General features: G+C 70.1%; 55 protein-coding genes, 1 tRNA gene, 1 pseudogene and 1 riboswitch. Of the genes and pseudogenes, 28 read left to right on the plus strand and 29 right to left on the minus strand.

Annotated elements, in window-relative coordinates; all coding sequences use genetic code 11:
- Positions 1–582 (plus strand): annotated as a pseudogene (locus tag AB0M47_RS19700) (TCP-1/cpn60 chaperonin family protein); the annotation flags it as partial.
- 199 nt (positions 583–781) lie between these two features.
- Positions 782–1,048, plus strand: a complete 267-nt coding sequence (locus AB0M47_RS19705) for a DUF4031 domain-containing protein (protein ID WP_363415432.1) — start codon at positions 782–784, stop codon at positions 1,046–1,048.
- 31 nt (positions 1,049–1,079) lie between these two features.
- On the opposite strand, the gene AB0M47_RS19710 is transcribed toward AB0M47_RS19705, so the two are convergent.
- Positions 1,080–1,700, minus strand: coding sequence for a metal-dependent phosphohydrolase (locus AB0M47_RS19710; protein ID WP_363415435.1), 621 nt, complete (start codon positions 1,698–1,700; stop codon positions 1,080–1,082).
- Positions 1,701–1,763: 63 nt separating this feature from the next.
- Here AB0M47_RS19710 and AB0M47_RS19715 point away from each other — a divergent pair, with 63 nt between their 5' ends.
- Positions 1,764–2,417: a copper homeostasis protein CutC gene (locus tag AB0M47_RS19715; protein WP_363415438.1), complete on the plus strand. Its 654-nt coding sequence runs from the start codon at positions 1,764–1,766 to the stop codon at positions 2,415–2,417.
- Positions 2,418–2,605: 188 nt separating this feature from the next.
- Here AB0M47_RS19715 and AB0M47_RS19720 read toward each other — a convergent pair whose 3' ends face one another.
- Both AB0M47_RS19720 and AB0M47_RS19725 read right to left on the minus strand, forming a co-directional pair.
- The gene (locus tag AB0M47_RS19720; RefSeq protein ID WP_363415441.1) at positions 2,606–4,006 is read right to left on the minus strand and encodes a sugar porter family MFS transporter; all 1,401 of its coding nucleotides are present in this window, start codon (positions 4,004–4,006) and stop codon (positions 2,606–2,608) included.
- 55 nt (positions 4,007–4,061) lie between these two features.
- Positions 4,062–4,943, minus strand: coding sequence for a GNAT family N-acetyltransferase (locus AB0M47_RS19725; protein ID WP_253758527.1), 882 nt, complete (start codon positions 4,941–4,943; stop codon positions 4,062–4,064).
- Positions 4,944–5,063: 120 nt separating this feature from the next.
- Here AB0M47_RS19725 and AB0M47_RS19730 point away from each other — a divergent pair, with 120 nt between their 5' ends.
- Positions 5,064–6,449 (plus strand): FAD-linked oxidase C-terminal domain-containing protein, encoded by a 1,386-nt coding sequence (locus AB0M47_RS19730; RefSeq protein ID WP_363415444.1) that lies wholly within the window; start codon positions 5,064–5,066, stop codon positions 6,447–6,449.
- Positions 6,450–6,544: 95 nt separating this feature from the next.
- Here the strand turns inward: AB0M47_RS19730 and AB0M47_RS19735 are convergent, their stop codons facing one another.
- Entirely contained in the window at positions 6,545–8,353 is a 1,809-nt protein-coding gene (locus AB0M47_RS19735) for a glycerol-3-phosphate dehydrogenase/oxidase (RefSeq protein ID WP_363415447.1), read from the minus strand.
- Between AB0M47_RS19735 and AB0M47_RS19740 the strand changes: the two genes are divergently transcribed.
- A complete protein-coding gene (locus AB0M47_RS19740) occupies positions 8,352–10,769 on the plus strand; it encodes a S8 family serine peptidase (protein WP_363415450.1) in 2,418 nt (805 codons plus the stop codon). The genes AB0M47_RS19735 and AB0M47_RS19740 overlap by 2 nt on opposite strands.
- Positions 10,770–10,877: 108 nt before the next feature.
- Here AB0M47_RS19740 and AB0M47_RS19745 read toward each other — a convergent pair whose 3' ends face one another.
- On the minus strand, positions 10,878–12,017 hold the full coding sequence (locus tag AB0M47_RS19745; RefSeq protein ID WP_363415453.1) for an FUSC family protein: 1,140 nt from the start codon (positions 12,015–12,017) through the stop codon (positions 10,878–10,880).
- Between the two features lie 115 nt (positions 12,018–12,132).
- Entirely contained in the window at positions 12,133–13,443 is a 1,311-nt protein-coding gene (locus tag AB0M47_RS19750; protein WP_363415456.1) for an aminotransferase class V-fold PLP-dependent enzyme, read from the minus strand.
- 52 nt (positions 13,444–13,495) lie between these two features.
- A riboswitch (SAM riboswitch) is annotated at positions 13,496–13,613 on the minus strand.
- Positions 13,614–13,647: 34 nt separating this feature from the next.
- Between AB0M47_RS19750 and AB0M47_RS19755 the strand changes: the two genes are divergently transcribed.
- Positions 13,648–15,072, plus strand: a complete 1,425-nt coding sequence (locus AB0M47_RS19755) for a PrsW family intramembrane metalloprotease (RefSeq protein ID WP_253758513.1) — start codon at positions 13,648–13,650, stop codon at positions 15,070–15,072.
- A gap of 1 nt (position 15,073) precedes the next feature.
- On the opposite strand, the gene AB0M47_RS19760 is transcribed toward AB0M47_RS19755, so the two are convergent.
- On the minus strand, positions 15,074–16,345 hold the full coding sequence (locus AB0M47_RS19760) for an AI-2E family transporter (RefSeq protein ID WP_363415459.1): 1,272 nt from the start codon (positions 16,343–16,345) through the stop codon (positions 15,074–15,076).
- Between the two features lie 161 nt (positions 16,346–16,506).
- Here AB0M47_RS19760 and AB0M47_RS19765 point away from each other — a divergent pair, with 161 nt between their 5' ends.
- A complete protein-coding gene (locus AB0M47_RS19765) occupies positions 16,507–16,845 on the plus strand; it encodes a co-chaperone GroES (protein ID WP_363415462.1) in 339 nt (112 codons plus the stop codon).
- 46 nt (positions 16,846–16,891) lie between these two features.
- Positions 16,892–18,028 carry a Fic family protein gene (locus AB0M47_RS19770; protein ID WP_363415465.1) on the plus strand — a complete coding sequence of 379 codons (1,137 nt, stop codon included), beginning with the start codon at positions 16,892–16,894 and terminating at the stop codon, positions 18,026–18,028.
- 4 nt (positions 18,029–18,032) lie between these two features.
- Here the strand turns inward: AB0M47_RS19770 and AB0M47_RS19775 are convergent, their stop codons facing one another.
- Positions 18,033–20,003 carry an ATP-dependent DNA helicase gene (locus AB0M47_RS19775; protein ID WP_363415565.1) on the minus strand — a complete coding sequence of 657 codons (1,971 nt, stop codon included), beginning with the start codon at positions 20,001–20,003 and terminating at the stop codon, positions 18,033–18,035.
- Positions 20,004–20,285: 282 nt separating this feature from the next.
- On the opposite strand from AB0M47_RS19775, the gene AB0M47_RS19780 reads away from it, so the two are divergent.
- From AB0M47_RS19780 to AB0M47_RS19795, 4 genes are all read left to right on the plus strand, one after another.
- Positions 20,286–20,822, plus strand: a complete 537-nt coding sequence (locus AB0M47_RS19780) for a DUF402 domain-containing protein (protein ID WP_363415568.1) — start codon at positions 20,286–20,288, stop codon at positions 20,820–20,822.
- Positions 20,823–20,869: 47 nt separating this feature from the next.
- Positions 20,870–21,745 carry a PPK2 family polyphosphate kinase gene (locus tag AB0M47_RS19785; RefSeq protein WP_363415468.1) on the plus strand — a complete coding sequence of 292 codons (876 nt, stop codon included), beginning with the start codon at positions 20,870–20,872 and terminating at the stop codon, positions 21,743–21,745.
- 141 nt (positions 21,746–21,886) lie between these two features.
- Positions 21,887–22,513, plus strand: a complete 627-nt coding sequence (locus AB0M47_RS19790) for a DUF47 family protein (protein ID WP_253758505.1) — start codon at positions 21,887–21,889, stop codon at positions 22,511–22,513.
- A 13-nt stretch (positions 22,514–22,526) separates the two neighbouring features.
- Positions 22,527–23,534 carry an inorganic phosphate transporter gene (locus AB0M47_RS19795; RefSeq protein ID WP_363415571.1) on the plus strand — a complete coding sequence of 336 codons (1,008 nt, stop codon included), beginning with the start codon at positions 22,527–22,529 and terminating at the stop codon, positions 23,532–23,534.
- Positions 23,535–23,550: 16 nt separating this feature from the next.
- On the opposite strand, the gene AB0M47_RS19800 is transcribed toward AB0M47_RS19795, so the two are convergent.
- Both AB0M47_RS19800 and mtfM read right to left on the minus strand, forming a co-directional pair.
- Complete coding sequence (locus AB0M47_RS19800) at positions 23,551–24,135, minus strand: FABP family protein (RefSeq protein ID WP_253763711.1); 585 nt, start codon at positions 24,133–24,135, stop codon at positions 23,551–23,553.
- Positions 24,129–24,233, minus strand: a complete 105-nt coding sequence (mtfM, locus tag AB0M47_RS19805) for a small membrane protein MtfM (protein ID WP_290862309.1) — start codon at positions 24,231–24,233, stop codon at positions 24,129–24,131. Before mtfM ends, AB0M47_RS19800 begins: the two co-directional genes overlap by 7 nt.
- 24 nt (positions 24,234–24,257) lie before the next feature.
- On the opposite strand from mtfM, the gene AB0M47_RS19810 reads away from it, so the two are divergent.
- On the plus strand, positions 24,258–24,620 hold the full coding sequence (locus AB0M47_RS19810) for a DsrE family protein (RefSeq protein WP_253758503.1): 363 nt from the start codon (positions 24,258–24,260) through the stop codon (positions 24,618–24,620).
- 19 nt (positions 24,621–24,639) lie between these two features.
- On the opposite strand, the gene AB0M47_RS19815 is transcribed toward AB0M47_RS19810, so the two are convergent.
- The 4 genes from AB0M47_RS19815 to AB0M47_RS19830 all read right to left on the minus strand — a co-directional run bounded on the left by AB0M47_RS19815 (position 24,640) and on the right by AB0M47_RS19830 (position 26,664).
- Positions 24,640–25,104: a hypothetical protein gene (locus AB0M47_RS19815; protein WP_363415473.1), complete on the minus strand. Its 465-nt coding sequence runs from the start codon at positions 25,102–25,104 to the stop codon at positions 24,640–24,642.
- A gap of 66 nt (positions 25,105–25,170) precedes the next feature.
- The gene (locus AB0M47_RS19820; protein ID WP_253758499.1) at positions 25,171–25,482 is read right to left on the minus strand and encodes a DUF1416 domain-containing protein; all 312 of its coding nucleotides are present in this window, start codon (positions 25,480–25,482) and stop codon (positions 25,171–25,173) included.
- A 5-nt stretch (positions 25,483–25,487) separates the two neighbouring features.
- Entirely contained in the window at positions 25,488–26,342 is an 855-nt protein-coding gene (locus tag AB0M47_RS19825; protein ID WP_363415476.1) for a sulfurtransferase, read from the minus strand.
- 175 nt (positions 26,343–26,517) lie between these two features.
- On the minus strand, positions 26,518–26,664 hold the full coding sequence (locus tag AB0M47_RS19830; RefSeq protein ID WP_363415574.1) for an Ms5788A family Cys-rich leader peptide: 147 nt from the start codon (positions 26,662–26,664) through the stop codon (positions 26,518–26,520).
- Between the two features lie 209 nt (positions 26,665–26,873).
- Here AB0M47_RS19830 and AB0M47_RS19835 point away from each other — a divergent pair, with 209 nt between their 5' ends.
- From AB0M47_RS19835 to AB0M47_RS19855, 5 genes are all read left to right on the plus strand, one after another.
- A complete protein-coding gene (locus tag AB0M47_RS19835) occupies positions 26,874–27,824 on the plus strand; it encodes a hypothetical protein (protein ID WP_363415479.1) in 951 nt (316 codons plus the stop codon).
- Between the two features lie 134 nt (positions 27,825–27,958).
- Entirely contained in the window at positions 27,959–28,687 is a 729-nt protein-coding gene (locus tag AB0M47_RS19840; protein WP_363415482.1) for a DUF2993 domain-containing protein, read from the plus strand.
- Positions 28,688–28,867: 180 nt separating this feature from the next.
- Positions 28,868–29,593 carry a response regulator transcription factor gene (locus AB0M47_RS19845; RefSeq protein ID WP_363415484.1) on the plus strand — a complete coding sequence of 242 codons (726 nt, stop codon included), beginning with the start codon at positions 28,868–28,870 and terminating at the stop codon, positions 29,591–29,593.
- A gap of 78 nt (positions 29,594–29,671) precedes the next feature.
- Positions 29,672–30,640, plus strand: coding sequence for a mycothiol synthase (gene mshD, locus AB0M47_RS19850; RefSeq protein WP_363415487.1), 969 nt, complete (start codon positions 29,672–29,674; stop codon positions 30,638–30,640).
- A 46-nt stretch (positions 30,641–30,686) separates the two neighbouring features.
- Positions 30,687–32,237, plus strand: coding sequence for a hypothetical protein (locus AB0M47_RS19855; protein WP_363415490.1), 1,551 nt, complete (start codon positions 30,687–30,689; stop codon positions 32,235–32,237).
- A 6-nt stretch (positions 32,238–32,243) separates the two neighbouring features.
- Here the strand turns inward: AB0M47_RS19855 and AB0M47_RS19860 are convergent, their stop codons facing one another.
- The 5 genes from AB0M47_RS19860 to AB0M47_RS19880 all read right to left on the minus strand — a co-directional run bounded on the left by AB0M47_RS19860 (position 32,244) and on the right by AB0M47_RS19880 (position 36,111).
- Entirely contained in the window at positions 32,244–33,413 is a 1,170-nt protein-coding gene (locus AB0M47_RS19860) for an acyl-CoA dehydrogenase family protein (protein ID WP_363415493.1), read from the minus strand.
- Positions 33,410–33,700, minus strand: coding sequence for a type II toxin-antitoxin system VapB family antitoxin (locus tag AB0M47_RS19865; protein ID WP_253758485.1), 291 nt, complete (start codon positions 33,698–33,700; stop codon positions 33,410–33,412). The genes AB0M47_RS19860 and AB0M47_RS19865 overlap by 4 nt, the downstream gene beginning before the upstream one ends.
- Before the next feature lie 104 nt (positions 33,701–33,804).
- Positions 33,805–34,638, minus strand: coding sequence for a 3-keto-5-aminohexanoate cleavage protein (locus AB0M47_RS19870; RefSeq protein WP_363415496.1), 834 nt, complete (start codon positions 34,636–34,638; stop codon positions 33,805–33,807).
- A 31-nt stretch (positions 34,639–34,669) separates the two neighbouring features.
- Positions 34,670–35,695, minus strand: a complete 1,026-nt coding sequence (locus AB0M47_RS19875; RefSeq protein ID WP_363415577.1) for a folate-binding protein — start codon at positions 35,693–35,695, stop codon at positions 34,670–34,672.
- Positions 35,696–35,703: 8 nt separating this feature from the next.
- Positions 35,704–36,111 carry a Fur family transcriptional regulator gene (locus AB0M47_RS19880; protein WP_253758479.1) on the minus strand — a complete coding sequence of 136 codons (408 nt, stop codon included), beginning with the start codon at positions 36,109–36,111 and terminating at the stop codon, positions 35,704–35,706.
- A 225-nt stretch (positions 36,112–36,336) separates the two neighbouring features.
- Here AB0M47_RS19880 and AB0M47_RS19885 point away from each other — a divergent pair, with 225 nt between their 5' ends.
- On the plus strand, positions 36,337–37,173 hold the full coding sequence (locus AB0M47_RS19885) for an aminotransferase class IV (RefSeq protein WP_363415499.1): 837 nt from the start codon (positions 36,337–36,339) through the stop codon (positions 37,171–37,173).
- Between the two features lie 119 nt (positions 37,174–37,292).
- Positions 37,293–37,907, plus strand: a complete 615-nt coding sequence (locus AB0M47_RS19890) for an NUDIX hydrolase (protein ID WP_363415502.1) — start codon at positions 37,293–37,295, stop codon at positions 37,905–37,907.
- On the opposite strand, the gene AB0M47_RS19895 is transcribed toward AB0M47_RS19890, so the two are convergent.
- The gene (locus AB0M47_RS19895; protein ID WP_363415505.1) at positions 37,876–38,757 is read right to left on the minus strand and encodes a CDP-alcohol phosphatidyltransferase family protein; all 882 of its coding nucleotides are present in this window, start codon (positions 38,755–38,757) and stop codon (positions 37,876–37,878) included. The genes AB0M47_RS19890 and AB0M47_RS19895 overlap by 32 nt on opposite strands.
- A complete protein-coding gene (locus AB0M47_RS19900; RefSeq protein ID WP_363415507.1) occupies positions 38,754–39,731 on the minus strand; it encodes a CDP-alcohol phosphatidyltransferase family protein in 978 nt (325 codons plus the stop codon). Before AB0M47_RS19900 ends, AB0M47_RS19895 begins: the two co-directional genes overlap by 4 nt.
- Before the next feature lie 246 nt (positions 39,732–39,977).
- Between AB0M47_RS19900 and AB0M47_RS19905 the strand changes: the two genes are divergently transcribed.
- The 7 genes from AB0M47_RS19905 to AB0M47_RS19935 all read left to right on the plus strand — a co-directional run bounded on the left by AB0M47_RS19905 (position 39,978) and on the right by AB0M47_RS19935 (position 47,191).
- Positions 39,978–40,757, plus strand: coding sequence for a DUF4230 domain-containing protein (locus tag AB0M47_RS19905; protein WP_363415510.1), 780 nt, complete (start codon positions 39,978–39,980; stop codon positions 40,755–40,757).
- A gap of 155 nt (positions 40,758–40,912) precedes the next feature.
- On the plus strand, positions 40,913–42,280 hold the full coding sequence (locus AB0M47_RS19910; protein WP_363415512.1) for an L-serine ammonia-lyase: 1,368 nt from the start codon (positions 40,913–40,915) through the stop codon (positions 42,278–42,280).
- Positions 42,281–42,360: 80 nt separating this feature from the next.
- Entirely contained in the window at positions 42,361–43,170 is an 810-nt protein-coding gene (locus AB0M47_RS19915; protein ID WP_363415515.1) for an ABC transporter permease, read from the plus strand.
- A gap of 4 nt (positions 43,171–43,174) precedes the next feature.
- On the plus strand, positions 43,175–43,945 hold the full coding sequence (locus AB0M47_RS19920) for an ABC transporter ATP-binding protein (protein WP_363415518.1): 771 nt from the start codon (positions 43,175–43,177) through the stop codon (positions 43,943–43,945).
- 49 nt (positions 43,946–43,994) lie between these two features.
- The gene (locus tag AB0M47_RS19925; RefSeq protein ID WP_363415521.1) at positions 43,995–44,996 is read left to right on the plus strand and encodes a glycosyltransferase; all 1,002 of its coding nucleotides are present in this window, start codon (positions 43,995–43,997) and stop codon (positions 44,994–44,996) included.
- Between the two features lie 115 nt (positions 44,997–45,111).
- Positions 45,112–46,419 carry an ABC transporter ATP-binding protein gene (locus tag AB0M47_RS19930; RefSeq protein ID WP_363415580.1) on the plus strand — a complete coding sequence of 436 codons (1,308 nt, stop codon included), beginning with the start codon at positions 45,112–45,114 and terminating at the stop codon, positions 46,417–46,419.
- Between the two features lie 70 nt (positions 46,420–46,489).
- Complete coding sequence (locus AB0M47_RS19935) at positions 46,490–47,191, plus strand: MBL fold metallo-hydrolase (protein ID WP_363415524.1); 702 nt, start codon at positions 46,490–46,492, stop codon at positions 47,189–47,191.
- 165 nt (positions 47,192–47,356) lie between these two features.
- Here AB0M47_RS19935 and AB0M47_RS19940 read toward each other — a convergent pair whose 3' ends face one another.
- From AB0M47_RS19940 to AB0M47_RS19970, 7 genes are all read right to left on the minus strand, one after another.
- A complete protein-coding gene (locus tag AB0M47_RS19940; protein ID WP_363415527.1) occupies positions 47,357–48,760 on the minus strand; it encodes a glycoside hydrolase family 16 protein in 1,404 nt (467 codons plus the stop codon).
- Between the two features lie 51 nt (positions 48,761–48,811).
- A complete protein-coding gene (locus AB0M47_RS19945; protein WP_363415530.1) occupies positions 48,812–49,252 on the minus strand; it encodes a GNAT family N-acetyltransferase in 441 nt (146 codons plus the stop codon).
- 7 nt (positions 49,253–49,259) lie between these two features.
- Positions 49,260–50,492, minus strand: coding sequence for an adenylosuccinate synthetase (locus AB0M47_RS19950; RefSeq protein ID WP_363415533.1), 1,233 nt, complete (start codon positions 50,490–50,492; stop codon positions 49,260–49,262).
- The gene (locus tag AB0M47_RS19955; RefSeq protein ID WP_363415536.1) at positions 50,489–51,388 is read right to left on the minus strand and encodes a hypothetical protein; all 900 of its coding nucleotides are present in this window, start codon (positions 51,386–51,388) and stop codon (positions 50,489–50,491) included. Before AB0M47_RS19955 ends, AB0M47_RS19950 begins: the two co-directional genes overlap by 4 nt.
- A gap of 139 nt (positions 51,389–51,527) precedes the next feature.
- Positions 51,528–52,280: an NUDIX domain-containing protein gene (locus AB0M47_RS19960; protein ID WP_363415539.1), complete on the minus strand. Its 753-nt coding sequence runs from the start codon at positions 52,278–52,280 to the stop codon at positions 51,528–51,530.
- Between the two features lie 235 nt (positions 52,281–52,515).
- Positions 52,516–54,120, minus strand: coding sequence for a hypothetical protein (locus tag AB0M47_RS19965; RefSeq protein ID WP_363415542.1), 1,605 nt, complete (start codon positions 54,118–54,120; stop codon positions 52,516–52,518).
- A gap of 2 nt (positions 54,121–54,122) precedes the next feature.
- The gene (locus AB0M47_RS19970) at positions 54,123–54,986 is read right to left on the minus strand and encodes a hypothetical protein (RefSeq protein WP_363415545.1); all 864 of its coding nucleotides are present in this window, start codon (positions 54,984–54,986) and stop codon (positions 54,123–54,125) included.
- 199 nt (positions 54,987–55,185) lie between these two features.
- On the opposite strand from AB0M47_RS19970, the gene AB0M47_RS19975 reads away from it, so the two are divergent.
- Positions 55,186–55,857 carry a hypothetical protein gene (locus AB0M47_RS19975; protein WP_363415548.1) on the plus strand — a complete coding sequence of 224 codons (672 nt, stop codon included), beginning with the start codon at positions 55,186–55,188 and terminating at the stop codon, positions 55,855–55,857.
- A gap of 83 nt (positions 55,858–55,940) precedes the next feature.
- Here AB0M47_RS19975 and AB0M47_RS19980 read toward each other — a convergent pair.
- A tRNA-Arg gene (locus AB0M47_RS19980) sits at positions 55,941–56,016 on the minus strand.
- Between the last annotated feature and the right edge of the window lie 114 nt (positions 56,017–56,130).

Genomic DNA, 56,130 nt, shown 5'->3' on the forward strand with positions numbered 1-56,130 from the left:
ATCCGCGCCGAGATCGAGTAGTCGGACTCCGACTACGTCCGCGAGTAGCTCCAGGAGCGTCTGGCGAAGCTGGCCGGCGGCGTGGCCGTCATCAAGGTCGGCGCGGCCACCGAGGTCGAACTGAAGGAGCGCAAGCACCGCATCGAGGACGCCGTTCGCAACGCGAAGGCGGCCGTCGAGGAGGGCATCGTCGCCGGCGGTGGCGTCGCCCTCGTGCAGGCCGGCAAGAGCGCGTTCGACAAGCTCGACCTGGCGGGCGACGAGGCGACCGGCGCCAACATCGTCAAGGTGGCGCTCGACGCGCCGCTGCGGCAGATCGCCGTCAACGCCGGCCTCGAGGGCGGCGTCGTGTCGGAGAAGGTCCGCAACCTGGAGACGGGTCACGGCCTGAACGCCGCCACCGGCGAGTACGTCGACATGCTGAAGGCCGGCATCATCGACCCGGCGAAGGTCACCCGGTCCGCGCTGCAGAACGCGGCGTCGATCGCGGCCCTCTTCCTCACCACCGAGGCCGTCGTGGCCGACAAGCCGGAGAAGGCCGCCGCGCCGGCCGCTCCGGGCGGCGGTGACATGGACTTCTGATCGCTTGCGATCAGAAGCAGAAGCGCAGCTAAGCGCTTGCGCTTAGAAGCAGCTCTTCGGGGCGGCCGGGTTTTCCCGGCCGCCCCTTTCCGTGCGGATCACGGTTACGCATGCCAAACCGGCGCGGTGAGGCATGCGCAACCATGATCCGCGCCTAACGGCGGGCCAGCTGCGCGGCCTCGCGGGGGACAATGGTGGCGTGATCTACGTCGACCGGGCCCGGTGGCCCGCCCATGGGCGGTTGTGGGCGCATCTGGTCAGCGACGTCTCGTACGCCGAACTGCACGCCTTCGCCGAGATGATCGGCGCGCCACCGCGCGGCTTCGACCGGGACCACTACGACATCCCGGCGGCCCGGGTGCCCTGGGCGGTCTGGCTCGGCGCTTCCCTCGTGGAGTCGCGCGAGATCGCGGCCCGCCTACGCGCTTCCGGACTCCGTCGGCCGAAGCACCTCAATCGCCGCTGACTCTGCGCGCTGTCACCGCTGACTCCAGTGCTCAAGTGGTCAGGGAAGCCAGTTCGCGGGTGAGGTTGGCCCGCGCCTTCTCCTCCCACGATTCGGCCAACGCCGGGACGCGGAAGAGCGCCGGCAGGTCCAGCAGACTCCGCAACACGGCGGCTCGTCCACTGCGGAACGCGTCGTCGGGAACGTGGGCGTACTCGGCTCGCACTGCGGCGGCGTACTCCAGATAGGACGGCCAGTCCCGGGCCAGGACGGCCAGGTCCGCGTCCGCCAGCAGAGCGCCGTTGCGGTCGCCGGGTTCCACCGTGTGACCGGCCGTCAGGCGTACCAGTCGGGCGACCTCGGCGACGGCGGGACCGGGCAGCTCGCAGCGGCCCAGGACCTCCGCGGACAAGATCGCGCTGGCTTCCTCGTTGCCCGCGGATCGCGGGTCGTAGATCGCGTCGTGCCCCCAAGCCGCCAGCCGGACGAGGTCGGGATCGTCCGCGGAACCCGCGTGCTCGTCGATGACCGTGAGCATGAACCGCAGGTGGTCGATGGTGTGATAGTGCCGGTGCGGTTCCGACCAACGGGTCAGCAACTCGGCGGCGACGGCGTCGTCCGGGCGGCCGCCAGCGGCGATCACGCTTGAGCGGAAGTGTCCGGTCAGGTCCACATCGCGAGCATAGTTCCAACCCCGTTCACCATCCCGTGCGCGCGGTTTGCCATGATCCCAGACGTGACACCCCTGCTCGAGGTCATCGCGCTCAGCCCGGCCGACGCCGAGGCCGCGCAGGCGGGCGGAGCCGACCGGCTCGAGCTCGTCGCGCAGATGTCGGCCGACGGCCTCAGTCCCACGCCCTCGGTCGCGGCTGCGGTCGTCGCCGCCACCGACCTGCCGGTACGCGCGATGCTGCGCACGACAGCGGACTTCGCGGCCGGGCCGGACCTGGTGGGGCTCGCGGACGAATTGCTCGCGACGGGGGTGGCCGGACTGGTCTTCGGGTTCCTCGACGACTCCGGCGAGATCGACGTCGCGACCTGCGAACGGATCGCGGAGCGGCTGCACGGGCGGCCGTGGACGTTCCACCGCGCCATCGACCACGCCCGGAACACCGACCGCGCCTGGGCCGACGTGCTCGACCTGCCGGGCGTCGACGCCGTGCTGACCGCTGGTTCGCCGGTGGGCGTACGCGAAGGCTGGGTGAACCTCGTCAAGCGCGACCCCAGCCGGGTGCTCGCTGGTGGCGGGCTCACCGAGGACGTGGTTCCGGCGTTGCTGGACGCGGGGATCCGGGCGTTCCACGTCGGCAGTACCGCTCGGGAGGACGGCTCGTGGACCTCGCCGGTGTGCCCGGACGCCGTCGGGCGCTGGCGCGCCCTCCTCAGCTAGCCGACTCCGCGCCGCTCCTTGCGCCGCCCCTTGCGCCGCTCCTGGCCCGCTCCTTGCGCCGCTCCTTGCGGGCTGGCCCGCTCCTTGCGGGCTGGATCAGGGTTCCCGGTCGAATCTTGGTCCAAGATTCGACCCAGATCCCTGATCCAGCGGCCGAAGTACCCAGCCCGGACGCGACGCCAGCTGAGCTACATCGACTCCAGGGCGCGGCCCTTCGTCTCCCGGACGGTTCGAAGGACGAAGATGAAGGCGAGCGTCGCGAAGATCGTGTAGACCAGGTACGCGAAGCCGAGGCCGATGTCGGACAGCGCCGGGAAGGTCGAGGAGACCAGCCAGTTGGCGATCCACTGGGCGGCGGCGGCGACCGCGAGCGCGGTGACACGGATCTTGTTGCTGAACATCTCGCCGAGCAGGACCCAGACCACGGGTCCCCAGCTCATGCCGAAGGACACGACGTAGAGGTTGGCCGCGACCAGGGCGATCTTGCCGACCGTCGGGCTCAGCGTGAGGCTGTCGCCGCTGCCGGTCGCCGTACTGAAGGCCCAGGCGAGCGTACCGAGGGTGATCATCATGCCGGCCGCGCCGATGAGCAGTAGCGGCTTGCGCCCGATCTTGTCCACCAGTGCGATCGCGACCAGTGTGGTGACGACGTTCGTGACGCTGGTGATCACCGAGATGACGAACGAGTCGCTCTCGTTGAACCCGACGGCCTGCCACAGCGTGGTCGAGTAGTAGAAGATCACGTTGATGCCGACGAACTGCTGGAACACCGACAGCAGGATGCCGACCCAGACGATCGGGAGCAGCCCGAACCGTGGTCCCCTCAGGTCGCGCAGCTGAACCTTGTCCTGGATGCCGCGCAGGCTGGCCTGGATGTCGCGGATCTGCTGGGCGGTGTTGCCGCCGACGATGCGGTCGAGGACGGTCTTGGCCTCGTCGAGCCGGCCCCGGCGGACGAGATATCGCGGGGACTCCGGAATCTGAAGCGCGAAGATCAGGTACACGATCGCCGGGATGCACTCGGCGGCGAACATCCAGCGCCAGGCGTCACCGCCCCAGCCGATCGGGTTGCCGGCGCCGCCCGCGCTCTTGGCGATGGCGTAGTTCACGAGCTGGGAGGCGAAGATGCCCGTGACGATGGCCAGCTGCTGCAGCGAGCCCAGCCGCCCCCGGATGTCGGGCGGGCTGATCTCGGCGATGTACGCCGGGGCGATGACGCTCGCCGCGCCCACCGCGAGGCCACCCAGGATGCGCCACGCCGTCAGGTCGATCGGGCCGACCGCCAGCGCCGAGCCGACGGAGCCGATGAAGAAGACGATCGCGGCGATCACCATCACCTTGAGCCGGCCGTAGCGGTCGGCGAGGGGACCGGCGTACCAGGCGCCCACCGCCGAGCCCAGCAGGGCCGAGGAGACCACGAAGCCCAGTACCGCCGAGTTCAGGTGGAAGTCTTCCTTGATGGCGTCGACCGCGCCGTTGATGACGGCTGTGTCGTAGCCGAACAGGAATCCGCCGAGCGCCGCCGCCGAGGCGACGAGCAGGACCGCACCGGTGTGGTGGGCGTGCGTACTGGTGGCAGAGGGCTGCATGAGGCCATCCTGCCCGACCCAAAAGCGACGGATGTCCGTTTCGTGAAAATTGGGGTTACAGGTCTTTGCTGTACAGGAAGAAGACTCGCTCGATGTACGCATCCGCTGCCTGGGCGTAGAACGGCACCGGTCCGACCCAGCCGATCTGCGCCCGAGTCACGCCCGCCTTCGCCTGGTCGGCCAGGCAACGCCGGAGCAGCACCGAACCGATCCCCAGCCCCTTGGCGGCCGGCCGGGTGCCCATCGGGCCGAACCAGCCTGGTCGCGTACAACCCCAGGCAGCGAACGCGATCGGCTCGCCGTCTTGCACGGCGATGTGCACCGCCTGCGCGGAGGTGATCTCGGCGGCCCAGTGCCCGCCCCACTCGGCGGCGATGATCGGCCGCAGCCGGGCGACGTCGTTCGCCTCGGCCACGCGTACCTCGACGCCCTGCTCGGCGAGCCGCGCCTCGGCGGCCGAGGTGTCGGCCAGCGCCTTCGACCCCGGTCGCAGCTCGGCGGTCATGTTCCAGGCGGTGCGCTCATGGGCGTACCCGGCCTTGGTGAGCGTGCAGATCGCCGGGGTGTAGCGCACGTCCACGCCCGGGAACGCGTAGTCCGGCGGGTTGCCGGCCACGCGGACGACCTCGCAGCCCAGCTCGCGCAGCCCCTGCTCGGCCTGCGCGATCAGCTCGCTGCCCAGGCCGCGCCGCCGGTGCCCGGGATCGACCGCCAGCAGGTCCAGGTGCCCGACCGTGGGGTCCGCGTGGCTCACCGCGGCGAAGGCCACGCCGATCACGCGCGCCCCGTCGGTCGCCACGAAGCCAGTGGTACGCCGTTCGTCGGTCGGCCGGAGCAGTTCCACGATCTCGCGCGCTTCGGCCGCGTCCTCCGGGAGGAAGCTGCGCGTGAGCAGGTCGACGGTGCCGGGAAGGTGGTCGATGTGGAAGCGCTCCATGATCGCTGAGCGTACTCGGTCAACCTGACTGCACTCCTGGCGGCTCGCGCCAGCGCTCCCTGGCGGGAGCCCTGTTTTCCCCAGGTGTGTGAATGGCGCTCGGCGGTCTACATTCCGGGTGTGGGTGTTGTGGATCAGTTGCGGGCGCTCTTGCCCGCCGATCGGGTGATCACCGATCGGGACCTGGTGGAGATGTACCGGCGGGACGAGGCCGACCTCGTAGCGGACGGCCTGCCTGCCGTGGTGGTGCGGCCGCGGAGCACCGACGAAGTCGTGGCCGTCGTCAAGGCCGCGGCCGAGCACGGGGTGCCGGTGGTGCCGCAGGGCGCCCGGACCGGGCTGGCCGGCGGCGCGAACGCCGTGGACGGCTGCGTCGTGGTGAGCCTGACGCTGATGGACCAGATCCTGGAGATCGACCCGGTCAACCGAATCGCCGTCGTGCAGCCTGGTGTGGTCAACGCCGTCCTCGGCCGGGCCGTACGCGAGAAGGGCCTGCACTACCCGCCGGACCCGGGTTCGTTCGAGTCGTCGACGATCGGTGGCAACGTCGCCACCAACGCGGGCGGCATGTGCTGCGTGAAATACGGCGTCACCACGGGATACGTCATCGGCCTGGAGGTCGTCCTCGCCGACGGGGAGGTGCTGCGCACCGGCCGGCGTACGCCGAAGGGTGTCGCGGGCTATGACCTGACCAGCCTGTTCGTCGGGTCGGAGGGCACGCTCGGGATCGTGACCGAGGTGACGGTGGCTCTGCGCCCCGCGCCGGAGCAGTCGCTGAGCCTGGTCGCCGTCTTCCCCACCACCGCCACCGCCGGCAAGGCGGTCAACGAGATCATGGCGAGCGGTGCCGCCCCGAGCCTGCTGGAGCTGCTGGACAACGTTCATCTGCGCGCCATCGAGGCGTACCGGCCGATGGGGCTGGACCAGGAGGCCGCGGCGATCCTGCTGGCGGCAGCCGACACCGGCGGACGCGCGGCCGCCGACCTCGACCGGATCGCCGAACTGGCGCTGGCGGCGGGGGCGACCGAGGTCTACCGGGCCACCGACGACGAGGAAGCCGCCGCCCTGTTGCAGGCTCGGCGGGCGGCGCACCCGGCGATGGAGCACCTCGCGGCCGGGATGCACGACCGCGGCGGGCTGATCCTGGACGACATCGCGGTGCCCCGGTCCCGGCTAGCCGAGCTGCTCGACGGCATCGCCGAGATCGCTGCCCGCCACGAGATCACCGTCGGGGTGGTCGGCCACGCCGGCGACGGCAACCTGCACCCGAACATCGTGGTGGACCGGGCCGATCCGGCCAGCGTCCAGCGCGGCCACGTCGTCTTCGACGAGATCATGGAGCTGGGCCTGACGTTGGGTGGCACGTGCACCGGTGAACACGGGGTCGGCCTACTCAAGCGTGGCTGGCTGGCGACCGAGGCCGGGCCGGTCAGCATGCGGGTCCAGCAGGCGATCAAGAATGCCCTGGACCCGCGCGGCATCCTCAACCCGGGCAAGATCTTCTAACCCTGCTTCCGCCGCGCTGGATCAGGGTTCCGGGTCGAATCTTGGACCAAGATTCGACCGAGAACCCTGATCCAGCCTAGAAGGGCGGGCAGGGATCAGGAGCGGGTGCGGGCGGCGTCCGCCGAGGCGTCGTCGGGCATCGTCTGCGACCGCCGTTCGGCGTCCACCCGGCGCTCGTACGCCTCGACCTCGGCGCGCGTGGTGGCCTCGTCCCAGCCCAGGACGCCGGCCATGATCCGGGCCGCGTGCGGTGCCGTCTCGACCCCGCGATGCTCGGTCTCGATGCTGATCCGCGTACGCCGAGTCAGCACGTCGTCGAGGTGCAGCGCGCCTTCGGCACCGGCCGCGTACGCCACTTCGACGGCGAGGTATTCGGGCGCGCCCTCCAACGGATCGCCCAGATCGACGGCGGAGTCGATCAAGTGGAGCAGGTCGACGGTCAGCGTCCCGTAGCGTTCCAGCAGGTGTTCGACCGCGCCGACGGTGAGCCGCGACTTCGCCCGCCGGGCGAGTTCGGCCCGCCGACGCCACATCGCCTGATAGCCGTCCGCCCCGAGGAGGGGCAGGTCGTCGGTCGCCGATTCCAGACCGCCTCGCCCGGGCCGCTTCCGGCCCTCCGCCCAGCTCGCCGGATCGAGCGACCGGAGCCGGCGGACGACGTGGTCCACGACGTCGGAGGCCATGACCCGATACGTCGTGAGCTTGCCCCCGGCCACCAGGAACAGCCCGAGCATCGGTTCGACGACGGCGTGCTCCCGGCTGAGCGCCGAGGTGGAGTCCTCCTCGCCGGACAGCAGGGGGCGGAGTCCGGCGTACACGCCTTCGATGTCGTCCCGGCCGATCGGCCGGTCGAGGACCTTGTTCACCTCGCTGAGCAGGTAGTCGATGTCGCGCGCGCTGGCCGCCGGATGTTCCCGGTCGAGCATCCAGTCCGTGTCGGTGGTGCCGATGAGCCAGTGCCCGCCCCACGGGATCACGAACAGCACGCTCGACGCCGTACGCAGAATCAGCCCGACGTCGCCGGTGATGGCCGACCGCGGCACCACCAGGTGGATGCCCTTCGAAGCGCGTACGCGCAGCCCAGGCCGGGCGTCGGGGAGCAGCGCGGTGATGTCGTCGCTCCAGACGCCGGTCGCGGCGACGACGGTCCGGGCCCGGATGGCGAACTCCCGGCCGGTCTCGTCCGTCGCGCGTACCCCGGTGATCTCCCGAGCCTGGCGCGTGAGACCGGTCGCCCGCACCCGGGTGACCACCGCCGCGCCGAGACTCGCGGCCGTACGCGCGAGCGAGATCACGAGCCGCGCGTCGTCCACCTGGCCGTCGAAGTAGCGGATGGCGCCGACCGCGGCCTCCGGCCGCAGGGACGGGAAGAGTTGGTGCGCGCCGCGCTGGGTGAGGTGGCGGTGCAGCGGCATGCCACGGCCGGACGCGCCCTGAAGCCCGGCGGCGAACGCGTCGTAGAGCGCGACCCCGGCGCCGTAGTAGACCCGATTCCAGGCGCGCTTCCACGCTGCGTCACCCGGGAGGGGGACCAAGAACGGCACCGGCCGGACGAGATGCGGCGCGAGCCGGGTGGCGAGCAGCCCGCGTTCCCGCAACGCCTCATGGACGAGGTGGAACTCCAGTTGCTCCAGATAGCGCAGCCCGCCGTGGACGAGCTTGCTCGACCGTGACGACGTGCCGCTGGCCAAGTCGTTCGCCTCGATCAAGGCGACGGACAAGCCACGGGAGGCGGCATCGAGCGCGGCCCCTGCGCCGGTCACGCCGCCCCCGATGACCAGCACGTCGAACTCTTCCTCGGCGAGCCGGCGCAGATCGGTGACGCGGCGTGCGGGCGACAGGGTGCCGGCGGTGTTCCGGGAGACCTGACGGTCGCGCACACCTGCACGATACTGTGCGATCATGGCCGATCAGCCGCCTTCCGCGCAGTGGCATACGCCACCTGGCCCGCCGGCCCCGCCCGCTCCGGCGACGACGTCGAGCACCGGTGCGATCGTCGCGGCCGCATTCGTGGGCGTCGGTCTCGTCGCGCTCGCCCTGTTCTGGCAGGCCGCGGGCTGGTTGGCCGATCAGGTCTTCCTCCAGCTCGACGTGCCGCAGCCGTGGTGGATCTGGGTCGTCGTGGCCCTCGTGCTCGGCCTCCTCGCCGGGGTGCCGTCGCTACTGCTCGCTCTGATTCCTCGGTCGCCCGCAGTCCGCGAGACCGGCCGCGCCTGGCTGATCGCGACCGGAGTCGCCGTGCTCGGCGGAATCCTGCGGGTGGTGCCCGATCCGCAGAACGAGGCGTACTTGTTCGTGCTGGCGGTCGCGCTGGGGGTCGCGGCCTTCTTCCTGCGTCGCCGGCCCCGCACCGCCAGCAGCGTCGGGCTCGCCGTCGTCGCCGGACTCGTCGCGCTGATGCCGTGGCTGGTCCTGGGCTCCCTCGGCGGCGCCTTGGAGACCCTTCTCGCGGTGCTCGCGGCCGCGTCCGCGGGCTGGCTCGCCTCGTCCACCTTGGACGGCCGCTTCTGGACGGCGTTCGGCGCTAGCGCCGGATCCCCCGTTGGCGCTGGATCAGGGTTCCCGGTCGAATCTTTCCCCAAGATTCGACCGCAAACCGTGATCCAGCTGGAAAGCGGCGGCCGGGCTCGGCGGGTGGTCGTCGGCGGACTGGTGGCCGGCGTCGCGTTCGCGCTGCTCGCGGCCGGTCTGGGTGCGTCCGGCGCGCAGCTCGCGGCCATGTTCGTGCTGCCGCCGCTCGGCTTCGCCGCCGCCGCGCTCGCCTCTTCGCGTACCACGGGCTGGCTCGTCGGCATCGCCGCGCTCGGCCCGCTCGCCTTCGTCGACCCCGACGAGATCAGCCTCTTCCTGCTCGGCCGCGACATTCCCTTCTGGACCCTCGTCGCGACCGGCGTCTCCCTCGCGGTGGGGCTGGTGCTCGCGCTGGTCTACGGCCTCGCGGTCCGCAAAAACCCGCACAAGGCCGTCGCCTGGTCACTCGCCGCGCTGGTCGTCCTCGCATCGATCAGCTTGTACGCCGTGAGCGGTCAACCGGGTCTGCACGGTGAGCGGCTGTTCGTGGTGATGAAGGAGCAGGCGTCGCTGGCCGGGCTCCCGACGACGACCGGGCCCGGCAGCGGGCGGGACGCCCGGGTGGCCGCCGTCTACCAGCGGCTGGTGCAGCAGGCCGACCGTACGCAGGCCGACCTGCGTAAGCAGCTCGACCGCTGGCACCTGTCTTACCAGCCGTACTACCTGGTCAACGGCATCCAGGTGGACGGCGGCCCGCTCGTACGCCAGTGGCTGTCCGCGCGCGACGACGTGGATCGCGTACTACTCGATCCGGTGCTGCGCCCGTTGCCGTCGGAGATCGAGACCCACCACGGGCCGTTGACCTCGCCCGGCACGGACCACTGGAACATCGACATGGTCGGCGCGCCGACCGCGTGGGCGCAGGGGGTCACCGGCTCCGGCATCGTCGTCGGCTCCTCGGACTCCGGCGCGGACGGTACGCATCCCGCGCTGGCCGCGAACTTCCGCGGCGGCCCCGACTCCTGGTACGACCCGTGGAACGGGACGACCCAGCCGACCGACCACAACGGCCACGGTACGCACACGCTCGCGACCGCGGTCGGCCACGAAGGCGTGGGCGTCGCACCTGGCGCGCAGTGGATCGGCTGCGTCAACCTCGCCCGGAACATGGGCAGCCCGTCCTACTACCTGGATTGCCTCCAGTTCATGCTGGCGCCGTTCCCCACCGGTGGGAACCCGTTCACCGACGGGCACCCGGACCGGGCCCCGAACATCCTCACCAACTCGTGGGGCTGCCCCGAAGTCGAGGGCTGCGACCCGGCCTCGCTGCGGCCCGCGATCGACGCGCTGGCCGCCGCTGGAATCGCGGTCGTCGTCGCGGCCGGCAACAGTGGACCGCGCTGCGGCAGCATCACCGACCCGCCCGCCACGTACGCCTCAGCGATCACCGTCGCCGCGGTGAACAGCAACGGTGCCGTCACCGACTTCTCCAGCCGGGGTTCGTCCGACACGCCGGGCAAGCCCGACATCGCCGCGCCCGGCGAACAGGTGCTCTCGGCGATGCCAGGCGGCACCTACGAGAAGGCGGACGGCACCTCGATGGCCACCCCGCACGTCGCGGGCGTGATCGCCCTGCTGTGGTCGAAGGAGCCCGCGCTGATCGGCGACCTCACCGCCACCCGCCAACGCCTCACCACCTCAGCCCGCCCCGCCACCACCCCCACCTCCTCGGACTCCTCCGCCTGCGCCCGCTCCGCCTATACCGTCGGTGCCGGCATCGCCCACGTCCCACCCACCCCTTCCCGTTGATCATGGAGTTAACTGTGGTGTCGCCGGTGTGTCACAGCCGGAAACTCCATGATCAACGCCTCGCATCCGGCGGAAGTCGGGTGGCGCCGCAGGAGCGGGCGGAGGAGGTCAGGTCAGTTGGGTGAAGTGTTTCGGGGCGGGTGGGGGTGGCTTCGAACTCGCCTTGCCGACCGCTCGGCGTACGTCTCGTTCGGCTTCCCGCGACTCCATCCCGCCCGCGCGGAGGAGGTCGGTCGCCATCGACCGCACCTGGGCCACGATGACGCTCCCGGAGAACCCCAACCCGCTCAGGTACGCGTCCGACGCGTTGCGTACCGATCGGACGGCGGCTTCCCGGCTGGCGTCGGGCGGCAGCTCTTCGGCGTACTCGCGGTGCACCCAGCGGATGGTGTCGGCGAGTGAGCGGAGCGAGGAGACGAGGGCGGTCGGGACTGGTTCTTCGTCGCGGATGACCGAGACGCTTCGGCGGATCAGGACCCGGGAGTTCCGCAGGCAGCGCGCGATGTGGTCCTGCCCGTCGACGTACTGGGCCAGCGCGCCGCGTTTGCCCCAGCGGATCGGGGAGAGGGTGGCGATCTCGCTGGCCGCCGTGAGCGCCTCCTCGAACGCGGTGAGGTGCTTCTCCGCCTCGCGGAGATCGGTCAGCGCCTCCTCGGCCTTGCTCCGGTCCCGGTGTTCCAGCGCCTCCGCGGTCAGGCGTACGCCGTCGGCCAGGTCGTCGAGCAGCGGCCCGGCGGCCCGGGAGACCACGGTCAGCGGGTTCTGGGGCAGGACCAGGGCCATCACCGCCAGGCCCACGCTGCCGCCCACGATCGCGTCGACGAAGCGGCTGAACAGGTACTCGTCGTTGGTCGGGATGACCGCGACGACCAGGACGGCGCCGGCGGCGGACTGCATCACGAGCGACGGCCCACCTCCGGCGAAGATCGCGACCAGGATCGCGAGCACGACGACCAGCGATATCTGCCAGGCGCCTCGGCCGATCACGAGGATCAGCGCCTCACCGAGGAGGATGCCGAAGGCGTTGCCGAGGACGATCTCGACCGCCCGGCGCATCCGCTGCCCGATCGAGACCGCGAGCGTCGCCACGGCGGAGATCGGCGCGAAGTACGGCTGCGGATGGTGCATCAGGTTGTACGCGATGAACCAGGCGAAGCCGGCCGCGACGGCGGCCTGCACAGCGATGCCGAGGCTGCCCCGCGCGCGCTGGATTCGGCGCTGCAGGGTGGCCTTGAACGCGACCTCCACGTCCGAACGCTACCTGTGACCAGCCCTTCGGCAGGCCGGAATCGCATTGATCATGGGGTTGGCGGCCCCGACACACCGTCGAGACCACGGTTAACCCCATGATCAACGAAGAAGGTCAGGCAGCGCAGGCGGAGGGTGGGGTGGGGATGGCGGGCGGGGCGGTGGCGACGACGGCTGCGAGCGCGGTCAGGAACGCGTCCACGTCCGCCTCGGTGGTGCCGAGGCCGATCGACGCACGCAGCGCGGTCGCCGGGGCGTACGCCCAACCGGCGCGCTGGGCGGCCTCGCCGAGCAGACGGCGGGCCAGCGGATGCGCGCAGAACAGCCCATCGCGTACGCCGATGTCCCGGCGGGCCAGCCCGGCGGCGATCTCGGCGGACTCCCGGCCGGCGACGGCGAACGAGACGATCCCGACGCGGGGCGCGTCCTCGGCGAAGACACGCAGCTCGGCGACCCCGTCGAGGGCGGCCAGCCCGGTACGCAGTCGCCGCAGCAGGGCCTGCTCGCGGTCGGCCAGCGCCACCCGGTCGGCGGCTTCGAGTGCGTCGCACACGGCCGCGAGCGCGACCGCGCCGAGCAGGTTCGGCGTACCCGCCTCGTGCCGGGCCGGGCCGGTCGCCCAGTGGACGTCGTGGGTGGCGTCGCCGACCTTGGCGCTCGCACCCCCGCCCGCGAGGTACGGCGTCGCCGCGTCCAGCCAGTCCGACCTGCCGACCAGGACGCCCGCCCCGAACGGCGCGTACAGCTTGTGGCCGGACAGGGCCAGATAATCCGCGCCGAGGGTGGCGAGGTCGACCGGGTGGTGCGGGGCGAGCTGGGCGGCGTCGACCGCCACGCGAGCGCCGTGCCGCCGCGCGACCAGGGACAGCTCCCGGATCGGCCACAACTCCCCGGTCACGTTCGTCGCGGCGGTGACGCTGACGAGCAGCGGCGTCGTCGGCTCGCCCAGGACCGTGCCACGCCGCAGCTCGCGGAGGGCCGAGTCCAGCGACCGGACCGCCTCGCCGGGCGACGCCGGCACCGGCAGGCGTACGCACTCCTTCCAGGGCAGCAGGTTCGCGTGGTGCTCGCCGGCGAAGGTCACGACGAGGGTCTCGGCCGGAATGACGTGCGCGAGCAGGTTCAGCGCGTCCGTCGTGTTGCGAGTGAAGATGACGTAGTCGTCCGCGCGCGCCCCGACGAAGTCACCCACCGTCTGGCGAGCGCGCTCATAGGCCAGGGTGCAGCGCTGGGACAAGGCTCCCGCGCCCCGGTGCACACTCGCGTACCAGGGCAGAATCTCGTTCACCGCGTCGCTCGCCGCCCGCGCGCACGGCGCGGTCGCGGCATAGTCCAGATTGATCTGACCTGGTACGCCGAGAACAGCGGGCTCGGCGACGGGGACGAGGTCGGTGACCTGACAGGGAGCCTCGAGTACAGCGGTCATGGCAGTGCCCTCCCGGGGGTCCAGGGACCCCGGGTGCTCGACCAGGGAACGGGGTCCGCGCTTGCCTCGCGCGCTCATCGAGCGAGGCCCGGTCATCACCCGGGGCACCCCACCGCAGATAGGAGGGTTGCCGGACGGCTAGCCGGGGCTGTACACCGTCACTCGTGACCTGATCCACACCCTAGCGTGGGTAAGCTGCGTTGCATGTCCGAGTTCCCGCCGAGTGGGATACCCCACAGCGAACCGACACCCGCCCCGGCCCAGCCCGTGGGATGGCCCGCACCGGGTGGTCTGCCGCCCGCGCCGCTGCGCCCGAGCGGGTGGCAACGCTGGAAGCGACCGGTGACCCTCGGCGGCGTCATCGTCTTCTTCGCGGCCGCCTCGATCGCGATGCTCGTCTTCCTCGGCTTCAACATGGGCGTCCAGGCCCTGCTGGTCGGGTTGGCGGCGGCCATCGTGCCGGTGCCGATCCTGGTCTTCTGCTTCCTCTGGCTCGACCGCTACGAGCCGGAGCCGACCTGGGCGCTGGTGGTCTGCTTCGCGTGGGGCGCGGTGATCGCGACCGGCATCGCGTTGATCGTGAACACCTGGAGCTCCAAGATCTTCGAGCAGAACGGGATCTCCGACGGCATCGTGGCGGTGGTCGTCGCGCCGTTCATCGAGGAGCTGAGCAAGGCGGCCGCCCCGTTGCTGCTGCTCTTGCTGCGCCGTAAGGAGATCTCCGGGATCACCGACGGCATCGTCTACTGCGGACTGTCTGCGACCGGCTTCGCGATGACGGAGAACATCCTCTACCTCGGCGGCCACGCGTACGCCGCGGGCAGCGAGGAGTACGGCGTCAACACCGGGCTGCAGATGCTCTTCGCGACCTTCCTGGTCCGGGTGCTCTTCTCGGCGTTCGCCCATCCGCTGTTCACCTCGATGACCGGCGTCGGGATCGGCATCGCCGCGCGTACGGCGAGCCCGGTCGTGCGCTGGCTGGCGCCGGTCGCCGGTCTCCTCGTCGCCATGATGCTGCACGGCACGTGGAACCTGATCCCCACGATCGCCGCCGCCACCGGGCAGACCATCCTCGTCCTCTACGGCTACTTCGCCCTGGAGATGCCGATCTTCCTGGCCATGGTGGCGTTCGCCCTCTGGCTGCGCTCGCACGAGGGCCGGATCACCGTACGCGCGCTGCCGGCGTACGTGCGAGCCGGCTGGTTCAGCCCGCCCGAGGTCGCCGCGCTAGCCTCGCTCAGCCGCCGGCACGCCGCCCGGACGTGGGCCAAACGGGTCGCGGGCGACCCCGGCCGCAAGGCGATGACCGCGTTCCAGTTCGCCGCCACCCGGCTGGCCCTGGTCCGCGACGGCATCGAGCGCGGCTTGAACCGTACGCCCGAACAGCAGGCCAAGGCGCGGGACGAGGAGCGGTCGCTCCTCGAACAGATCACGGCGGCCCGCGAGGTGTACGTCGGGCGCGACCCGCAGACGCCACCCGCCCGGTGGACGGGTACGGCGTACGAGTTGAGCTTCCCGGACGGCGAGACGCGAACCGTGTCGCCGCCCCCGGAGCCGGTGGTGCCGATCCCCGTGCTCATGCCCCCGCCGCCGGCGCCCACCTGGGGCTATCCCGGCTGGCGGAGGTGAGTCAGGCGGTGGCCGTGCTCGCGGCCTCCCGCTGAGCCGACTCCTCGCGGAGCTTGGCCTCGATCTGCTTGCGCCGGCCGATCATCGCCCGGATGCCGGTGTTGAACATGGCGACCAGCGGCACCGCGATGAGCGCGCCGATGATCCCGGCGATGGCCAGGCCGCCGGCGATCGCCGCGATGACGGCGAGCGGGTGGATGGCGACCGCCTTGCCCATGATCAGCGGCTGGAGGACGTGCCCCTCCAACTGCTGTACGCCGATCACGACGGCCAGCACGATGAGCGCCGTGACCCAGCCATTGGTCACCCCGGCGACCAGAACCGCGACCGCGCCGGACACGGTGGCGCCGATGATCGGGATGAAGGCGAACAGGAAGACCAGGGCAGCTAGCGGGAGCGCGAGCGGCACCTTCAGGATCCAGAGGCCGACGCCGATGCCGATGGCGTCGATGAAGGCGACCAGGACGGTGGCGCGCACATAGGAGACCAGCGTGTGCCACGCGGCGCGGCCAGAGTAGTCGATCGCCTCGCGGGTCGCCGGCGGCAGTACGCCGACGAAGAAGCGCCAGATGATGTTGCCGTCCCGCAGGAAGAAGAAGAGCGAGAAGAGCACCAGGAACAGGCCGGTCAGCACGTCGGCGGTGGTGGACGCGGTCGCGAGCGCGCTGCTGGTGAGCTTGTCGCGGTTCTCCGTGACCCACTTCTGAATCTGGTCGCCGAACGCCGTGAGCTGCTCGTTGGTCAACCCGAGCGGGCCGGACTTGAGCCACTCCCGGATGCCCTCGACGCCCTTGGCCGCGTTGTCGGCGACCTGCGGGACGTTGTCGACGAACTGCGTGATGACGATGGTGAGCACACCGGCGACCGCCCCGATGCCGAGCAGCACCACGATCGCCGTGGCGAGGGAACGGGGCAGGAACCGGGAGAGCACCCCGACGAACGAGCCCAGGAGCGCGCTGAGCAACAACGCGATCACCAGCGGGATGATCACGTGCGAGAGGGTGTTCACCAGCTTCAGCGCGAAGTAGACGATGATGCCGAGGATCAGCACGCGCCAGCCCCAGGCGGCGGCGACGCGCAGGCCGACGGGCACCTCCACGTCGTCACGGCTGGAGGTGCTGCTGTGCACTACTTCTGGGGTCTTCGGTGAGGGGTCGGCCACGGGATCCTCCTCGGCCTGCTCGTCGTGCTGGGCGCGGCGGGCGCGCACGCCGGCGCGCCCAGCCTGGTAGGCCCTCTTGATGTTGGCCCGGGCCTGCTCGAACCGCCCCAACGCACACCTCCTGCCACCTGTCTGAGCACGTTGGCCGGTCTTACCGTATCCGGCGGGGGCACCCCGGGCATCCGGGTATACACCCATCTCGCCTTCAGGGGCCTCCGACGCGATGCCGTCGGGCACCGGTCCGGATCCGGCGTCGGGTAGCGTGCCTGACCGTGACCGCAGCAAGTCAGCCCGACTCCGGCCTCCCCATTCGCCTCCTGCTGGACCGGGTTCTGGTCCGTCTCGAAACCGGTGACGGCGAGCGGCTCTCGGCCGCCGGCATCGTGATCCCCGCTACCGCGTCGGTCGCGCACCGGCTCGCCTGGGCGACCGCCGTCGCGGTCGGCCCCAACGTCCGCTCGATCGTGACCGGCGACCGCGTCCTGTTCGACCCGGACGACCGCTCCGAGGTCGAGCTCCACGGCCGGGACTACATCCTGCTCCGGGAGCGCGACGTCCACGCCGTGGCGGCGACCCGGATCGAGGAGAACGGCACCGGCCTCTACCTCTGACGCCCGCCCTTCCCCGGTTATGCTACTACTCCTGTAGCATTGAAGCATGCTGTACGCCATGCCCGCGCTGGACGCCGACGACCGCCGAGTCCTCGGCGAACTCGACGCGATGCGCGCCGACCTCCAGCTGCACCTCCGGGAGAAGCCCCGGTGGGAGGGCCAGCTGCGCCGAAGCCTGTTCGCCGCGGCCATCCAGGGCTCCAACACGATCGAGCGAATCACGATCAGTGACTCCGACGCTCGGGCGCTGGTCGAGCATGCGCCGATGTCGGCCGACGCGAGCGAGCAGACCCAGCAGGCGGTCATCGGCTACCGGGACGCGATGAGCTACGTGCAGCAGGTTCCGACGCTCCCGTTCTTCGCGTACTCCGAGACGCTGCTGTCGACGCTGCACTTCATGATCACGAAGTACCAGCCCGCGAAGTGGCCGGGGCGGTATCGGGCCGGCGGCATCTACGTCACCAGCGCGGACCCGCTGGAGCCCGCGTACACCGGGCCGGACGCCGATCGCGTGCCCGGGCTCATGGACGAGCTGGTCGGCTGGCTGCGCGAGGGCGACCTGGGCGCGCCGGCCTATGCGCGCGCCGCCATGGCCCACTTGAACCTGGTCTGCGTCCACCCTTGGCGAGACGGCAACGGCCGCATGGCGCGAGCGCTGCACACCCTGGTGCTCACGCGGGCGGGCGAACTCGCCGCCGAGTTCTCGTCGATCGAGGAGTGGCTCGGCGAACAGGTCCACACCGTCCAGTACTACGAAGCACTGCGTACGACGCAGGACGGCACCTTCCAGCCGGAGCGCGACGCCCACACCTGGCTGCGCTTCGTCTTGAGCGCGCACCACCGGCAGGCGCAGCGCGTCCAGCGGCGCTACCAGTGGACGGTGAAGGTCTGGGAGGACATGGCGCAGCTCGCCGGCCAGCACGGACTGCCCGAGCGCGTGGTCTCCGCGCTGTACGCCGCGGCCGTCGGCGAGCTTCGGCGTACGACCTATCAGCAGGACGAGGACCTCAGCCGTGACCAGGCCATCCGCGACATTCAGGCGTTGAGCCGGATCGGCCTGCTGCGCTCACGCGGGAACGCGACGACTCGGGTCTACCTTGTGGACGGTCCGGCGGCGGAGGCGGTGGAGGCGGCGACCGCTGCGGTTCGCGCTCCCGGCCGCGACCCCTACCTCCAGCGGTAGCCGGCTAGTCGGCGCCCAGGCGCTTGAGCGCGGCGAGGGCGACGTCCCGCTTGGTCGTGTACCAGAACGGCGGCAGGCTCTTACGCAGGAAGGCGCCGTAGCCCCGGGCCGTCTCCAGCCGGGAGTCCAGCACCGCCACCACGCCCTTGTCCGAGGTGGACCGGATGAGCCGGCCGACACCCTGCGCCAGGCGTACGGCGGCGATCGGGACGCTGACCGAGGCGAAGCCGGAGCCGCCCACGTCGTCCACCGCCGCGCTCCGGGCCGCCGCGAGCGGCTCGTCCGGGCGCGGGAACGGCAGCCGGTCGATCACGACGAGCTGGCAGGCGTCGCCGGGCACGTCCACGCCCTGCCAGAGCGACATCACGCCGAACAGGCAGCTGGCCTTGTCGGCCCGGAACTTGCGGACCAGCAGCGGCAGCGCCTCGTCGCCCTGCAGGAACACGGTGTGGTCCGTCTTCATGCGGACCAGTTCGGCGGCCTGCTGGGCGGCTCGCCGGGAGCTGAACAGCCCGAGCGTACGCCCGCCGAGCGCCTCGATCAGGGCGAGCAACTCCTCGGCGGCCGCGTCGGGCAGACCGGACGCGGCCGGTCGGGGCAGGTGGGCCGCGACGTAGAGGATGCCCTGCTTGGCGTAGTCGAACGGGGAGCCCACGTCGAGCGAGGTCCAGGGCAGCTCGTTGTGCTCGGCCGGGGGCTTCTCCTTCTTGGGCGGCAGCGTGCCGACCGGCGCCTTGGCTGCGGCGTCGGGTGCGGGCGGCGTCTTCGCGATCAGCCCCAGCGACCGGGCGACCGGCTCGAACGTGCCGCCCAGGGTCAGCGTGGCGGAGGTGGCCACGACCGTGCGCTCCTCGTAGAGCTTCTCGGCCAGCAGGCCCGCCACCGACAGCGGCGCGACGACCAGCGCCCGGCGTGGCTCGTGCTCGACCCAGGCCACGTCGTAGTCGGCCGCCGCGAGCAGTCGCTGCGCCGTGGCGTTCAACTCGGTCAGCGTCGCCTTCGCCTGCTGTTTGCGGACGGGGTCGGGGTCGTCGGCCTTGACCTCGCCGATCTGCCGCAACGCCCGGCTGGTCGCGCCGTCGATCAGCGTGCAGGCCTCGTGCAGCACGTTGGGCAGGCCACTCTGCAGTCGGCCGGCCGGGGTCTCGACCAGTCCCAGCGTCAGCGCGTCGGCTGCTTCCTGCAGCGAGGCGTGATCCTCAGGCTCGATGTAGGAGCGCGAGGCGCGGGCGGTCCGGTCGACCGCCTCGGCGGTCATCTCCGCCTGGGTCGCGCTGGAGACCCGGTCGGCCAGTTCGTGCGCCTCGTCGATGATCAGCAGCTTGTGCGGCGGGACGATCTGCCGCCCGGCCATCATGTCGACGGCCAGCAGCGAGTGGTTGGTGACGACCAGGTCGGCCTCGCGGGCGCGGGCGCGGGACGCCTCGGCGAAGCACTCCTGCCCGTAGGGACAGCGGCTGGCCCCGACGCACTCGCGGGCCGGCATGCTGACCTGCCGCCAGATGACGTCGTCGACGCCCGGATCCAGCTCGTCCCGGTCGCCGGTGTCGGTCTTCGCCGCCCAGTCGCGCAGCCGGTCGAACTGTTTGCCGAGCCGCCCGGCCTCACCGATCCAGACCGTCTTCGTCTTCGCCGGGCCGGTCTCTGCCACCGTGGCGTCGAACAGGCCGGCCTGAGGCTCCTCCTCCGCGTCGCCGGCGTGCTCCAGCTTCGCGACGCACAGGTAGTGATGGCGGCCCTTGAGGACGGCGAAGGTGGGCTCCCGGCCCAGCAGCGGCCGGACCGCCTCAGCCAGCCGGGGCAGATCGTGGTCGACCAGCTGAGACTGCAAGGCCAGGGTGGCCGTGGAGATGACGACCGGACCGTCCACAGTCAACGCGGGGGACAGGTAGCCCAGCGACTTTCCGGTGCCGGTGCCGGCCTGCACGAGCAGGTGCTCCCCGGACCGCAGGGACTCGGCGATCGCCGAGGTCATCGCCTCCTGGCCGGGACGGGCTGATCCGCCGGGGACCGCGCCGACCGCGGCGGCCAGGATCTCTTCTGCGGTGGCAGCCTTCCGTCGGGTCACGTCACGACCCTAGCGGTCCGGGCCGACAACTCCGCCCCCGCACGCGGGCGGTGGGCGTACCGGCCGCTCGATCGCCGATCGGCGTGGCGCGCTCGGGGTGACACCGTGTGACAGGATGGGGAGGCGATGGACGAGCAGCACCAGGCGCCGCTGCCGGACGATCGCCACCTTCCCGTGGCGGTCGCGCATATGGGCGACCGCGTCCGGGTGGAGATCACCAAGTTCGACGGCACACCCCACCGGGGCTATCCCGCCGTCCTGCTCGGCTCCGACGACTACGGCCGGTGGCTCGGCGTACTGCCGGGGACGGTGTCCGACAGCGGCATCCGGCACGAGCGGCCCTGGGTCCTGCTGGTCCCGGAGGACGCCTGGTGGACGGCGATGTTCAATCCGCCGCCGCAGGGCAGCGAGATCTACTGCGACATCACCACCCCCGCGGAGTGGATCGCCGACCGCGTCCTGCTCGCCGACCTCGATCTCGACGTCAAGCGACGCCGGGAGTCCGGTGCGGTTCTCCTCGTGGACACCGACGAGTTCGACGAGCATCGGCAGCGGTTCGCGTACCCGGCCGGGCTGGTCGAGCAGGCCTGGGCGGCCGCACGGTATCTCGAGCGGGCGCTCGCCGACGGCAGCGAGCCGTTCGCCTCGGTGTACCGGCAATGGCTGGACAAGGTCGTCGCCTGGGCACCGGTGGACTTAGCGGCCGACCCACACGACCAGGCATAACTTCGCAAAACCCGGCACGCTGGTGACGAATGCGTGATGATCTGGACATGACACGCCGGTTGAGCGAACTGCTGCGGGTCCCGCCGGGTGCTGTGGACCTCCGCGCGATCGACCCGCGCGGTACGCCGGGCCTGCCCAAGGCGGCGGGCAAGGACCCCAAGACGTGGGCGCGGGCGCAGCTGCCCATCCTCGGCGCGGAGCTGTTCGCCTGGCAGGAGAAGCTGTTCGCGCAGGCGAAGAGCGGGGCATCCCGGCAGCGACTGCTGCTCCTGCTGCAGGCGATGGACTGCGGCGGCAAGGACGGGACGATCAAGAAGGTCGTCGGGGAGTTCAACCCGCAGGGCGTACACATCGTCGCGTTCGGCAAGCCGACCGAGGAGGAGCTGGCCCACGACTTCCTCTGGCGGATCGAGCGCGGGCTGCCCGGTGCGGGCATGATCGGCGTCTTCAACCGGTCGCACTACGAAGACGTCCTGGTGGTGCGGGTGCACAACCTGGTGCCGCCGCGCACCTGGCGAGCCCGGTACGCCAAGATCAACCGCTTCGAACGGAAGCTCGTCGCGGACGGCTGCGCTGTGGTGAAGGTCATGCTGCACATCTCCCCGGCGGAGCAGAAGCAGCGGTTGCTGGACCGGCTCGACGACCCCACGAAGTACTGGAAGTACGACTCCGGCGACATCGACGAGCGCGCGCTGTGGCCGGCGTATCAGGAGGCCTATGCCGATGCGCTGGGCAGATGCGACAGCGACGACGCACCCTGGTACGTGGTCCCCGCCGACCGCAAGTGGTACCGCGACTGGGCTGTGGCGAATCTCCTGCTGGAGAAACTGCGTGAGCTGAGTCCCGCGTACCCGCCGGCCGATTTCGACCCAGATGTCGAACGTGGCCGATTGGTTACGCAGCCTGAGGTGAACAGTGGGTGAACACCACATGAATCAAAGGTGGCATCGGGTGACCTGCCGTTGACGAAGACGTGAAGCACCCTAGTATTCGGCCCGAAACCCGATCATCGCGGTTGCCGTTCCGCCGCCGGATAGTCCATCTACGACAGATGAGGTTGTGCCGTGAAGTTCTCCCTTCGCCCGCAGGACGCGGCCTTCTATGACTTCTTCAGCCGAGCCGCGCAGAACCTGATGCACGGGACCGAGATGCTCATGGAGCTGGCCCTGCCGGGCGCCGACGTGCAGTCGGTCAGTGAGCGCCTCGGCGACCTGGAGCACGACAGCGACCAGATCACCCACGAGCTGTACAACAAGATCAACTCGACCTTCATCACCCCGTTCGACCGCTCGGACATCTACAACCTGGGCTCGGGCCTGGACGACGTGATGGACCACCTCGAGGCGGCCGGCAACCTGGTCTACCTCTACGGCCTGACCAAGCTCCCGGCACTGCCGCGGGAGATGCACGAGCTGGTCGACGTGCTCGACCAGCAGGCCAAGATCACGGCCAACGCCATGCCGCAGCTCAAGGGCATGAAGAACCTCCAGGAGTACTGGGTCGAGATCAACCGGCTCGAGAACGAGGGCGACCGGGCGTACCGGATGCTGCTGGTCCGGCTGTTCTCCGGCGAGTACGACGCCCTGACCGTGCTCAAGATGAAGGAGGTCGCCGACGAGCTGGAGAAGGCGTGCGACGCCTTCGAGCACGTCGCGAACACCATCGAGACCATCGCGGTCAAGGAGTCGTAAGGCGTTGGACGTCATGTTCTGGTCGGTCATCGCGGTGATCGCCGCCGCGATGATCTTCGACTACACCAACGGCTTCCACGACGCCGCGAACGCCATCGCCACCAGCGTCTCGACCCGGGCGTTGACGCCCCGCGTCGCGCTGCTGATCGCCGCGATCGGCAACTTCATCGGTACGCATTTCGGCAAGAAGGTCGCCGAGACCGTCGGCAAGGGCCTGGTGACCCTGCCGGCCGGCAAGGCCAGTCTGGGCATCGTGCTCGCCGGGGTCATCGGCGCCATCGGCTGGAACCTTCTGACCTGGTACTTCGGCATCCCGTCCTCCTCCACCCACGCGCTGTTCGGCGGCCTCGTCGGGGCCACCCTGGCGGGCATCTGGTTCGGCATCGACGCCAAGGTGCTGTGGAGCGGGCTGGTCGAGAAGGTCGTCATCCCGATGGTGCTGTCCCCGGTGGTCGGCTTCATCCTCGGTGCGATCGTCATGGTCGCCGTGATGTGGATCTTCCGGCGCGGCCACCCGGGCAAGCTCAACCGGGGCTTCCGGTGGGCGCAGACCGCCTCCGCCGCCGCGATGTCGGTCGGGCACGGCATGCAGGACGCCGCCAAGACCATGGGCATCATCGTCCTCGCCCTGTACGTCGGGGGCTACCAGGACAGCCCGACGGACATCCCCGGCTGGGTCTATTACACGTCGGCGACCGTGCTGGCGCTCGGCACGTACGCCGGTGGCTGGCGGGTCATCCGCACGCTCGGCCGGAAGATCATCGACCTCGGCCCGGCCGAAGGGTTCGCGGCGGAGACCGTCGCCAGCAGCGTGCTCTACTACAACGCCCTGGTGCTGGGCGCGCCGATCTCCACCACGCACACGATCACCTCGGCGATCATGGGCGTCGGCGCGACGAAGAAGCTCTCCGCGGTCCGCTGGGGCGTCGCCGGGAACATCGTGACCGCCTGGGTCCTGACCTTCCCCGGCGCCGCCATCATCTCGGTGCTCGCGTACTTGGTGATCCGGCCGTTCTTCTGATCGATGGGCGGCGGTGTCAGCCGCCGACGCGGACCAGCCTCGCGCTGAGGTGGTCCTGCATCGGCTGGCCCACCGCCGCCATCTCGTACGCGTACAGCAGCTCGCCGTTGACGACCCCGAACAGGCGGTGCCCCGCCCGCACCTCCTTGGCCGTGGGCGTACGCACGACGGCGTCGGTCTGCACGTCCAGCCGGGGCGGGTTGGCCTCGGCCTGGCCGAAGTACAGCTCCATGATCCCGGTCGGGTTGGACAGGAGCATCTCGACCTCGTCGCCGTTGGACGCCGGCCGCCACCAACCGACCTCCCGGAAGGCGGGCCGGATCGGCGTGCCGTCCTCCTCGATCAGCCAGGCCCGCGACTCGTAGTGCAGGAACGGCCGGCCGTCGTGGCTGATCCGGATCTCCTGGGCGTAGTCGAAGTCCTCGATCGTCGAATAGCCGCCCTTGCCGCGACCGCGCCACTCGCCGACGAACGGCAGCAGGCCCAGCAGGTCGGAGTGCAGATCGGGGCCGACGCGCAGGTCGTGCGTGTCCTCGTAGGGGTATGGCTCCACCGGGGGCGCGTTGAGCCACGGCGGCTGCATCGGATTCTCACTCACCAGCGTCCCCTTGCGATTCTGACTGCGACATAGACGAGGCCACCGGCGAGCGCGCCGAAGCCCGCCACCAGCAGACTCACGAACCCGATCTCCGTGACCACGTCTGTCATCTTAGGCTGCGAGGTATGAGCCGAAAGCTTGTCGTCAAGGTCACCGCGGGTCGCGACGCCCCGGAACGGTGCGCGCAGGCGTTCACCGTAGCCGCGACCGCCCTCGCCGCCGGAGCCGAGGTCTCCCTCTGGCTGACCGGCGAGTCCAGCTGGTACGCGTTGCCGGGCCGGGCCGAGGAGTTCGAACTGCCGCACTCCGCCCCGTTGGACGATCTGCTCGCCGCCATCGTCGCCGGTGGTCAGGTCACCTTGTGCACGCAGTGCGCGCAACGGCGCAACATCACCGAGGCCGACGTGATCGAGGGCGTACGCATCGCCGGTGCGGCGACGTTCGTCGAGGAGATCCTGGCCGACGGAGTCCAGGCGCTCGTCTACTGAGTCTGGCTGCTGAGCCGGGCTATCGGGCCTCTCGGCAGCCGGACAGGAGAGAGACCACGACAGATCCCGGGTCGGCGCCCTTGCGCCCGCGAACGGCTACGAAATCGCCGGCGTCCGCGTAGAGGGTCACGGTGGCGTCGCCCTGGGTCGTGGTCGCGTGGTACGCCTTCGGCAACTCCGCGGCGATCGAGCGAAGCAGCGTCGCTTCGTCGCCCGGGGTGGTCGTGAAGGTCAACTCCCGCTTGACGGAGCGCCCGCCGCGAGCGTTCGTGATGTCGCACGTGCTTTCGGCGTACTCGCCGATCTTGACGCTGCTGGAGACGGCCGAGAGTTCCCCGGTGACCCGGTCCATCGTGGCCTTGGCCTGGGCCACGGTGGTCTGGCCGGGCACGGTGGCCGGATCGCGGTGGTAGGAGTAGACGGCCAGGCCGACCAGGAGCAGAGCCCAGGCCGCGACCCCCGCGATCACCAGTCGCTTGCGCATGGCCCCCATAGTGACAGGGCGCGTCACCTGACGGTGACGCGCCCTGTCGGGGTAAGAGCGTGGGCTTCAGGAAACGGATACCTGGAACTCGTTGACGCCGCGGTCGACGGAGACCTCGCCGCCGCCGTTGCCGAAGCGGGACAGCGCGCGGACCGTCCACTGGCCGGGCGCGGCGAAGAACCGGAAGCGGCCGGCCGGCGAGGTCACGACCTCGGCGGTGAACTCACCGGTGCGGTCGAGGAGCCGGACGTACGCCCCGGCGACCGGGTCGCCGGAAGCGGCGAGGACGACGCCGGAGATCACGGTCTCCTTCTCGAGGTCGACGCTCGCGGGGATGGGGGCCGCCTGGTCGGGGGCGGCGCAGGACGTAACGGTCATCTTGATCAGCCCTCCAGAGAACCGGGCTCGTCGCCCAGCGCCACCGGCACGCCGACGAGCGAGCCGTACTCGGTCCAGCTTCCGTCGTAGTTCTTGACGCTGGGCTCGCCCAGCAGCTCGTGCAGGACGAACCAGGTGTGCGAGGAACGCTCGCCGATGCGGCAGTACGCGATGGTCTCCTTGGACTTGTCCAAGCCGGCCGCCGTGTACAGCTCCGTCAGCTCCTCGTCGGTCTTGAACGTGCCGTCCTCGTTGGCAGCCTTGCTCCACGGCACGCTGATCGCGGTCGGCACGTGGCCGGCGCGCTGCGCTTGCTCCTGCGGCAGGTGCGCCGGAGCCAGCAGGCGGCCGGCGTACTCGTCGGGGCTGCGGACGTCGACGAGGTTCTGCGTGCCGATCGCCTTCACGACGTCGTCGCGGAAGGCGCGGATCGACAGGTCCTGGTCCTGAGCCACGTAGGCGGTCGCCGGACGGTTAGGGACGTCCTTGGTGTAGGGCCGGGCGTCCAGCTCCCACTTCTTGCGACCACCGTCGAGCAGCCGGACGTCGCCGTGCCCGTACAGCTTGAAGTACCAGTACGCGTACGCGGCGAACCAGTTGTTGTTGCCGCCGTAGAGGATGACGGTGTCGTCGTTGGCGATGCCGCGCGCCGACAGCAGCGCCTCGAACTGCTGCTTGTTGACGAAGTCCCGGCGAACCTGGTCCTGCAGATCGGTCTTCCAGTCGATCTTCACAGCGCCGGGGATGTGCCCGCCGTCGTAGGCGGTGGTGTCCTCGTCGACCTCGACGAAGACGAGACCGGGGGTCTCGAGGTTCTTCTCGGCCCAGTCGGCCGTGACGAGTGCGGTGTCGCGACTCATGGAAAGCTCTCCCTTGATGGATGGCTAGGGTGAGTCGGCGCTCGCGCTTCAAGCATGATCTTCGATGGAGAACGCGCCGCGCCCGACCCTGTAAGGAACGGGTACCTACGACAGCGGCGTCGCTACAGCCTCTACAGGCTTGAGGGAAAGGCAGGCATGACTGCCGGCGCCGCCGTCAGCAGACGGGGCGACACAGGCAGGCGGCCACGCGGCACAGGTCGACCGCGCGCCTCTTAGTGAGCAGGATGCCCATAGCCAGCGACCCTACCAGCCTTGTCGTGGTTCGCCGAACAACCAGCCCACAATCCGGGACTGCCCGCATCTCCCGCGGATCGTGGCCACTTTCCGCGCGGATCGTGGCCACTTTCCGCGCGGATCGTGGCCACTTTCCGCGCGGATCATGGCCACTTTTCCGCGCGGATCATGGTTATGCATGCGATCTTGAGCGGCTTTGACCTGTGTAACCGTGATCCGCAGGTTATGCGGCCGCACTGAGTTGCGGTCCGCTGTGGCGCAGGGCACGATCGTCAGGTGTTCCCCGCCCCCGAAGATCAGCGACAAGATCGCAGGTCACGCAGCGACCGGCCGCGTGAGCGCGAGCTGCCGCCGGAAGACCTGGACCAGGACGAACTCGACGACGACATGGAGCCGCCGTTCGTCCCCGTACGCCGGCTGCTCTCCCTGTTCATCGCCGGGTTCTCGGCGATGCTCGGGGTCGGCCTGATCTTCGGCGCGCAGACCTCCGGCCCCAACGCGCGCATGTCGTACGCCGTCGTCATCTTCGGCGTACAGGTGCTGTTCCTGCTGTCCTGGACGATGGCGATGCGCCCGCCGGGGATGAAGGTCGTGGCCGCGGCGGGTCTGCTGACCGCGATCGCGGCCGACATCGCGGCCGTCTCTCCCGACGTGGCCGGGCTCGGCCCGCTGGCGCTGGCCGCGGTCGTCGGGTTCGTCGCCGCCTTCGTGGGGCAGATGGTCACCGGCGCGGTCCGGATGCGGGTCACCGAGTCGCTCGGCGCGACGCTGCTGGTGGTGATCGGCGTGGTCAGCTTCTCGACGCTCATCGTGCTGACCCGCATTCCCAAGGGCACCCAGGCGATCGTCGTCTGCCTCACCGCGACCGGCGTCGCGCTGCTGGTGGCCCGGCTGATGGACACCGTCGCCCCGGTGCCGCGGATCGCCGCCCAGGTGCCGCGTGGATCGCTGGGCGTGGTCGTCGGTGCGTGCGCGGGCACCATCGCCGCGACCATCTGGGGCAGTTATCTCGTCGGGTTCGGGCCGAAGGAGGCCGCCTTCATCGGGCTGGCCGCCGCCGGCGCCGGCGTCCTCGCCGACCTGGCCGTCGGGTTCGCCGAGGCCGGCCGGGAACTGGCCGGCGACGCGCCCACGATGTGGCTCGCCCGGCACATGCAGGGACCGCTCGGCGGGTTCGCGCTCGCAGCCCCGGTCGCGTACGCCATCTCCGCGATCTTCCTGACCTGACGCACCGCTCGACGTACGCCTGACCCACCGCTCGACGCACACCTGACCTACCGCTCGTCGCACGCCTGAAGCACCGCTCGTCGCACACCTGACGCACCGAGTTCACGACGACCCCCATGGGACGAGGAGAAACCTTGCGCCGGTTCCTGATCACCGCGGTAGTACTCGTCCTCATCGTCGGGGTGGGCGTGTTCGCGATAGATCGCGCGGTCGCCGCGTACGCCGAGGATCAGATCAAGCAGCAGACGGTCGCCGAGGTGTCCCGCCGGGGGATGAGTTCCGGGGAGCCGAGCGTCGACGTCGGCGGGTTCCCGTTCATCACCGAAGTGATGAGCGGCAAGTACGACCAGATCGTCATCGTCCTGCCGAACCTGGCCGGGCAGGGGATCACGCTGCCGAAGTTCACCCTGACCGCGTCCGGGGTGAACGCGCCGCTGGACGCCCTGCGCTCGGGCGAGGGCACCATCACGGCCGACAAGGTCACCGGCACCTCGGTCGTCCCCTGGGACGTCGTGGTGAAGCAGACGAAATTCAAGGGCCTCACGCTGGCCGCCGACGCCGACGGCACGTTGAGGGTGTCGGGCGAGGCGACGCTGGGCGGCTTCAGCATCCCGCTGACCGGCAAGGCCAAGGTCACCCTGGCCGGGCCGACGAAACTGCGGGTGCAGGTCACCGAGCTGAACGGGACGGACGCCAACCTCAACGCGCTGGTCAAGTCGCTGATCGCGGCGTACCAGGACAAGCTGGTCTTCGACGTGGCGCTGCCGAAGCTGCCCTACGATCTCAAGCTCCAGAAGATCAACGCCACCCCGGACGGGCTCGACATCACGGCGTACGCCGAAAACGTCCCGCTGAATCAATAAGAGATGTCACGTCTGTGAATTCGTGTTTCGGCTTGATGAACCAAGTCTCAACTTGACCACGACGCCGCGCACCAGGTGGAACAACCCTGGTGTTCGGGGTTGGTTCGGCTAGAGTCAAGCCTTAACCCGCCCGTCAGTGCCGCCGGGGAGTTCCACCCCCCGTGTGTGACGGAGGTAGATGTGGAGATACTGCTTCTCGTGACGCCGCGCGCCGGCGAGCCCTCGATGGTGCTCCCCGCGCTCGATCTGCTGCCCCACGCCGTCCGGACCGCCCCTCGTGACGTGCGGACGCTCGTCTCCGCTCCCAGCCCCGACGCGGTGCTGGTCGACGCCCGGTCCGAGCTGTCCGACGCCCGTGCCACCTGCCGGATGCTGCACGCGACCGGGATCGGCGTACCGCTGATCGCCGTCGTGAGCGAGGCCGGTCTGATCGCGCTCAACTCCGACTGGGGCGTGGACGACGTCATCCTCGCCACCGCCGGTCCGGCCGAGGTCGAGGCACGGCTGCGGCTGGCCGTGGGCCGGCTGACCTCCGCGACCGCCAGCGCTAGCGGGCAGATCCGCGGTGGCGAGCTGACGATCGACCCCGACACCTACGCGGCGAAGCTGAAGGGCCGCCCGCTCGACCTCACCTACAAGGAGTTCGAGCTGCTGAAGTTCCTCGCCCAGCACCCGGGCCGGGTGTTCACCCGCGACCAGCTGCTGCGCGAGGTCTGGGGCTACGACTACTTCGGCGGCACCCGGACCGTCGACGTCCACGTCCGGCGGCTGCGCGCGAAGCTCGGCTCGGAGTACGAGTCGATGATCGGCACAGTGCGCCAGGTCGGCTACAAGTTCGTCCTGCCGTCGGCGCGGCACACCGAGGAGGGCCTCCCGGCCACCGCGAAGGAGCGCATCACGTTCTGACGCTCCGAGGGCTGCGGCAGGCGAGGCAATCCCGAACGCCGGGACGCACGAACCGAGCGCAGGCCCTAGTCTGTCGGCATGATCGCTAAGCCGAACGTCAGAGTGGAACGCGCCGGTCGGCTGACGCCCGATCAGGTGACTCAGGCGGTCGAGCTGGCCGATCTCGCCGGTGACGTCGACGGGGCGTACCCGCTGTCCGAGCACGTCATGCTGCATCTGCGGCAAGGCGGCGAGGTGCCGGCCGTCCACCTCCTCGTGACGGACGAGGCCGGCCGGCTCGTCGGCTACGCGCACGTCGACCCGACCGACAAGATCGCCGGGCCGAGCGCCGAGCTGGTGGTGCACCCGCTGCGACGGCGGCGTGGTCTCGGCCGCGCGCTCGTCACTGCGGCGCTGGCCGTGGCGGCGGAGACCGATCCGTCCGGTCGGCTGCGGCTGTGGGCGCACGGCGACCATCCGTCGGCGGGCGCGCTCGCCGTCTCGCTCGGCTTCTCCCGCGCTCGCGTGCTGCTGCAGATGCGCCGCTCGCTGTTCAGCCCCGTCCCGGCCGCGCCGCTGCCGCCCGGGGTCGCCGTCCGCGCCTTCGTCCCGGGTCGCGACGACCAGGCTTGGCTGCGGGTCAACGCCCGCGCCTTCGCGGACCATCCGGAGCAGGGCCGCTGGACTCTCGAAGATCTACGCGTACGCATGGCGGAGCGGTGGTTCGACGCCGAGGGGTTCTTCGTGGCGTACCGGGAGGCCGAGCCGGACGGGGAGTTGCTGGGCTTCCACTGGACGAAGGTCCACGGCAGCCATGCGGCCGACGGGACCGAGGGCGATCACCAGCACGAGCCGATCGGCGAGGTGTACGTGCTCGGCGTCGACCCGGCGGCACATGGGCTGGGGCTGGGTGCGGCGCTGACTGCGGTGGGCCTGACGCATCTGCGCCATCGGGGACTGGATCAGGTCATGCTCTACGTCGACGAGGCGAACACCGCGGCGGTCAAGCTCTACCAACGCCTCGGATTCGTCCGCTGGGCCACCGACATCTGCTTCGAACGGCTCTAGATCGGGCTATTCCCAACCGTGATATCGGCGGGCGAGGATGGTCGGCATGGTCCGCGACGCGCTCGCCCCGCCCGCCGCCTTCGTCGCCTACGTCGAGAGCCGGCTGCCGCTGCTCATCCGGGAAGTCCGGCGATACGTCCCGGACGAGCGCTTCGCCGACCAGGCCGCCCGGGACCTGCTGGCCTCGGTGGCGCTCCGCTGGCCCTGGTACGCGCGCCTCCCCGGAGCCGCCCGGCAGGATCCCGAGAAGGCCGCCGACAAGGTGCTCCGGCGGGGCTTCGCCGACGTCGTCAAGGAGTACGCCGATCCGCAGCGCGAGATCCGGCTGTCGCTCGCCGAGACCGATCCAGACGAGGACGTCCGTCCGGTTCCGCTGCCTGATGAGGCGCCCCGGCGATCTCGTCTGCACGGTTCGCTGAGCCCGGCCGACGAGGCGCAGTTCATCTGGGAGCGATCGGCGCAGACGGTGCGGCGGCGGAGCGTGATCGTCGGCGGTCTCGCCCTGATCGGGCTGGTCATGACGGTCAGCCGCCCTCGGCCGGAGAGTACGCCGGAGGGCGAGACGCCGGGCTCGCCGAGTCCGGAGTCGACCACCCTGCCCGCCGGCGTCGACGTCGTGCCGCCGTTGGCCGAGCTGAGCCGGCTGCCCGTACGCCGTTCCCCGCTGCCCGCCGAGATCGAGTTCGAGAAGGCGTCCGTGAGCCTGCCGCGTGGGCGCCGAGCCCGCGGCGTGTTCAGCGCGACCGAGGAGTCCGCCGTCCTGCTGCTCGACGACGGCCGCCTGTACGCCGTACCCGACCTGCGGGTGCGGCCGGACAACCCCGGTGTGATGTCGCCGGACGGGCGGTACATCGCCTTTCGCGACGCCAACCAGATGCTGTTCGACGTCGCGACCGGATCGGTCCACACGCTCGACAAGGTGACCACGGTCAGTGCGCCGATCTGGCTCGACCCCCAGCACCTCCTGTACGCCGCGGTCGGCGGGAGTCAGGTCGTGCGGGCCGACGGGCAGCCCACCGAGCTGCTCGAAGCCGTCGATCTCAACGACGTCGTGACACCAGAAGGGCACAAGGACCCGATGACGGGCGACCCGATTCTGCGGTCGACCGAGCTGCTCGCCCTCGGCCGGCCGTTGACCGCCCCCGCCCGCGTACGCCGATACACCGCGAACAAGTCGGAGCCGGTCGACACCAGCCTCGACGGCGAGCTGACGGCCTGGGTCGGACTGTGGCGAGGGCTCGGCTTCTCGCTGTCCACCGGGCCGAACCCGGCCGATCGGGGCCGCCTCGTCCGCCGCTGCCAGACCCCGGGCCACGTACCCGCCCAGTACGGCGAGGTGGTCAGCGCGACAGCGGCGCTCCGGGCGGCGACGGGCGCGGTGTTGCGCGTACTCGTGGAGACGATGAAGACCGAGGCGGACCGAGTCGAGCCGGTGGGCTGGCTGGACGCCGCCACCGTGCTGCTGTCGGCGAACGGTGACGACGCGACGGTGATCGTGGCCTGGGGGATCGAGAGCGGCAAGCTGGAGCTGATCACGGTGATCAACCGGAACGTGCGACTGGCCCTGGCCGACCTGTCGATCCTTCCCGCCCGCTGACGCGGGTCAGGAGAACGCGGGTACGCCGGTGAGCGTCTGGCCGATCACCAGCTGGTGGATCTCCGAGGTGCCCTCGTAGGTCAGCACGCTCTCCAGGTTGTTGGCGTGCCGCATGATCGGGTACTCGCCGGAGACGCCGTTCGCGCCGAGGATCGTCCGGCACGTCCGGGCGATCTGGATCGCCTCGCGCGTGCTGTTGAGCTTCGCCAGGCTCACCATCGGCGGGGTCAGCCGGCCCGCGTCGGCCGTCCGGCCCAGGTGCAGCGCGAGCAGCAGCCCCTTCTGCAGCTCCAAGGCCATGTCGGCCAGCTTCGCCTGGGTCAGCTGGAACCCGGCGAGCGGCTTGCCGAACTGCTCCCGCGTCGTCGCGTACGCCAAAGCCGTCTCCAGGCAGTCGCGGGCCGCCCCGAGCGCGCCCCAGGCGATGCCGTAGCGGGCTTCGGTCAGGCAGGACAGCGGCGCCCGCAGACCGGTCGCACCGGGCAGGATCGCGTCCGCCGGGAGGCGTACGTCGTCGAGGACGATCTCGCCCGTGAGGCTGGCCCGGAGGGAGAGCTTCTGGGTGATCTCCCGGACGGTCACGCCCGGGGTGTCCAGCGGCACGAGGAATCCACGCACTCCCGCGTCCGGTACGCGAGCCCAGATGACCGCGATGTCGGCGACCGGCGCGTTGGTGATCCACATCTTGACCCCGCGCAGGAGCCAGCCGTCGCCGTCGGCGACCGCCCGGGTCGCCATCGAAGCCGGGTCGGAGCCGTGGTCCGGCTCGGTCAGGCCGAAGCAGCCGATGAGTTCGCCACGGGCCATGCCGGGCAGCCAGCGATCCTTCTGCTCGTCGGAGCCGTACGCGTGAATGGCCTCCATCGCCAGCGAGCCTTGGACGCTGACCAGCGACCGGATGCCGGAGTCCGCCGCCTCCAGCTCGAGACAGGCCAGCCCGTACGCCACCGCGGACATCCCGGCACAGCCGTGGCCGTGCAGCCGCATCCCGAGCAGTCCCAGCTCGCCGAAGTCGCGGGCCAGCTCCCGGGCGGGCAACGCCGCCTGCTCGAACCACCCGGCGACGTGGGGCCGGACCTTCTTGTCCAGCAACGCGCGGACCGCGTCCCGGATGTCGCGTTCCTCAGGGGTCAGCAGCGCGTCGATTTCCAGGATGTCCCAGGCGGCAGTCGTCACAGGACCAGCACCCTAGCGTGGATCTGGTGCCGCTGTTGCAGCGCCGCCCGCAGGGCCCGGTGCAGGCCGTCCTCCAGGTACATGGCGCCTTCCCACTGCACGACGTGCGGGAAGAGGTCGCCGTAGAAGGTGGAGTCCTCGGCGAGCAGCTTGTCCAGCGCGAGTTCGCGCTTGGTGGTGACGAGCTGGTCGAGCCGGACCGGCCGGGGCGGGATCTCGGACCACTGCTTCAGGGAGTAACCGTGTTCCGGATAAGGGCGCCCGTCCCGGACGCCTTTGAAGATCACTGTGCCGCCCCCTCCCTAGGACACGCCGCCGAATACGTCCCAGGCGACGGTCGTCGTCCGGGACGCTACCCACCCTAACCGCACTTGGCGAGCAGTATCCCCGCCTATTGGCGTACGCCCAGCATCTGGCGGGCCTGCGCCGAGGTCGTCGGCGGCCGCTGGGCGAGCCGGGCGAACCCCGCCGCCCGGGCCACGAGCTGGGCGTTCGACTCCACCGGCTGGCCCTTGGCGTACGTGATGGTGTCTTCCATCCCCACCCGGAGATGCCCGCCGGCCGACAACGAGGCGAGCAGAACCGGCAGGGTCGCCCGGCCGATGCCGGTGGCCGAGAAGGTCGTCCCGGCCGGCAGGTCGGCCAGCGCGGTGGTGCAGGCGACCAGCGCGGCGGTCGTGCCCGGCATCCCGCCCGGTACGCCCATCACGAAGTCGACGTGCACATGCCCGCCCGCGGGCAGGCCGTACTTGTCCAGCAGCCGCTGAAGCGCCCACAGCTGGCCGAGGTCGAAGATCTCGTACTCGGGGACGATGCCGCGGTCCTGCATCCGGGTGTGCAGCTCGACGATGAACTCCCAGCGGTTGAGGAAGACGTCCTCGCCGAAGTTCACCGTGCCCATCGTGCAGCTCGCCATGTCGGGCGCGGCGTCGAGGACGGCCAGCCGGGCCTCCTCCGGGTCGTGCACCGAGCCGCCCGAGGAGAGCTGGACGATCAGGTCGGTGTCCTGCCGCAACGCCGCCACCGTCTCCCGCAGGCGGCCTTGGTCGAGCGTCGGCTGGGCCTTCTCGTCCCGGATGTGGACGTGGATCACGCTCGCGCCGACCGACTCGCACTCCTGTGCGGTCGCCACCAGCTCGTCGAGGGTGACGGGGAGGGCCGGCACGTCGGCCTTGGCCGATTCGGCCCCGGTCGGGGCAACGGTGATCAACGTCGTCGTCGTCATGGCCGCATCCTGCCACGTCAGCGGAGTTTTTTCACTCCGGGTCGATCGCGGCCACAGATTCTCCGACCATGAGGGGGGTCTCGTCGGAGATATTCCGCTTCAGGAGCGCCAGGGCGATCGTGCCCAGTTCGTGGTGCTGCACGGCGGTGCCGACGAAACCGATCGCCCGGCCGTCGGCGGTGACCGGCGTACCCTGCGGCGGGAGCTGGTCGGTCGCGATGCCGTCGAGGTGCAGCAACGCCAGGCGGCGCGGCGGGCGGCCGAGGTTGTGCACCCGCGCGATCGTCTCCTGCCCGCGGTAGCAGCCCTTCTCCAGATGCACGGCATCCGCGGTCCAGTCCACCTCCGCCGGCAACGTGCGGTGATCGGTCTCCAGCCCCAGCCGGGCCCGCCGGGCTTCCACCCGCATCGACTCGTACGCCCAAAGCCCGGCCCTGGGCACGTCGAGTTCGTCCGCGACCGCGTCGACGGCGTCGCGGGGCACTAGCAGATCCACGCCGAACTCACCCCGGCGCGCCCATCCGCCGAAGGCCGGCTGAACTGCGTACAAGCTGGTCGGAAGGGGCGGGACGGAACCGGCGGCGAACTTCGGACCGGGCACCGGCGCGATGGCCGGGGCCGGCAGTTCGACGATCTTGGCCGTCGCCGGGCCGACCAGGCTGAGGACCGCCCAGCTCGCCGTGACGTCGGCCGGCTCGACCCGCATGAGGAAGCGCATCTTCTCGAGGAAGGCGAGCAGGTCGGACTGGGTCCCCGGCTCGACGTCGAGCCAGGTCGTCTCGCCGTCGTCGGTGACCAGCGCGTGATGCTCGATGTGGCCGTGCGGCGACAGGAAGAGCGTCTCGGTGCCCTGGCCGGGGCGCAGCGCGGTCAGGTGCTGCGTGGAGATGCTGTGCAGCCAGCTCAACCGGTCGGCGCCCGGGATGGCCAGCACCCCGCGATTGCCCCGGTCGACCAGACCGGCCTCGGTGGCGAGCAGCCGCTGCTCCCGGAGCGGATCGCCGAAATGCGCCGGTACGCCGGCGTCGCGCGACTCCGGCGCGAGGTCCTCGATCATCACGACGCTCACTGGCAACTCCCGCAGGTCCCGAAGAGGGCGACGTGCCCCACGTCCAAGTTGAATCCTCGCTCGGCCCGCAGCTGTTGCGCCAACGGTGTGACGCTCTCCACGGCCAGCTCCTGCACGTGCCCGCAGGCCCGGCAGACCAGATGCACGTGCCGGTCCTCGGCGGCATGGAAGGTGGGCGCGCCGTGCGACAGATGCGCGTGCGTCACCAAGCCGAGGTCTTCCAGCAGCTCCAGCGTGCGGTAGATGGTCGTGATGTTCACGCCGGAGGCGATACACTGCACCTTGGCGTGGATCTCGTCGGGCGTGGCGTGACCCAGTTCCCGCACGGCCTCCAGGACCAGTTGCCGCTGGGCGGTCAGGCGCAGGCCTCGCTCCTTCAACGCACGGGCGAGGGAGTCGGACACCCGTCGATCATAGTTCGCCCTCCGCGCAGCTCCCCCTCCCGCAGCTCCCCTCCGCGCTGCTCCCCCTCCGCTCTCCGCCCCCTCCACTCTCCGCCCCCTCCACCCCCTCGACGCGTTGATCATGGAGTTAACTGTGGTCTCGCCGGTGTGGCGAGGGGGCGAACTCCATGATCAACGCGAGCTGGGGAGTGCGGGGGGATCTTGCGAGTGGCTAGGCTGCCTGCCGTGACCGTCACCGTTCTCGCCGTGCTCGGACGCGGCCTGGTCGATCCCGCCACCCCGGTGCTGCGCGCCGACGATCTCGGGCTGCTGCGCGGCGACGGGGTCTTCGAAGCCGTCCACGTCCGCGGCGGCGAGCCGTGGATGCTCGACGAGCACCTGGCCCGGCTCGCCCGGTCGGCCGCCCGGATGGAGCTGCCGCTGCCGGCGCCGGAGGCGCTGCGCGACCTGATCGACCAGGTCTGTGCCCGGGTCGGACCGCAGGAGCACTCGCTGCGGCTCATCTGCACCCGCGGTTCCGAGGAGGGCGGCGACCCGACCTTCCTCGTCCTCGGGTCGCCGGTCGGCGCGGTGTCGATCAACGCTCGCGACACCGGAGTCCGCGTACGCACCGCGACCCTCGGGTACGCCGTCGGCGCGCGTACGCCGGCTCCGTGGCTGCTCGGCGGCGTGAAGTCGCTGTCGTACGCGATCAACATGGCGTCGCAGCGCTGGGCCTGGTCGCAGGGAGCCGACGACGTCGTGTGGGTGTCGGCGGACGACTACGTCCTGGAGGCTCCCACCGCGACGGTCGTCTGGCGAGACGGTTCGCGACTGCTCACGGTGCCCTCGGCGGAGACCGGCATCCTCGCCGGGACCACCGCGCGCCACCTGCTCGACCAGGCCGGCGAATTCGGGCTCACCGCGGGGGAGGAGCTGATCACCCCGGCCGGGCTCGTCGCGGCCGACGGCGCTTGGCTGATCTCCAGCATCCGGGGTGTCGCCGAACTGCGGGCGATCGACGGCCAGCCGCTCGGCCCGTCCCCGCTGACCGCCGACATCCGCCGCCTCCTGGGCTTCTGACCCACCCCGCCGCTCTCCGCGTTGATCATGGAGTTAACCGTGGTCTCGCCGGTGTGTCGGGGCCGGAAACGCCATGATCAACGACGCGGTGCGGCCGCCGGCCCGCGTACGCTTCGCGGATGACCAATCCGTTCGACGGCATCCCCGGCGCCGACCTCGCGTACTTCCGGGAGCAATCGGAGCGGTTCGCCGCCTCGGGGGCGAGCCCGGCCGTGCCGCGACTGGCCGCGACGGCGATCCTGCTGCGTCCGGACGGCGCGGTGCTGCTCATGCGCCGCCCGGTGAAGATGGTCTTCGGCGGTCGCTGGGTGTTCCCCGGCGGCAGCGCCGATCCGATCGACGCCGAGCCCGGCGGGTCCGAGCTGGAGATCGCCGCCCGCGCCGCCCTCCGGGAGGTACGCGAGGAGACCGGGCTGGTCGTCGCGGCTGAGCAGCTGCTGCCGTGGGCGCGGTGGATCACCCCGGAGTTCGAGCCCCGGCGGTTCGACACCTACTTCTTCATCGGCCTGGTCGACGCGGAGACCGACGCGGTGGAGGTCAACGGAGAGACCGAGGAGCATCGGTGGCTGACCGCCACCGCCGCGCTGGCCGGCCACGCCGCGGGCCAGTTGTCCATGCTGCCGCCGACCGTCGTCACGCTGCGGGAACTGGCCGATCTGAGCACAATGGACGCCGTACGCGCGGCGGCGGTCGCCAAGGACCTCAGCTCGCCGATTCTGCCGCGCCTGCCGTAGCCGCCTCGACCGGCGCCGACTGGGCGGGGACCGTGGCGGCGAGCGTCCGCACCCGCTGGTCGGCGACCTGCGTGGCGCGGTAGATCATGTAGATCACGGCCAGCTCGAACAGGACCATGAGAGCCGCGGCGGCGAGGATCACCCAGATGATCGCGCCGGTCACGAAGGCCCCGACGACGGGCGCGACGATGAACGCCGCCATCTGGAACTCGATGCCGCCGAACAGGTGCGGCCGGATGCGGCTGCGCTGGAGCAGCCGGCGCGCACGGGAGAAGACGCTGCCCTTGCTGTTGCCGGCCAGGGCCGTCATGCGGACGGCGCCGTCCGCGTTCACGGCCGCCCCGGTGCCCTCGACCTTGTCGCTGACCTCGCGGTGGACCTTGCTGACCTCCAGCGCGTTGAGGTAGCGGAACATGTCCAGGAAGATCACCACGGTCGCCACGACCAGGTACGCCGCGTTGTGCGTGGCGGCGTACTGGCCGCCCATGAGCGCGGCGGTGCAGGCGACGATGCGAATCCGGTCGAGGATGTAGTCGAGCCAGGCGCCGAAGATCGAGCCGTTGCCGGTGAGCCGGGCGACCTTCCCGTCGACGCAGTCGAAGGTGAAGCTCACGTGGTAGAAGAACGCGCCCAGGATCAGCCACAGCGGATCGGCCAGCGCGAAGCAGGCGGCGGCCACCAGGCCGATCCCGAAGGCGATGAGGGTGATCCGGTTGGGGGTCAGGGAACGGACGGCGGCCACCCGGCGGGTGATCCGGGCCGCGACCGGGTCGACCAGCAGGACGGTCCACCAGGAGTCCCGGTCCTTGTAGGTGCGCTCCTTGACCTCGGCCAACGGGAACAGCGTCATGTTCGGGTCCTGCCTGCTTCGTCTTCGCTCGCGCGGGGGTGGATCGGGGCGTGGCTCTGGCGCTGCTCCACGGGGTGAACAGTGGCGAAACCGCCGGTGAACGCTAGCGCATCGGACTGCTGCACGGGTAGGCGAATCGCGGCGATCTGCCCGGTGACGGTGCGAGCCGCCCGGTAGACCATGAAGATCACGGCGAGTTCGAAGAGGATCATCAGGGCGGCCGCCGTGACGCTGACCCCGATGACTGCTCCCCGGCCGAGGATCGCGCCGGCGAGCGGGGCGACGATCAGCAGCGCCATCTGGAACTCGATGCCGCCGACGAGGTGCGGCCGGATGCGGCTGCGCCGCAGCCAACCGCGTACGCGGCCGAACAAGCCCCGGTCGTTGCCGGTCAACTGCATGATCGACCGGTTGCCGGGGCGCTTGGCCGCCTCGGCTTCGTCCACAGCCGACACCAACCCGGCTTCGGCCCGGCGGGCCTCCAACCGCGTACGCATCTCGGTGTTGATCTGGAAGATCTCCTGGGAGTTCACGTAGTGGAACAGTTCCAGGACGAGCGCACCCGCGCCGACGATCAGGTACGCGACGTTCTTCGTGGCCGCGTACTGGCCGCCGAAGAGCGCGGCCACGCAGGTGATGATCCGGACGTGGTCGAAGATGTAGTCGAGCCACATCCCGAAGATCGAACCGGTGCCGTTGAGTCGCGCGATCTTGCCGTCGACGCAGTCCAGCAGGAAGCTCACGTAGTAGAGCGCCGCCCCCGCCACCAGCCAGCCCGCCGTCGCCCGGCTGAAGCAGACCGCCGCGACCAGGCCGATCGTGAACGCCGTCAAGGTGATCCGGTTCGGCGTGATCCAGCGGACGCCCGCGAGCACCCTGGTCAGCCGGACCGCGACGGGGTCGACCAGCAGGACGGTCCACCAGGAGTCCCGTTCCTTGCAGGTCCGGGCCTTGACTTCGGCGACGGTGAGCATGGTGCTAGAGGCTAGCGCACGCATCGTTGTTCTTCCGTTAACGCCGGCTTGGCCGGACCTGCATGACATCCGGTGACCAGCCGTTTAGCAGCGCGTCATTTCGGGCACCTCGTGCCCGTCCGCCCGGTCCGGTCGCCCCCCGGCCGGTCCGCGCGGATCAAGGGCTTTCGGCTGTCGTACGCGGGCCTTACCGTTTAGGGCAACACCGTCAGCCCGGTAGTGGACCGGTCTGGGAGGAGACGCGAGATGAGCGACGACCCGACCCATGGCGTGACCGCCGGGGAGCCTCTTGGGCGAGCCGCCAGGAGTGCGGTCGGCCAGGCCGAGCCGGACACCGAGGTGCTGCCCGGACCGCCTGGCCCGGCCTACATCCTCGAACCGCGTTCGTCCGGATTCGGCCGCAAGGTCTTCTGGTTCCTCATGATCGTCGGCTTGGGCGCGGTCGCCGTGCTCGGCCTCAACCTGACCGGGCTCCTGCCCGAGTTCCACAATCCGTTCGCCAAGCAGACGGTCGTCAAGCAGCAGCCCCCGCTGCTCATCTCGATCAAGGATCTGAGCCGGTTCGTCGCCGCCGAGGGCGAGTTCCAGGTGGTCATCGACTTGAAGAAGGACCGCAAGTACGTTCCGGACTTCCTGGTCAACGACCGGGTCCTCTATGTGGCGTACGGGACCGTCCAGGCGTATGTCGAGTTCGGGACGCTTTCCGACAAGGCCATCCTGCAGGACGACGAGAAGAAGACGGTGAAGATCACCCTGCCCGGTCCGCAGCTGGAACAGCCGCATCTCGATCTCGGCCGCAGCTATGCCTTCGCCGAGGAGCGTGGCCTGTTCAACCGGGTCGGCGACTTCTTCGACGGCGACACCAGCCGCCAGCAGGAGGTGATGGTGCTCGCCGAGCAGAAGCTGGGTGAGGCCGCCACCGCGAGCGAATTGAAGCAGCGCGCGGAGAACAACACGCGCGCGATGCTCACCGGCATGATGCGCTCGCTGGGCTACACCGCCACCGTCGAGTTCGCCAACGCCTGACGGGTTCGTCGCGCTGATCTTCCGGGCGTGACAGCCGGCACTTCGGTCCAGGAGACAAGCGCTCACGCGGACGGCCGCCCCCGGCCGGGCACAGTAGGCTGGGGGCCGCCGGGAACGAGCACGACGAGGTGCGGTCTCGGCCTCGGAGGAGTGTTGTGATCAGCGTTTTCGACCTGTTCAAGGTCGGCATAGGGCCGTCCAGCTCGCATACGGTGGGGCCGATGCGGGCCGCCCGGACGTTCGTGGCCGGGCTCAAGGCCGACGGCGTACTCGCCGACGTGGCCTCGATCCAGGCGGAACTCTTCGGCTCGCTGGGTGCGACCGGCCATGGCCACGGCAGCGACAAGGCGGTGCTCCTCGGGCTGGCCGGGGAGGACCCGGAGACCGTCGACACCCAGACCGCCGACGAGCGGGCCGGCGTCATGCGGGCGGCCGGGCGGGTCGCCCTGCTGGGCGTCCACGACGCCACCGTCGAGCTGACCCTGCACCGGCGGCGGGCGCTGCCCTATCACCCCAACGGCATGACCTTCGCCGCCCGGGACGCGGCGGGTGCGGTCCTGCGTAGCCGCACGTACTACTCCGTGGGTGGCGGATTCGTGGTCGACGAGGCGGCGGCCGGGGCCGACCGGATCAAGGCGGACGACACCCCCGTGCGCTATCCCTTCAGCACCGGCGCCGAGCTGCTGGCCCACACCCGCGAGACCGGCCTGCGGATCAGCGACGTGATGCTCGCCAATGAGCTGTCCTGGCGCTCCGAGGCCGACGTCCGGGCCGGTCTGCTGCACATCTGGCAGGTGATGGCCGACTGCGTCGAGGCCGGCTGCACCCAGGAGGGCACCCTGCCCGGCGGGCTCAAGGTCCGCCGCCGTGCCGCCGAGCTGCGTCGCCAGCTTCAGTCGGAAGTCGGCCGGTTGGGCATGACCGATCCGCTACGCGTCATGGACTGGGTGACGCTGTTCGCCCTGGCCGTGAACGAGGAGAACGCGGGCGGCGGCCGGGTTGTGACCGCACCCACGAACGGAGCCGCCGGCATCGTTCCGGCGGTGTTGCACTATTACGCCCGGTTCGTCCCCGCGGCCGACGACGACGGCATCATTCGCTTCCTGCTCACCGCGGGCGCGGTCGGCGTCCTGTTCAAGGAGAACGCCTCGATCTCCGGCGCCGAGGTCGGCTGCCAGGGCGAGGTCGGCTCGGCCTGCTCGATGGCGGCGGCCGGGCTGGCCGAGGTGATGGGCGGGTCGCCCGCGCAGGTGGAAAACGCCGCCGAAATCGCTATGGAACACAACCTCGGTCTGACCTGCGATCCTGTGGGTGGTCTGGTGCAGATCCCCTGCATCGAGCGGAACGCCGTCGCCAGTGTGAAGGCGATCACAGCGGTCCGCCTGGCCCTTCGGGGTGACGGGAACCATTACGTCAGCCTCGACAAGGTGATCAAGACAATGCGGGAGACCGGAGCCGATATGAAGGTGAAGTACAAGGAGACCGCTCGCGGTGGCCTTGCGGTCAACGTCATCGAGTGCTGACCGTGGGTCTATCCGAGCGGGAGAGCGCTGTTACCCTTGCGCCCACAGTCTTTGAGGATGATGACGCCGGGAGGTCCTGGGTGAGTACGAGCGTGGCCGGGGTCTGGGGCCATCGCAGCACGCTGCGTGTGCTCGTGCAGCGGGATCTGGCCGTCAAGTACCAGCAGTCGGTGCTGGGATACCTGTGGTCGTTGATCGAGCCGCTGTCGATGGGCCTGATCTATTGGTTCGTCTTCGGTGTGCTCTACGGCAGCCGCAGCACCTTCGAGGGTGCGTCCTACCCGCTGTTCATCCTTTCCGGCATCTTCGCCTGGCAGTGGTTCAGCAGCGCGTTGTCGGAGTCGACGACCGCGCTCACCGCGCAGGCCCGCCTGATCACGACGATCAAGGTGCCGCGCGAGATCTTCCCGCTCGGCCGGGTCACCGGCCGGTTCGCCGAGTACCTCGCGGGCATTCCGGTGCTGATCGCAGCGGCGATCATCTTCCACGGTCACGTCACGTGGCGTACGGCGGTGGGCATCCCGCTCGCCGTGGTGCTCCAGTTCATCCTGCTGACCGGCGTCGCGCTGCTGCTCAGCGGCCTCAACGTGATGCTCCCGGACGTCGAGCGGTTCATCCGGCTCGCGCAGCGGATCCTGCTCTACGCCGCGCCGGTGATCTACCCCCTCGAGAAGGTCGTCAACAGCAACGACGTCCCCGAGTGGGTGAAGATCCTCTACCAGGCCAATCCGCTGGTCGGGATCATGCAGCTCCAGCATTCCGCGTGGTTCCCGCAGGAGTGGCCGTCGCTCGGGCTGCTGCTCTCCTGCGCCGCCGGGTGCACCCTCGTTCTTCTCCTCGGCTGGTGGACGTTCCACAAGCTTGAGCCCTCGGTTCTCAAGGAGCTGTGACCCCGTGAGCGAACCCATCATCAGCGCCCGGAACCTCGGCGTACGGTTCGTCAAAGGTCGCCGTCGCAACCTTCAGGTTCGCGAGCTGGTCTTCCACGGCCGCAAGCGCGACATCCACAAGGGTGTGGAAGGCGAGTTCTGGCCGCTGCGGAAGCTCTCCTTCGACATCAAGCCGGGTGAGGCCGTCGGGGTCATCGGCAAGAACGGCACCGGCAAGAGCACCCTGCTGAAGCTGATCGCCGGGGTGCTCATCCCGGACGAGGGCAACATCCGCGTACGCGGACGGGTGGCGCCGCTGCTGGAGCTGTCGGCCGGCTTCTCCAACGACCTGACCGGCCGGGAGAACCTGAACCTGGTGGGTTCCCTGCACGGGCTGAGCAAGCAAGAACTGGCCTCGAAGTTCGACGAGATCGTGGACTTCGCCGGGGAGCAGGTCGCGAAGTCGATCGACTCGCCGGTGCGTCACTACTCCTCGGGCATGAAGGTCCGGTTGGGCTTCTCGATCATCTCCCAGTTGCAGCACCCGATCCTGCTGGTGGACGAGGTCATGGCGGTCGGCGACGCCGAGTTCCGGGCCAAGTGCTACGGCACGATGCAGCGGCTGCTCGCCGAGGGCCGGACGATGGTGCTGGTCTCGCACAACGAGGCCGACCTCACCGGCTTCTGCACCCGCGGGCTGTTCCTCGACCGCGGCGAGCTGCGCGTCGACGGCACCGTGGAGCAGGCGCTGGAGGCGTACAAGGGCGGACCGGTGCCGGCTCCGGCCGTGGCCTGATCTGTCGCGATTCATCCGATAATTCGCATGCGGCATGCGATGATGCAGCGTGCCGTTGCTGAGCGTCGTGGTGCCGGTCTACCGGGTCGAGGCGTACCTGAGGCAGTGCCTCGACTCGATTCTGCGATCGGCTCCGGAGGATCTCGAGCTGATCGTCGTGGACGACTGCTCGCCAGACGGCTCGGGTGACATCGCCGACGAGTACGCCGCCCGCGACCCTCGCGTACGCGTACGACATCTGACCGAGAATGTGGGCCTCGGCCGGGCCCGGAACGCGGGCCTGGACGAGGCGACCGGCGCTTTCGTCTGGTTCGTGGACAGCGACGACTGGCTGGCCGACGGGGCCATCGCCGCGGTGATCCGGCGCCTGACCGCCGACTCGGCGCTCGACATGCTGATCGTCGACTTCGCCCGGTACGCCGAAGACACCCGGACGAGCCGGCGCAGCGCCATGGCGCGGGCGTTGGCGCGCTCGCCGGGGCCGGCGGTGTTCTCGGCGGTGGAGCGGCCATCGGTCGTCGGGCTGCTGCACGTGGCCTGGAACCGGGTCGTACGCCGCCAGTTCCTCCTCGACCAGGGGCTGCGCTTCCACCCGGGCCTGTACGAGGACGTGTCCTGGACGTATCCGGCGGTGCTCGCCGCACGCCGGATCGCCTTCCTCGACGAGGTCTGTGTCTATTACCGACTGCGCGAGGGCGCGATCACGTCCACCGGCGGAGCCCGCCATCTCGGCATGATCCACCACTGGGAGCTGGTCTTCGCGGCCGTGCCGGCGGACCATCCGTTGCGGCCGGTCCTCTTCGAACAGTCGATGCGGCAGGGCATCGCCGTCCTCGGCAACGAGACCAGAGTGCCCGATGCCCGGCTACGCAGGGAGTTCTTCCTCCGGCTGGCCGCCTTCCAGCACCGGTACGCGCCACCGGGATGGGCCCCGCCGGGCGGTCGAATCCATCAGATCAAATACGTTCTGTTGGCCAAGCGGCTGTACCCGGTTTATTCGGCGCTGCGATGGGGGTACAAGGCCGCCCGGCGACAGGACCCCTCTTTCTAGCTGCTGCGTAACGGCGCCAATACGGGCTGAACATCAAACGTTTACCCGATGTACTGACCGAGAGGTTTTCGTCACAGTTACGAGACTTGCGGCCGGAACAGTGTGGGAGGTGACGGTGACTACCGTCGCGCTCAAGGACGTGACCAAGGTCTTCCCGGATGGGACGGTCGCGGTCGACAATGTGAATCTGGACGTGGCTGACGGGGAGTTCATGGTCCTCCTCGGTCCGTCCGGCTGTGGCAAGTCCACGGTCCTGCGCATGGTTGCCGGGCTGGAGGACCCGTCGAGCGGCGCGATCATGCTCGACGGCGTGCTGGCGAACCAGCTCGCGCCGCGTGACCGGCGGATCGCCATGGTGTTCCAGGACTTCGCGCTCTACCCGCACATGACCGTCGGGGACAACATCGGCTTCCCGCTGCGACTGTCCGGTGTGGAGCCCCAGCCGAGGCAGGAGCGGGTCGCCGACGTCGCCGCCGCGCTCGGCATCGGTGACGTGCTCGCCCGCAAGCCCAGCCAGCTCTCCGGCGGCCAGCGGCAGCGGGTGGCGATGGGACGGGCCATCGTCCGCCGCCCAGGCCTCTTCCTGATGGACGAGCCGCTGTCCAATCTGGACAGTGGACTGCGCGCCGAGCTGCGGGCGGAGATCTCCGGTCTGGTCCACGAGCTGGGCGTCAGCACCATCTACGTCACGCACGACCAGGCCGAGGCGCTGACCATGGCCGACCGCGTCGCCATCATGCGCAAGGGCGTGCTGCAGGACGTCGGCACCCCGACCCAGGTCTACGGCAAGCCGGCGACCCTCTACGTCGCGGCGTTCCTCGGCAGCCCCCGGATGAACCTGCTGGAGGCGTCGGTCTACGTCCACCTGGACCGCTACGTCCAGCTGAACCTCGGCGAGCAGTCGCTTTATCTGCGGTGGGACGACATTCGCGCCCGCGCGGTGTCGCATTACCACGGTGAGCGCATCGTCGTCGGCGTACGGGCGGAGGCGCTGATGCCGGTCGCCCCGGATACCCCCGGCGACGTGCTCCAGGGCCGCATCCGCTACCTCGAACACCACGGCCACGAGTCGCTGGCCTTCGTGGACATCGGCGCCACCGCCGTCGTCATCGACGAACTGGGCGGCGCTCCCGCCGAAGGCACGGACGAGAACGGCAACCGGGGTCTGCGCCGCTTCGGCCACGTCCTCAGCCGGCTCAGCGGCCGCGTGACGCCCCGTGACCCGGCCGCCACGACGGCGGTCGCCGAGCGTACGAGCGTCCTCAGCGACGGCCGCCACCACCGCCGCCCCGCCGAGTTGGCGGTCCGGCTCGCGCCGTACCCACAGGTGACGAACGGTCATCCACTGGCGGTGTCGGTGCGGATGGAGGCGCTGCACTTCTTCGACGAGCGGGGCGACCGGATCGACATCGGCCGTCGCTGACCTCCCGGCAGGTCGTCCGCCGGCAGCGTAGCCGGTGGGCGATCGGCCGGAAACGGGGCAAGATCAAGCGATGCGCTTGACCGTCGTCGGCTGCTCCGGCTCGATCCCCGGCCCGAACTCGGCCTGTTCCAGTTACCTGCTGGAGCGGGAGGGCTTCCGGCTGCTGCTTGACGCGGGCACGGGTTCGGCCGGCCCGCTGCTGCGATACACCGATCCGGGCGCGCTCGACGCCGTCTTCATCTCGCACTCGCACGGCGACCACTCGGACGACCTGTTCGCGATCGGGTACCACAAGGAACGGTTCCACCCGGAGGCGCCGCCGATCCCGGTCTACGGTCCGGACACGCTGCGGATCTGGCAGCACGACGCCGACGCGGAGCTGCGGCGCGTACCGGAGGCGTTGGCCACGACCCGGATCGGTCCGTTCACGGTGCGGCTCGCTCCAGTCCGCCACACTCGCGAAACCTGGGCGATCCGCGTCGACGACCGGTTCTGCTACACCGCCGACTCCGAGCCCTGCGCCGAGCTGGAGGAGCTGGCGGCCGGCTGCGACGTCGTGCTCGCCGAGGCCGCCGGGTTCGACGCGGAGCCGGAGAAGGGCCATCTGAGCGCGGGCGACGCCGGGCGCCTGGCCACGTCGGCCAGCGCGCGACTGCTGGTCATCACGCACCTCCGGCCGTGGCACGATCCGGTCGCGCTGCTCGCGGAGGCCGCGGCCCACGCGCGATGCCCGGTGGTCGCCGCGACCCCCGGTCTCCGTCTCTCCCTCTAACCGCCACTTGTACGCCCTCCGCCCCCGCCCGTACGTCCCCGTTGATCATGGAGTTTCCGGTTGCGACACACCGGTGAGACCACAGTTAACTCCATGATCAACGGGGTTGGGGGTGAGTGGGTGGGTGGGGGTGGGTGGGTTGGGGGTGGGCTGGGGGTGGGTGGGTTAGTGGCCGAATGAGATCCAGTTGACGTTGACGAAGTCGGCGGGCTGGCCGCTGCTGAAGGTCAGGTAGACGTTGTGCGTACCGGTGACGGCGGTGATGTTGGCCGGCACCGTGGACCACGTCTGCCAGCCGCCGGTGTTGGCGAGCGCGAACGACCCGATCGGGGCGTTGGACAGGCTGTCGAGGCGTACCTGGACCAGGCCGCTCACGCCACCGGCGGCGCCGCTGGCCACGCGTCCGTAGAACTGCGTCGCCGGAGTGCTGCCGAAGTTGACGTTCTGGTACAGCGCCCAGTCGCCGTTGGTGACGTACGACAGGTTCTGCCCGCCGCCGGTGTCGGTGCACGCCTCCAGCTGCGTACCGCTCTGGGAGTTGTAGGACTCGGCCTGAATCGTCGAGTACGCGTCGCGCGTACCGCCTCCGGTGGTGGGAGACGGAGTCGGGGAGCTCGTCGAGCCGCTGCCGGCCTTGCTGTAGACGGCGACGTAGTCGACCTTCATCGGGATGCCCGAGACGGTGGCCGAGGTGGGACCGCCGCCGAACGCAGCTGGGAAGCCGCCGCCCATCGCGACGTTCAGGATGACGTAATAGCCGTGGTTGGTGGCGTTCGTCCAGGTCGTGGCGTCGACCTGGTTGGCGTTGACGGTGTGGAACTGGACGCCGTCGAGGTACCACCGCATCTGCTGCGGGCTGGTGCTGCGGTCCCACTCGACGCGGTAGGTGTGGAAGTCCGCCTGGCAGGTGGTGGGGGAGCAGGCCCGTTGGCCGCCGATGCCGCTGGTCTCGTTGCACGGACCGCCCGGCGTCGTACCACAGTGGAGAGTCGCCCACTCGTTGTTGATCCCGTTGACGTTCTCCATGATGTCGATCTCGCCGATGCTCGGCCAGTTCCAGTAGTTCCCGCGATACGGGGCGCCCAGCATCCAGAACGCCGGCCAGTAGCCGAGCGCCGAGTTGCCGGTGACGTTGGGCAGCTGAATCCGGGCCTCGACCCGCAGTACGCCGTTGGACGGCGGCTGGAAGTCGGAGCGGATGGTCTCGATCCGGCCGGAGGTCCAGTTCCCGGCGCTGTCCCGGACCGGGGTGATCAGTAGGTTCCCCGAGCCGTCCAGCCGGACGTTCGTGGTGCTGGAGGTCATCGTCTCGACCTCGCCGGTGCCGAAGTTGGCCGGCCCGCCGGGATAGCTCGTTCCGGTGGTGTACTGCCAGTTCGCCGTGTTGACGCCGGCACCGGCGCTGCCGGTGAAGTCGTCGGCGAAGACCTGGGTCCATCCGCTGGGGGTGGACGGGAGGGCGGCGTTGGCGCCGAGCGTACCGGCGAACGCGGCGGCCGCGGTGAGGCCGAGGGCGACGGCCGCGACCAGCAGCCGCCGGGGCGAGGAGTTCCGTGAGAGCGCTCTCATGGACGTATAGATAACCCCGGCGTTACACAAACGTCAATACTTCGATACTGCCTACAAGGCGCGGGAGAAGACCATCATGTCCTTGCCCGGCCCGTCGTACCCGGCGACGGGGCCGCGTACGGCGAAACCCATGCGCTGGTGGAAGGCGATCGACCCGGCGTTGACGGGCGCGGTGATCGCCCCGGCCCGCGTACGCCCGTCGGCCCGGGCCAGTTCGAAGAAGCGCTCGTAGAGGAGACGGCCGAGCCCGGTGCTCCGCACCGCCGGGTTGACCCCGACGAAGTGGATGTACGCGTCCTCGGCCGACGAGGGCGACAGGATGCCGATGAGAAACCCGGCCAGTACGCCGTCCGACGTCGCGATCAGGCTCGTCCGATGGAAGTGGTCGAAGAACAGTCGAGGCAGCGAGCCGGCGATCGGGCGGCCCCACCAGTCGTCGACGACGGCGATGATCGGGTCGTAGTCCTCGGACCGGGCGGCGCGGATCTCCATCCCGCGATCATCCCCGCACGCGTTTGTCCTCCGCCGTCGGCCCCCACGACTCCAGGAGCACCGGCGCGTCCAACGCGGCCGCGATGGCGTCGGCCGAGGGGTGGTCGTCGAGCACCGGAGCGGCCGTGAACAGCTGCGCCGTGAGCTTCTCCTGGTACGCCAAGTCCCCGAACTCGCCCAGCGCGATCCGTTCGCCGGTCTCGTAGGCCGGGCACATCCGCAGTTCGGGCGTACGCGCGGCGACGTCGAGGTGGGTGACGGCCAGGCCGTCCACGCCGCCGCAGACCTCCACGGCGTACCGGTGGGCGACGGCGTCGAAGTGACCGACCCGGAACCCGCCCTGCCAGCGACCGTCCGTGTTGTACACGTCCGGCAGCGCGGCGGTCAGGTGCGCGTCCTCGGTCACCATCGGGCCCGGCCCGTGCCGAGTCGTGTACGCGCGGACGACGCCGAGCCGGCGAGCCTGTTCGCCGGCCTCGTCCAGCAGCATCGTCGCGTTGTCGAAGGTCGTCGTCGACCAGGTGGTGTAGGGATGCCAGCCCCGCCATTCGTCGAGCAGCACGCCCTGCGCGCCTTCGAAGACGCACGGCCCGGCGGCCAGCAGCTCCGCGCCGTAGGGGCCATCCATAATCGACACAGTGCGACCGAAGTCCTCGTAGGCGGTCGCCACGTCCTCGACCGGCACGTCGTACCCCAAGTCGCCCAGCTCAGTGCTCAGCTCTTTGCGTACCAGCTGGAAAACGCGACGGAGCCGCGCCGGATCGCGGACGTCACCCACCCGCGGCGCGTCGGGATGCGCGAGACTGTAGGCCATCACCTCGCCCACCCCGACCCCGCACGAACCGTGACGCTCGCCGCCTCGCCGGGTTTCGCGCAGGCGATTGGCCGCGCGGTGCCACGGCGTCGCGAGCAACGCGCGTTCGTCGACGGTCAATCTCTCCCATGTTGGTACGCCCAACGCCGCGAGATGCCGTTCCTCCATCGCGAGCAGCACCGGGTCGACGACCATGAAGCGGGAGAGATGCGTCCGCACGCCCGGCCGGAACGAGCCCGAGCCGAACTGGGAGAAGGTGTGGTGGCGCCCGTCGGACGCCACCACGTTGTGGGCGGCCTGCGCGCCCCCGTTGAACCGGATGACCGCGAAGACCGGTTCGTTCGCGCAGAGCCAGTCCACGACCGTGCCCTTACCGGCGTCGCCGTAGCCGAGATCGACGACCACCGTGTGCCGGGCGTCGATCACAGGCGGACCACTCGGGACAGCGCGCGGCCGACGACGTACCCGGCCCCCGAGCCGACCTCGGCCAGGTCGCCGAGACCCTGGTCCAGGCTGATGGCCCGCTCGCCGAGACCCACGGTGAGCGCGATGGTCTCGCACACGGCGTCGAGGTCGTCCAGCTCGATGACGTTCTGCCCGAGCAGCCGCCGCCAGTAGCCGAGGATCTGGCGATCCCCGGCGTAGTTCGTGCCGGCCGGGAGGATGTAGTAGACGTCGTAGCTCTGCTGCAGCTCGGCCACGATGGACTCGGTCCGGATCGGGCCGGGCAGGCGATCGCCGATCACCCGGCTGACCTCAGCCGGACTGACCTCGGGGTACGCCATCTCGTCGCCGATGATGAACAGGTAACCACGCCGCCCCCGCCGCCGGAAGCAGTCGATGTCGGTGTGGCGCGCCATGAAGTACATGGCCAGCTCGTAGGACTCGGTGCGCTGACCGCCCCCGCCGCCTTCGAGCACGATGCGGCCGAGGTCGTCGTCCATCCGGTTGTCCGATTCGAACTGCCCGACCTGGAGCGGTACGCGATCGCAGGTGGCGTCGCCGATCGCCCCGAACATGAGTTGCGGGTCGGTGGCGTAACCCTTGCGGACCAGCAGCTCGAAGAGATCCGGCAGCTTCGTCTGCAACGTGCGGGGCACGTGCCTCATCGACCCGGTGACGTCGAAGAGCACCGTGATCGCCGTCGACCGGGGGTGCTCGGCGCTGTCCCGGCTCTCCCGCAGCCGGGCCTGCCGTGGATCCAGCCGGGGATGCACCGTCCGCGCACCGCTGTCGCTGTACGCGAAGGCGCTCTCGCCGGAGGCCGCCCGGTATCGTTCCCCGGCCTGGTAGACGTCGGTGGACCAGCGTCCGCTTCCCATCTCGTTCCCCTTCCCGGTTATTCCTGTGTGGCTGCTTGTCTTGTGGCCGCTTGTCTTGTGGCTGCTTGCTTCGTGATCGCTTGCTTCGCGGCCGGGTTCGCCGCTGGTCGGTGCACGCCGTCGTCGCCCGGTGCCGGCGTTATCGGACGTCGTCTTCGCTAGCGGGGCGTAGCAGTGCGGGGTGTAGCAGGCGGGCGTCGCCGGCCCGGTAGAGGCGGGCGCGCGGACCACCGCGTTCACCACCGCGCTCGGTCGTGGCACCCGTGCTCTCCACGAAGCCGGGCACCGAGAGGACCTTGCGGTGGAAGTTGCCGGCGTGCAGGTCCTCGCCCCAGACCGCGGAGTACACCGCGCGCAGTTCGGCGACGGTGAACTCGGAGCCGACGAAAGCCGTCGCCAGCGGCGTGTACTCCAACTTCGACCGAGCGCGTTCGAGCCCGGCCGCCAGGATCTCGTCGTGATCGAAGGCCAGCCCGGAAACCTCGTCCACCGGGAACCAGCCGGCCGCGGCGGCGTCGCCGCCCGAACGCGGATCCGGCAGGCTCGGCGCGAACGCCAGGTACGCCACCGACACGACCCGCATCCGGGGATCGCGGCCGGGATCGCCGAACGTGCCCAGCTGCTCCAGATGGACCCGCCGCATGGCGTCCTGCTCCGGCGTCAGACCCGTCTCCTCGGCGAGTTCCCGCCGCGCCGCCGCGTCGAGCGTCTCCTCGCGGACGAAGCCGCCCGGCAACGCCTTTTGGCCCGCGTATGGATGTTCGCCGCGCTCGATGAGCAGGACGTGGAGCCGACCTTCGCGGATCGTCAGAGCCACGACGTCCACTGTCACCGCCGTTGCCGGAAAGGCCCGGGGGTCGTATGCGTCGAGGTACTCACGTTCGGAGGTCATGCTCGCCCTGTCTTTCTCTTGTTGAGATTAACTCACTCTGAGAACAACATACCCCCGGCCGTCTCCCCTCCGCAAGACGCTTTCTCTTCCTGCCGCTTCCCTGCCGGTCCGCTTCCACGTCGGCCCGCTTCCCTGCAGATCACGGTTGTGCATGCTTCCGCAGGCCGATTTGGCCTGCGTAACCGTGATCTGCAGCTTTCCCGCCGGCTGCGGGGCGTGGGCGCGGGGTGGGGGGTTAGCGGCGGAGGCGGCGGCGGGCTTTGCGCAACGCCGACAGCGGCCCGGTGACGACCCGGCCGATCATGAACGTGACCGATCGGCGCAGGTCGGCCAGCTGGCGGTCCCGCTTCGCGACCAGTTCCTCGAGGAACGTGGCCTGTGCCTGGGCCTCGGCGAGGGCGGTGGTCAGCCGCGCGACGGTGGCCAAGGCCTCCCGCTGCCCCTCTGGAGCAGTGCTCTCGCCGGTCGGTTCGCCCAGCGCCGCAGCGATCTCAGCGTCCAGGTCGGCTGCGGCGCGTACGTCGTCGGGGGTGATCGTCAGTCCGGCGGTCGCCGCCAGCGTGATCGTCAGCCGTTCGACGGAGACTCCGACCGGCCACGGGTTCTCGTACGCCCCGGACCGCAGTCGCTGGGCGAACCGCAGGAACGCCCGTGTCGCCGCCGTTTCGGCCGTCGGTTCGGTGGTGCTCGCCCAGCTGGGGTCGAACAGCTCCAGCCCGTCGCCGGTGTCGACGACGTTGTCCAGGGTCGCCCCGATCCGCCCGTCGCGCGTACGCAGCCAGGCCACGTATCGGGTGAGCAGCGTGCGTACCGTCGCGAGGTCGTGCTGGCCGCACGCGTCGAGGAGGACGTCTTCGGCCAGTGGCCCGGCGCTCACCCGGCCGGCGAGCAGCTCCGGCGATCGGGTGAACCCGTTCTTCGTCCGCTGGACCGGCTCGCCGGCGGGTTCGCGGTGCCAGCCGTCGGCGTCGGCCCGGAGGACCTGGACGACGGCGAAGTCGGGCGCGAACGGGCGGTCCGCGTACGCCGTCGCCACGGGCGCCGAACCGGTCGGTGTCCCGGTGTGGCCGACGAACAGCCACGCCGGGGCGAGTTCGCAGCCCAGTCCGGCCCGGATCGCGTCCCGGACGAGGCGACGCGGATCGGTGACAACGGGATGGTCCGGCGACCAGGTCCAGGCCGAGGTGATCAGGCCGCTGAGCTCCTCGGTGAGCGCCGCTCGCTCGACGACGGCCGTCGGTGCGTCCAGCCCCGGGAACAGCCCCAACGTCCGGACGTCGGCCAGGTCGAGCGTCGCCAGCGCATCGCCCAGGCCGGTGACCGGGCGCGAAGCCGTGCCGGTGGGCCAGTCGTCGTTCGAGGCGCGTACGCCGGAGCGCGGGTCGGCGATGCGGTCGACGCCGAAGGGATTGGCGACCACGACGGCGAGCGTGCCGCCCGGCCGGAGCGTACGCCGCAGCGCAGCGACCGCGTCCGGCCAGCTCAGCACGTGTTCGGGTGTGTTCAGTCGGGCGATCCCGCCGAGCGCAAGGACGGCGTCGTAGCCCGTCTCGCCGAACATGTTCAGGCTGCCATTGTGGACGGTCACCGGCAGCCCGGCGTACGCCGTCTGCGCGGTCTCGGCATCGGTGTGGCCGCGGAGCAGGAGGTCGACGTGCGTACCGGTCGCCACCAGCGAGCGGATCAGCTCCTCGTCGTCATTCCCGGCGAACAGAACGCGTCCGCCCGGCGTGATCAGGTCCCGGATCGCCTGGCTGAGCACAGCCGTCGAACCCGGCCGGTCGGCGGGCGGCTCCGTCCAGTCGAGCATCTCCTCACCAGCGAGGTTGACCGCGTCCACCTTCAGTCCCTCCGGTCGGTTCGCTGATGCGGCACCTCGGCGGTGCCGGAGTCGGGCAGCGCCCAGCCGCAGACGTCGGCGAGTTCGGCCGGGCTCAGGAGCCGGCTCAAGCCGAGTTCCTCGTCGGCCACCGCAGTGGCGGCCTCCCGATCCACGAACGTCGCGTGCATCTGCGGCCAAGTACGCCGGATGCGGGCGTTCCCGCCGTAGATCGGATGCTCGTTCTCGATGAGCATCTCGTCGCCGTAGATGCCGACCTCGCAGCCCACGCTCGCGCCGTAGAGCACCGCCGTCGCCAGCCGGTTGGACACCACCCGCCGATGCCGGCGCAGCTCGTGAAGCTGATTGCGCAGCATCGCGTTGCTGCCGCGGTCGAACCCGCCGGTGCGGTACCCGTGACAGATGACGCGGAACCCGGCCTTCTCGTACGCCCGCCGGATCTCCGGCTGCTCGTACTCCAGCCAATAGAGCGCGGCCGTGACCGGGCCGTCCTCGGTCTCGCGTACCTCACGGGCGAGCTTCTCGTGATCGCCGGTCACCGACTGCGACGGGATGCCGTGGAACGGATAGAAGATGGTGCCCGCGCGTTCCTGCGGCTCGCCCGGCTCCACCCGCAACAAGTACGCCCACGGCGACCCGATGACGCGATAATTCCGATCGCCGTAGCGCCACCCGCGCCGCATCGGCCGAGCCGACCAGACCAGCTTCGTCGCCCCCGGCATCAGCGGCGTCCGGATGCCGAACCCGTTGTGCACGTTCCACCCGTGCTGCAGGTATCCGTCGATGCGTGGCGCGCGGCCCGAACCCAGTCCCGCGTACTCAGCGAGGAACTGAGAATGGCCGTACCAATGGTTCTGCGAGTGCATCGACTTCTTTCACGGCGGCGGGGAGTCAGGGCGCTCCCAGCGTACCGGCTGGGCCGAAAAAGCCGGCTGCCCACAGATCAAAACGGTCACGCGGACCGAACGTGGACGAAACCGCATCGCCAGGAGCCCGTTATCTGACCGGCCAGCTCCGTGATCATGTTCCTCGCTGTGGGACCGCCACGGCGCATATTCTTCGCACATGATCACCGGTGTGCTCTGTCTCGCCGTTCTCGGCGGATGGTGCGTGATGTGGTGGTTAGTACTCACACCCAGCGCGCGGATCACGTTCCCTCGGCGAGCGCACCCGAACGCCAAGCGGTCTTTCCGCAACCGATTCACATTCGCGGTCGGCGTTTGCGGATGGATCTTCGTCGGCGTCCTCGAGCTCGTCTTGGGCGGCGCTGCGGACACGATTCCGTTCCACGGCATCGCCCTTCTCGCGGTGATCTCATCCCTCTTCGCATACCTCTGTGCGATCGTGACGATGTTCCCCGTAGTCCGTCTGACCCCGCGTCACCTGGTCGTCCGGAATCCCGGCCGGAATCACTGCATCCCCTGGTCAGCAGTGCGGGAGGTCAGGTGGCAGGACGGCTTTGACGTCGTCGTCGATGGCATGCCGGAACCGCTCCACTCGGCAGCTTTCCAGCGATCACTGGCCGGGCAGGTGGCAGGGCATCCCAGCGCACGGAACGCAGCTGAGGAGATCGACGCGTTCCGTGCGGCCCAGGCGGCCGACGTTTTGGAAGCCGAGATTCGGGTGACTGTTCCGCTCTGGGCGCACCTCAAGTTGCTGGCTGGTGTGGTGCTTGTGTACTGGCTGATCCTGCCAGTGGGAGTGATGATGCTCGCAGCCGTTCCGACGCCGTCGTGAGCGCGCCCGCGGACGAACGGGCCTGAGTGCTAGATCAAAGAACCGCAGGCCAGAGGTCATCGTGCCGCTGGCCTGCGGCCTCCTGGTGGCCCCGGCGCGAATCGAACGCGCGACACCCGCTTTAGGAGAGCGGTGCTCTATCCCCTGAGCTACGAGGCCCTGCGCGTCGAGTCTACGGACCTTGGGCACCTTGGCGCGAGTCGGTATGCAACCGCAGTGTGAGACGCCCGCCGCCCAAGCATGACCAGGCGAAACGCGCTCACGTTAGGCTTT

Origin of the sequence: Hamadaea sp. NPDC051192 (assembly GCF_040682475.1) — a bacterium.
Taxonomy (GTDB): Bacteria; Actinomycetota; Actinomycetes; order Mycobacteriales; family Micromonosporaceae; genus Hamadaea; species Hamadaea flava.

Excerpts from the sequence above, each read along its gene's own strand:
- AB0M47_RS19720 (WP_363415441.1), bottom strand. The coding sequence starts at position 4,006 with ATGCAGCCCTCTGCCACCAGTACGCACGCCCACCACACCGGTGCGGTC.
- AB0M47_RS19725 (WP_253758527.1), bottom strand. The coding sequence starts at position 4,943 with ATGGAGCGCTTCCACATCGACCACCTTCCCGGCACCGTCGACCTGCTC.
- AB0M47_RS19740 (WP_363415450.1), top strand. The coding sequence starts at position 8,352 with ATGGCCGATCAGCCGCCTTCCGCGCAGTGGCATACGCCACCTGGCCCG.
- AB0M47_RS19735 (WP_363415447.1), bottom strand. The coding sequence starts at position 8,353 with ATGATCGCACAGTATCGTGCAGGTGTGCGCGACCGTCAGGTCTCCCGG.
- AB0M47_RS19750 (WP_363415456.1), bottom strand. The coding sequence starts at position 13,443 with ATGACCGCTGTACTCGAGGCTCCCTGTCAGGTCACCGACCTCGTCCCC.
- AB0M47_RS19755 (WP_253758513.1), top strand. The coding sequence starts at position 13,648 with ATGTCCGAGTTCCCGCCGAGTGGGATACCCCACAGCGAACCGACACCC.
- AB0M47_RS19770 (WP_363415465.1), top strand. The coding sequence starts at position 16,892 with ATGCTGTACGCCATGCCCGCGCTGGACGCCGACGACCGCCGAGTCCTC.
- AB0M47_RS19775 (WP_363415565.1), bottom strand. The coding sequence starts at position 20,003 with ATGACCTCGGCGATCGCCGAGTCCCTGCGGTCCGGGGAGCACCTGCTC.
- AB0M47_RS19780 (WP_363415568.1), top strand. The coding sequence starts at position 20,286 with ATGGGCGACCGCGTCCGGGTGGAGATCACCAAGTTCGACGGCACACCC.
- AB0M47_RS19785 (WP_363415468.1), top strand. The coding sequence starts at position 20,870 with ATGACACGCCGGTTGAGCGAACTGCTGCGGGTCCCGCCGGGTGCTGTG.
- AB0M47_RS19795 (WP_363415571.1), top strand. The coding sequence starts at position 22,527 with ATGTTCTGGTCGGTCATCGCGGTGATCGCCGCCGCGATGATCTTCGAC.
- AB0M47_RS19810 (WP_253758503.1), top strand. The coding sequence starts at position 24,258 with ATGAGCCGAAAGCTTGTCGTCAAGGTCACCGCGGGTCGCGACGCCCCG.
- AB0M47_RS19815 (WP_363415473.1), bottom strand. The coding sequence starts at position 25,104 with ATGCGCAAGCGACTGGTGATCGCGGGGGTCGCGGCCTGGGCTCTGCTC.
- AB0M47_RS19820 (WP_253758499.1), bottom strand. The coding sequence starts at position 25,482 with ATGACCGTTACGTCCTGCGCCGCCCCCGACCAGGCGGCCCCCATCCCC.
- AB0M47_RS19825 (WP_363415476.1), bottom strand. The coding sequence starts at position 26,342 with ATGAGTCGCGACACCGCACTCGTCACGGCCGACTGGGCCGAGAAGAAC.
- AB0M47_RS19830 (WP_363415574.1), bottom strand. The coding sequence starts at position 26,664 with ATGCGGGCAGTCCCGGATTGTGGGCTGGTTGTTCGGCGAACCACGACA.
- mshD (WP_363415487.1), top strand. The coding sequence starts at position 29,672 with ATGATCGCTAAGCCGAACGTCAGAGTGGAACGCGCCGGTCGGCTGACG.
- AB0M47_RS19855 (WP_363415490.1), top strand. The coding sequence starts at position 30,687 with ATGGTCCGCGACGCGCTCGCCCCGCCCGCCGCCTTCGTCGCCTACGTC.
- AB0M47_RS19870 (WP_363415496.1), bottom strand. The coding sequence starts at position 34,638 with ATGACGACGACGACGTTGATCACCGTTGCCCCGACCGGGGCCGAATCG.
- AB0M47_RS19875 (WP_363415577.1), bottom strand. The coding sequence starts at position 35,695 with ATGATCGAGGACCTCGCGCCGGAGTCGCGCGACGCCGGCGTACCGGCG.
- AB0M47_RS19890 (WP_363415502.1), top strand. The coding sequence starts at position 37,293 with ATGACCAATCCGTTCGACGGCATCCCCGGCGCCGACCTCGCGTACTTC.
- AB0M47_RS19895 (WP_363415505.1), bottom strand. The coding sequence starts at position 38,757 with ATGACGCTGTTCCCGTTGGCCGAGGTCAAGGAGCGCACCTACAAGGAC.
- AB0M47_RS19900 (WP_363415507.1), bottom strand. The coding sequence starts at position 39,731 with ATGCTCACCGTCGCCGAAGTCAAGGCCCGGACCTGCAAGGAACGGGAC.
- AB0M47_RS19905 (WP_363415510.1), top strand. The coding sequence starts at position 39,978 with ATGAGCGACGACCCGACCCATGGCGTGACCGCCGGGGAGCCTCTTGGG.
- AB0M47_RS19935 (WP_363415524.1), top strand. The coding sequence starts at position 46,490 with ATGCGCTTGACCGTCGTCGGCTGCTCCGGCTCGATCCCCGGCCCGAAC.
- AB0M47_RS19940 (WP_363415527.1), bottom strand. The coding sequence starts at position 48,760 with ATGAGAGCGCTCTCACGGAACTCCTCGCCCCGGCGGCTGCTGGTCGCG.
- AB0M47_RS19945 (WP_363415530.1), bottom strand. The coding sequence starts at position 49,252 with ATGGAGATCCGCGCCGCCCGGTCCGAGGACTACGACCCGATCATCGCC.
- AB0M47_RS19955 (WP_363415536.1), bottom strand. The coding sequence starts at position 51,388 with ATGGGAAGCGGACGCTGGTCCACCGACGTCTACCAGGCCGGGGAACGA.
- AB0M47_RS19960 (WP_363415539.1), bottom strand. The coding sequence starts at position 52,280 with ATGACCTCCGAACGTGAGTACCTCGACGCATACGACCCCCGGGCCTTT.
- AB0M47_RS19970 (WP_363415545.1), bottom strand. The coding sequence starts at position 54,986 with ATGCACTCGCAGAACCATTGGTACGGCCATTCTCAGTTCCTCGCTGAG.
- AB0M47_RS19975 (WP_363415548.1), top strand. The coding sequence starts at position 55,186 with ATGATCACCGGTGTGCTCTGTCTCGCCGTTCTCGGCGGATGGTGCGTG.